The sequence below is a fragment of the Parasutterella muris genome (genome assembly GCF_943193095.1).
Lineage (GTDB): Bacteria > Pseudomonadota > Gammaproteobacteria > Burkholderiales > Burkholderiaceae_F > Parasutterella > Parasutterella muris.
This window is the reverse complement of the sequence record NZ_CALPCV010000003.1, coordinates 57,672-115,342: the sequence shown is the minus strand read 5'-3', so window position 1 is coordinate 115,342 and position 57,671 is coordinate 57,672. Positions and strand designations below refer to the sequence as shown.

General features: G+C 46.9%; 49 protein-coding genes and 4 tRNA genes (2 of these 53 cut by a window edge). 13 read left to right on the top strand and 40 right to left on the bottom strand.

Annotated features, from left to right (window positions below; genetic code table 11):
* The 7 genes from NFR90_RS02205 to NFR90_RS02175 form a co-directional block, all read right to left on the bottom strand.
* Window positions 1-578: the 5' portion of an AAA family ATPase gene (locus NFR90_RS02205; protein WP_443094409.1), read on the bottom strand. It extends 193 nt beyond the left edge of the window; 578 of the gene's 771 nt are visible here — the first part of the coding sequence; the start codon lies at window positions 576-578; its stop codon lies beyond the left edge, outside the window.
* A 300-nt stretch (window positions 579-878) separates the two neighbouring features.
* Entirely contained in the window at window positions 879-1,805 is a 927-nt protein-coding gene (locus tag NFR90_RS02200; protein WP_277612789.1) for an ISAs1 family transposase, read from the bottom strand.
* 29 nt (window positions 1,806-1,834) lie between these two features.
* A complete protein-coding gene (locus NFR90_RS02195) occupies window positions 1,835-2,098 on the bottom strand; it encodes a hypothetical protein (protein ID WP_251450243.1) in 264 nt (87 codons plus the stop codon).
* Between the two features lie 560 nt (window positions 2,099-2,658).
* Complete coding sequence (locus tag NFR90_RS02190) at window positions 2,659-5,703, bottom strand: type III restriction-modification system endonuclease (protein ID WP_251450240.1); 3,045 nt, start codon at window positions 5,701-5,703, stop codon at window positions 2,659-2,661.
* Between the two features lie 5 nt (window positions 5,704-5,708).
* Window positions 5,709-7,691 carry a site-specific DNA-methyltransferase gene (locus NFR90_RS02185; RefSeq protein WP_251450238.1) on the bottom strand — a complete coding sequence of 661 codons (1,983 nt, stop codon included), beginning with the start codon at window positions 7,689-7,691 and terminating at the stop codon, window positions 5,709-5,711.
* Between the two features lie 779 nt (window positions 7,692-8,470).
* Window positions 8,471-9,772, bottom strand: a complete 1,302-nt coding sequence (locus tag NFR90_RS02180) for an IS3 family transposase (RefSeq protein WP_251450235.1) — start codon at window positions 9,770-9,772, stop codon at window positions 8,471-8,473.
* Window positions 9,773-10,164: 392 nt separating this feature from the next.
* Window positions 10,165-10,323, bottom strand: a complete 159-nt coding sequence (locus NFR90_RS02175; protein WP_251450233.1) for a hypothetical protein — start codon at window positions 10,321-10,323, stop codon at window positions 10,165-10,167.
* A 219-nt stretch (window positions 10,324-10,542) separates the two neighbouring features.
* Here NFR90_RS02175 and NFR90_RS02170 point away from each other — a divergent pair, with 219 nt between their 5' ends.
* Window positions 10,543-11,250: an AzlC family ABC transporter permease gene (locus NFR90_RS02170; RefSeq protein WP_251450231.1), complete on the top strand. Its 708-nt coding sequence runs from the start codon at window positions 10,543-10,545 to the stop codon at window positions 11,248-11,250.
* Window positions 11,247-11,576 (top strand): branched-chain amino acid transporter permease, encoded by a 330-nt coding sequence (locus NFR90_RS02165; RefSeq protein ID WP_160335907.1) that lies wholly within the window; start codon window positions 11,247-11,249, stop codon window positions 11,574-11,576. The genes NFR90_RS02170 and NFR90_RS02165 overlap by 4 nt, the downstream gene beginning before the upstream one ends.
* Before the next feature lie 49 nt (window positions 11,577-11,625).
* Here the strand turns inward: NFR90_RS02165 and NFR90_RS02160 are convergent, their stop codons facing one another.
* The 6 genes from NFR90_RS02160 to NFR90_RS02135 all read right to left on the bottom strand — a co-directional run bounded on the left by NFR90_RS02160 (window position 11,626) and on the right by NFR90_RS02135 (window position 19,562).
* Entirely contained in the window at window positions 11,626-12,207 is a 582-nt protein-coding gene (locus NFR90_RS02160) for a TetR/AcrR family transcriptional regulator (RefSeq protein ID WP_251450229.1), read from the bottom strand.
* Between the two features lie 88 nt (window positions 12,208-12,295).
* Entirely contained in the window at window positions 12,296-13,936 is a 1,641-nt protein-coding gene (locus NFR90_RS02155; protein WP_251450227.1) for an HAL/PAL/TAL family ammonia-lyase, read from the bottom strand.
* Between the two features lie 119 nt (window positions 13,937-14,055).
* A complete protein-coding gene (locus NFR90_RS02150) occupies window positions 14,056-15,810 on the bottom strand; it encodes a flavocytochrome c (RefSeq protein WP_251450224.1) in 1,755 nt (584 codons plus the stop codon).
* Window positions 15,811-16,162: 352 nt separating this feature from the next.
* Window positions 16,163-17,047, bottom strand: coding sequence for a DMT family transporter (locus NFR90_RS02145; RefSeq protein WP_251450222.1), 885 nt, complete (start codon window positions 17,045-17,047; stop codon window positions 16,163-16,165).
* Between the two features lie 11 nt (window positions 17,048-17,058).
* The gene (locus NFR90_RS02140) at window positions 17,059-18,141 is read right to left on the bottom strand and encodes a porin (RefSeq protein WP_251450220.1); all 1,083 of its coding nucleotides are present in this window, start codon (window positions 18,139-18,141) and stop codon (window positions 17,059-17,061) included.
* 56 nt (window positions 18,142-18,197) lie between these two features.
* On the bottom strand, window positions 18,198-19,562 hold the full coding sequence (locus NFR90_RS02135; RefSeq protein ID WP_251450218.1) for a hypothetical protein: 1,365 nt from the start codon (window positions 19,560-19,562) through the stop codon (window positions 18,198-18,200).
* 102 nt (window positions 19,563-19,664) lie between these two features.
* Between NFR90_RS02135 and NFR90_RS02130 the strand changes: the two genes are divergently transcribed.
* The gene (locus NFR90_RS02130; protein WP_251450216.1) at window positions 19,665-20,591 is read left to right on the top strand and encodes a LysR family transcriptional regulator; all 927 of its coding nucleotides are present in this window, start codon (window positions 19,665-19,667) and stop codon (window positions 20,589-20,591) included.
* A gap of 54 nt (window positions 20,592-20,645) precedes the next feature.
* Here the strand turns inward: NFR90_RS02130 and NFR90_RS02125 are convergent, their stop codons facing one another.
* The 6 genes from NFR90_RS02125 to NFR90_RS02100 form a co-directional block, all read right to left on the bottom strand.
* Complete coding sequence (locus NFR90_RS02125) at window positions 20,646-21,905, bottom strand: MFS transporter (RefSeq protein ID WP_277612788.1); 1,260 nt, start codon at window positions 21,903-21,905, stop codon at window positions 20,646-20,648.
* A 163-nt stretch (window positions 21,906-22,068) separates the two neighbouring features.
* Window positions 22,069-22,440, bottom strand: a complete 372-nt coding sequence (locus NFR90_RS02120) for a hypothetical protein (RefSeq protein WP_160336093.1) — start codon at window positions 22,438-22,440, stop codon at window positions 22,069-22,071.
* Window positions 22,441-22,571: 131 nt separating this feature from the next.
* Window positions 22,572-24,206 (bottom strand): vWA domain-containing protein, encoded by a 1,635-nt coding sequence (locus NFR90_RS02115; RefSeq protein ID WP_251450212.1) that lies wholly within the window; start codon window positions 24,204-24,206, stop codon window positions 22,572-22,574.
* Window positions 24,207-24,270: 64 nt separating this feature from the next.
* A complete protein-coding gene (locus tag NFR90_RS02110) occupies window positions 24,271-25,209 on the bottom strand; it encodes a DUF3150 domain-containing protein (RefSeq protein WP_251450210.1) in 939 nt (312 codons plus the stop codon).
* A gap of 145 nt (window positions 25,210-25,354) precedes the next feature.
* Window positions 25,355-26,377 carry an AAA family ATPase gene (locus NFR90_RS02105; RefSeq protein WP_251450208.1) on the bottom strand — a complete coding sequence of 341 codons (1,023 nt, stop codon included), beginning with the start codon at window positions 26,375-26,377 and terminating at the stop codon, window positions 25,355-25,357.
* 185 nt (window positions 26,378-26,562) lie between these two features.
* A complete protein-coding gene (locus tag NFR90_RS02100) occupies window positions 26,563-27,552 on the bottom strand; it encodes a DUF7146 domain-containing protein (protein ID WP_251450205.1) in 990 nt (329 codons plus the stop codon).
* Between the two features lie 490 nt (window positions 27,553-28,042).
* Here NFR90_RS02100 and NFR90_RS02095 point away from each other — a divergent pair, with 490 nt between their 5' ends.
* The gene (locus NFR90_RS02095) at window positions 28,043-28,624 is read left to right on the top strand and encodes a rubrerythrin family protein (RefSeq protein ID WP_251450203.1); all 582 of its coding nucleotides are present in this window, start codon (window positions 28,043-28,045) and stop codon (window positions 28,622-28,624) included.
* Window positions 28,625-28,929: 305 nt separating this feature from the next.
* Here the strand turns inward: NFR90_RS02095 and NFR90_RS02090 are convergent, their stop codons facing one another.
* From NFR90_RS02090 to NFR90_RS02080, 3 genes are read right to left on the bottom strand one after another with little or no spacing between them, the layout of a single operon-like run.
* On the bottom strand, window positions 28,930-30,435 hold the full coding sequence (locus tag NFR90_RS02090; protein ID WP_251450201.1) for a sodium:solute symporter family protein: 1,506 nt from the start codon (window positions 30,433-30,435) through the stop codon (window positions 28,930-28,932).
* A 12-nt stretch (window positions 30,436-30,447) separates the two neighbouring features.
* Window positions 30,448-30,708 (bottom strand): hypothetical protein, encoded by a 261-nt coding sequence (locus NFR90_RS02085; protein WP_251450200.1) that lies wholly within the window; start codon window positions 30,706-30,708, stop codon window positions 30,448-30,450.
* 14 nt (window positions 30,709-30,722) lie between these two features.
* Entirely contained in the window at window positions 30,723-31,493 is a 771-nt protein-coding gene (locus NFR90_RS02080; protein ID WP_251450198.1) for a creatininase family protein, read from the bottom strand.
* Between the two features lie 1,107 nt (window positions 31,494-32,600).
* Here NFR90_RS02080 and NFR90_RS02075 point away from each other — a divergent pair.
* From NFR90_RS02075 to NFR90_RS02065, 3 genes are read left to right on the top strand one after another with little or no spacing between them, the layout of a single operon-like run.
* Entirely contained in the window at window positions 32,601-32,837 is a 237-nt protein-coding gene (locus NFR90_RS02075; protein WP_251450196.1) for a hypothetical protein, read from the top strand.
* Window positions 32,830-33,381: a hypothetical protein gene (locus NFR90_RS02070; RefSeq protein WP_251450194.1), complete on the top strand. Its 552-nt coding sequence runs from the start codon at window positions 32,830-32,832 to the stop codon at window positions 33,379-33,381. The genes NFR90_RS02075 and NFR90_RS02070 overlap by 8 nt, the downstream gene beginning before the upstream one ends.
* Window positions 33,378-33,824 (top strand): hypothetical protein, encoded by a 447-nt coding sequence (locus NFR90_RS02065; protein WP_251450192.1) that lies wholly within the window; start codon window positions 33,378-33,380, stop codon window positions 33,822-33,824. Before NFR90_RS02070 ends, NFR90_RS02065 begins: the two co-directional genes overlap by 4 nt.
* Window positions 33,825-35,087: 1,263 nt before the next feature.
* Here NFR90_RS02065 and NFR90_RS02060 read toward each other — a convergent pair.
* Entirely contained in the window at window positions 35,088-35,264 is a 177-nt protein-coding gene (locus NFR90_RS02060) for a hypothetical protein (protein WP_251450189.1), read from the bottom strand.
* Window positions 35,265-35,462: 198 nt separating this feature from the next.
* Window positions 35,463-35,538 (bottom strand) — tRNA-Glu (locus tag NFR90_RS02055).
* 155 nt (window positions 35,539-35,693) lie between these two features.
* Between NFR90_RS02055 and mtgA the strand changes: the two genes are divergently transcribed.
* Window positions 35,694-36,365, top strand: coding sequence for a monofunctional biosynthetic peptidoglycan transglycosylase (gene mtgA / locus NFR90_RS02050; RefSeq protein ID WP_251450186.1), 672 nt, complete (start codon window positions 35,694-35,696; stop codon window positions 36,363-36,365).
* A gap of 42 nt (window positions 36,366-36,407) precedes the next feature.
* Here mtgA and NFR90_RS02045 read toward each other — a convergent pair whose 3' ends face one another.
* Window positions 36,408-37,304 carry a formate dehydrogenase accessory protein FdhE gene (locus NFR90_RS02045; RefSeq protein WP_251450184.1) on the bottom strand — a complete coding sequence of 299 codons (897 nt, stop codon included), beginning with the start codon at window positions 37,302-37,304 and terminating at the stop codon, window positions 36,408-36,410.
* A 154-nt stretch (window positions 37,305-37,458) separates the two neighbouring features.
* On the opposite strand from NFR90_RS02045, the gene NFR90_RS02040 reads away from it, so the two are divergent.
* Window positions 37,459-38,052, top strand: a complete 594-nt coding sequence (locus tag NFR90_RS02040; protein WP_251450182.1) for a thioredoxin fold domain-containing protein — start codon at window positions 37,459-37,461, stop codon at window positions 38,050-38,052.
* 265 nt (window positions 38,053-38,317) lie between these two features.
* On the opposite strand, the gene NFR90_RS02035 is transcribed toward NFR90_RS02040, so the two are convergent.
* Both NFR90_RS02035 and NFR90_RS02030 read right to left on the bottom strand, forming a co-directional pair.
* On the bottom strand, window positions 38,318-38,647 hold the full coding sequence (locus tag NFR90_RS02035) for a hypothetical protein (protein ID WP_251450180.1): 330 nt from the start codon (window positions 38,645-38,647) through the stop codon (window positions 38,318-38,320).
* A gap of 283 nt (window positions 38,648-38,930) precedes the next feature.
* Window positions 38,931-39,947, bottom strand: coding sequence for a DUF362 domain-containing protein (locus NFR90_RS02030; protein WP_251450178.1), 1,017 nt, complete (start codon window positions 39,945-39,947; stop codon window positions 38,931-38,933).
* A 404-nt stretch (window positions 39,948-40,351) separates the two neighbouring features.
* On the opposite strand from NFR90_RS02030, the gene NFR90_RS02025 reads away from it, so the two are divergent.
* Window positions 40,352-40,436 (top strand) — tRNA-Leu (locus NFR90_RS02025).
* An 808-nt stretch (window positions 40,437-41,244) separates the two neighbouring features.
* Here the strand turns inward: NFR90_RS02025 and NFR90_RS02020 are convergent.
* The 11 genes from NFR90_RS02020 to NFR90_RS01970 form a co-directional block, all read right to left on the bottom strand.
* Window positions 41,245-41,329 (bottom strand) — tRNA-Leu (locus NFR90_RS02020).
* Window positions 41,330-41,970: 641 nt separating this feature from the next.
* A tRNA-Leu gene (locus tag NFR90_RS02015) sits at window positions 41,971-42,055 on the bottom strand.
* Window positions 42,056-42,101: 46 nt separating this feature from the next.
* On the bottom strand, window positions 42,102-42,470 hold the full coding sequence (secG, locus tag NFR90_RS02010) for a preprotein translocase subunit SecG (protein ID WP_251450176.1): 369 nt from the start codon (window positions 42,468-42,470) through the stop codon (window positions 42,102-42,104).
* A 13-nt stretch (window positions 42,471-42,483) separates the two neighbouring features.
* A complete protein-coding gene (tpiA, locus tag NFR90_RS02005; protein ID WP_251450174.1) occupies window positions 42,484-43,251 on the bottom strand; it encodes a triose-phosphate isomerase in 768 nt (255 codons plus the stop codon).
* 56 nt (window positions 43,252-43,307) lie between these two features.
* On the bottom strand, window positions 43,308-44,468 hold the full coding sequence (gene hydE, locus NFR90_RS02000; protein ID WP_251450172.1) for a [FeFe] hydrogenase H-cluster radical SAM maturase HydE: 1,161 nt from the start codon (window positions 44,466-44,468) through the stop codon (window positions 43,308-43,310).
* Between the two features lie 185 nt (window positions 44,469-44,653).
* Entirely contained in the window at window positions 44,654-46,822 is a 2,169-nt protein-coding gene (gene pnp, locus NFR90_RS01995) for a polyribonucleotide nucleotidyltransferase (protein WP_251450170.1), read from the bottom strand.
* A 179-nt stretch (window positions 46,823-47,001) separates the two neighbouring features.
* Window positions 47,002-47,271 (bottom strand): 30S ribosomal protein S15, encoded by a 270-nt coding sequence (gene rpsO, locus NFR90_RS01990; protein WP_160334638.1) that lies wholly within the window; start codon window positions 47,269-47,271, stop codon window positions 47,002-47,004.
* A 377-nt stretch (window positions 47,272-47,648) separates the two neighbouring features.
* Window positions 47,649-49,208, bottom strand: a complete 1,560-nt coding sequence (locus NFR90_RS01985; protein WP_251450169.1) for a 2-isopropylmalate synthase — start codon at window positions 49,206-49,208, stop codon at window positions 47,649-47,651.
* Window positions 49,209-49,352: 144 nt separating this feature from the next.
* A complete protein-coding gene (pssA, locus tag NFR90_RS01980; RefSeq protein WP_251450167.1) occupies window positions 49,353-50,225 on the bottom strand; it encodes a CDP-diacylglycerol--serine O-phosphatidyltransferase in 873 nt (290 codons plus the stop codon).
* Between the two features lie 14 nt (window positions 50,226-50,239).
* Window positions 50,240-51,001, bottom strand: coding sequence for a phosphatidylserine decarboxylase (locus tag NFR90_RS01975; RefSeq protein ID WP_289163812.1), 762 nt, complete (start codon window positions 50,999-51,001; stop codon window positions 50,240-50,242).
* A gap of 119 nt (window positions 51,002-51,120) precedes the next feature.
* Entirely contained in the window at window positions 51,121-51,867 is a 747-nt protein-coding gene (locus tag NFR90_RS01970) for an SIMPL domain-containing protein (protein WP_251450165.1), read from the bottom strand.
* 380 nt (window positions 51,868-52,247) lie between these two features.
* Between NFR90_RS01970 and NFR90_RS01965 the strand changes: the two genes are divergently transcribed.
* A complete protein-coding gene (locus tag NFR90_RS01965) occupies window positions 52,248-53,234 on the top strand; it encodes an NAD-dependent epimerase/dehydratase family protein (RefSeq protein ID WP_251450164.1) in 987 nt (328 codons plus the stop codon).
* A 54-nt stretch (window positions 53,235-53,288) separates the two neighbouring features.
* Here NFR90_RS01965 and NFR90_RS01960 read toward each other — a convergent pair whose 3' ends face one another.
* Window positions 53,289-53,951, bottom strand: a complete 663-nt coding sequence (locus NFR90_RS01960; RefSeq protein WP_251450162.1) for a hypothetical protein — start codon at window positions 53,949-53,951, stop codon at window positions 53,289-53,291.
* A 187-nt stretch (window positions 53,952-54,138) separates the two neighbouring features.
* Between NFR90_RS01960 and NFR90_RS01955 the strand changes: the two genes are divergently transcribed.
* Window positions 54,139-54,975 carry a DUF805 domain-containing protein gene (locus tag NFR90_RS01955; RefSeq protein ID WP_251450160.1) on the top strand — a complete coding sequence of 279 codons (837 nt, stop codon included), beginning with the start codon at window positions 54,139-54,141 and terminating at the stop codon, window positions 54,973-54,975.
* Window positions 54,976-54,998: 23 nt separating this feature from the next.
* Here NFR90_RS01955 and radA read toward each other — a convergent pair whose 3' ends face one another.
* Window positions 54,999-56,453 (bottom strand): DNA repair protein RadA, encoded by a 1,455-nt coding sequence (gene radA, locus NFR90_RS01950; RefSeq protein WP_251450159.1) that lies wholly within the window; start codon window positions 56,451-56,453, stop codon window positions 54,999-55,001.
* Window positions 56,454-56,616: 163 nt separating this feature from the next.
* On the opposite strand from radA, the gene wbaP reads away from it, so the two are divergent.
* Window positions 56,617-57,671: the 5' portion of an undecaprenyl-phosphate galactose phosphotransferase WbaP gene (gene wbaP / locus NFR90_RS01945; protein ID WP_251450150.1), read on the top strand. Its footprint extends 397 nt past the window's final position; 1,055 of the gene's 1,452 nt are visible here — the first part of the coding sequence; the start codon lies at window positions 56,617-56,619; the stop codon falls past the right edge of the window.

Sequence of the window (57,671 nt, the reverse complement as noted above, 5' to 3'; positions counted from 1 at the left end):
AATAAACGCAAAACCCTATCATTAGATTTTAGGATTGCGTAGAAATTGGCCATAACAGCCCTAACCGATTCAAATAAATCCTTATTATTCAAGCAGCCCGTAAGCGGAGCATCATATTCATCAATCAGAATAACCAATGAATTTCTCGGCTGCGCTCTCATCCATGTAAATAGCTGATCAAAAAAATCATTCAGCGGATCAGGAACATAATTAAACCCAAACGGAGAAAAGCTTCCACTAAGGATCGCCATGAATTTCTTGGAAAACACCTCAACAGATGAAAAGGACGGTATTAAAGAGAAATCCAAACCCACTACATTGTAGGTGCATTCCTCCTTCCAGAGATTTTCAATAGCCAAACCTTTAAAGTCTCGCAGACCATATTTAAAAAGAGATTCAAAAGTAGATATCAGCAGCGATTTTCCGAACCTCCTTGGACGCGCAAGAAAAAATTTCTGCGATTGAGAGGCTATTTGATAAATAAGTTCCGTCTTATCTACGTATATCTGATTTCTTAATCGTAAAGTAGAAAAGTCTGATGTACCAACCGGAAGTAACTTATTTTCAATATTTGCCATTTTTTCTCGCTTCAATTAACCTAAATTTTAACCTCCCGATAATCAAAGCTAAACAAAAAAGAAGGCAGGTAGTTGAAAATACAGGGCGTACGCATGAAACTTTTATCCAATAATCCTGGTTAAAGCGTCGAGAGCGATACTGGGAGCATTGAATTGAGCCATGTATCGCTTAACACTTTTTGCTGTTTTACCCGTGTTGTTTTCTTCCTCTTTCTGCGTCTGCCTAATTACTCCTAGCGCCCATTTATGGAAAAGAGTGCGATTTTGTAGGTAATTTGCGTTCTTGCATTGAGTTCTGTCTTAAAAGAAATCTACATCTAAGACATAGTGCATGTCATTTTCAATACCCCAGTAGCGCCGTACAGCCCTCGCGCATTGTTCGGCAATGTGTGTATTGAACCAATTTAATGAACAGATGAAATACCTGTCTAAGGAACTTATTTGACCGGCTGCTTTGTCAACAACCTCCGTCGTAGCCTTGATTATGGTTCCTTCATCTAAGCCGATCCATTTCTTTAAATGATCTGCCATTAGGGCATTACCTGGTAAAACCGAGATACGACGAGTCTCTATTCGGCTGTGTCCCAGTTCAATCTTCTCGATCTCTAAAGTCCGAGTGTCCAACCTATCGACAAAGCACAACTGAATATCGTAATAAAGAGTTTCTTGGTTCTGTTTAACGGCCAGGCAGTAATCAGCGCCTTGTTCAATCAGCTTTGCCGCAAATTTCTCTTGAGTATGAAGAGCATCGGCCGTGACAATGCTGCCTCTTAAATCTAATCCTTCAACCATGTCGGCGGCGTAGGTTATTTCGTTATGTCTTTCTCCGATTAGTTTTTGTCCAAGAGCTATTCCATTATCCGTATCGTAGAAAGTAAGAATGTACTTGCCGTTCTTTTGTGTCGAGTTTTTTGAGGCCCGAACTGCCTGCCCGTCAACCGCAACAACCCTAGAGGTAAATTGATGCAACAGCGGCTTAACCTGTTTGCTATAGAAGCTTTGGAATTGATCCGGATCAATAAGCATTAGCAGGCGGCGAACCGTATCATGAGAAATATCTTGTTTTGGGAAGTCTTCAAAGATTGACTCTAACGCCGGACGGTTGTTCTTCCAGTAGTCAGCAATCTGAACACAATTAGTTTGACCGGACAGGCTGCTTAATAACGAGACTAAATAGACGTAAGCCAATGGATACACAACTTTCCCGGTCTGTCTTGTGTCGCTAATTTCTTCTTCACAAGCCGTACGTACAGTTTTTACTGTTTTTTATTATCAGCAGTGTTGATTTTTGCCTCTAAAGAAATCACTTTCTGTTTAAGAAGGTAACTTTTCGCGTAGGTAAATTTGCCATCTACTACGGTGCCAACCTGAGTGCGTTTTTCTCTGCCACGTTTAATCTTTTGATCGTATACATAAGTAGATTTAAAAACATAGTACCGATTGGTCCGTTTATCCCAGTTGAGACGACAACCGGTCGGAATGATACTTTCCAATTCTTTCTTATCTATTTCATTAGGCATAATATTAACTACATATGAAACATATGTATATTATATAAGAAATACGATCCTTTGTGTTTATTTTTAACAAAAATTTAAATTAATTTATGCGTTCGCCCTGCTCACGAACTGAACGCCATCCTGTTTTAACTTTTGCTTAAGCCAACGCCAATAGTTGCCGGCCTTCGTATAGTCCGGCTCATCATTGATAGCACGCACCACGTCAGTAGCCGAAACCACCAGCAGTTGTTCTCGTCATCCCAGACCGCCCTCACCTCGCGATCATTGAAAAACCGTATTGACTTCTTGCTCATTATTATGGCAATTAGATTTATTAAAGGCTGATACTACAATCCAGCCTCCCAGTTTAGAAGTGTCTCGCTAATGTCGTCGGCAACCTAATCGAGGCTTTGCGTATGAAGTTCCTCATACCTTTTTATGAGCCTGTTTTGGATTTAGTCTTGTTCGCTCAATCGGTCGTGCATCTCCTTGCTAGAGATACCCAATTTCCGTGCTCCGCGTTCAATCGCCATTACAGCGAAATGAATCCTGCGGTAAATGTCGTTGTCTGTATCCGTGTCCTAATCTATTCCGTTGATTATGTCGTATAGTTTATCGAATTTGTCAACGACACCATATCGAGTCGTATTAGTCGAGATCGAGTTGAATAGGCGTTTAGCACACTCTGTTTTGGCAAGTTCTACGCCACGAAGTTCCATCTTGTCGAGTGAGCCTTTGGTTTCGGCAACAAAGAACACATGGCGAACTGCACCCTCCTCGAAAACTATCGCCCAGTCAGGTGCATAGTATCCGACGGGTGTAGGAATTTTGAGTTTGCGGGGAAGTTTGGCGAAAATCAGAACCTCCCTTGCACCTTCCAGACCCTGTGCAAATTTTTTCTCTTCGTCACTGTCATAGGCTACATATGGGGTAATGTGTTTTGACAACTCGACTGCCTTGTTGACATTAAGCCTATGCTCAGGCACAAAGATAGTGCTGTCGTATGGATCTGCCTTAGTCGGATTGTAGGTAATATGATCTACAATCATAGTCGCCTTTTCCGCTCTGATGGTCTTAATGACATTGCGGATGAATTCCTCAGGGTTGTTCTTGAACAACAAGGCCTTAATGCCTATACCCTTTAGAATTTTAACAACCGTGCGCCGTGTTAATCGTGCACCTTTAGCAATGTCTCCGACAACATCATAAGGCACTGACGAAGTGGAAATGTCAGTCAGTTCGCGAGTGGTAGATTTCGTGTTACCAAACTCTGTTACGTTTTCCTTATCTTGGTCGCCTGTAACCATAACATACTGTAGTTTGGTAACTGTGAGGTTCTTCTTAAGGTTAGCGATAGCCTTTTCAATCAGTTCCTCGCTGTCATAATGAACAGTATAGACGTATTTATGATTAATCTCATTCCAGAGTTTTTGGAATCGTTTGTCAGTGAAATTGTTATTAAGTTCATTTGCCGCAGTAGTCGGAGAAACTTCCTCTACCATCTCTTCAAGAACTTTGGGATTGAAGATACCGGCAATAAGTTTCTGCATACCGATTTCAATTTTCTTTATAGGAGAATCTTCCGGCAAAATCATCAACTCATCAGCTTTTGCATCAGCGTGATATTTTGGTGTCAGATTACCATTTCGCGTAATATATCCGCTCTGATACAGATAACCTAAAATTAGAGTGGTATCCATCAAGTCAATGGTATGCTTTTCTCCGTTGGAATCCACTACCACTTTGCCGATGAAATAATCCTGTGATGCTGCTGTTACACGGTTGCGCAGAGCCTCGCGGGTTTCGCGTTGAAGTGCTGTGGTGAAGTCGGTATAACTCTCGTTGGCAATAACGGTAAGTTGGTTTACCTCATGCACATCATCACCGAGTAATTCCTTGTCTTGGCGAATACCGTTCATGTCAACGCATATACGCAAGCCGCGTCCTACCTCCTGACGCTTGGCTGTGGTTGAATTACTGTGGCGCAACGTACATATTTGGAATACGTTGGGATTATCCCAACCTTCGCGGAGTGCGGAATGGGAGAAAATAAAGCGAGTCGGTTCCTCAAAACTCAATAGACGTTCTTTATTCTTGAGAATAAGATCGTAGGCTGAGATGTCGTCCGATATGTCTGAGCCGCGCTTGGTTTCGGAGTTCACCGTACGCCCTTTCTTGTCGATAGAGAAGTAACCCTTGTGCGTTTCGCAGGGTTTGAAACTGCGCAGGTAATTATCGTATGGAGTATCAAAGACGGTGATAAAGTCATTAATAATCCTGGCGTATTCCTCCTCAAATATCTTTTGGAATTTACCCTTCACCTCATTACCTTCATCATCATACAGACGATAGTGGCTTACTTCATCAATGAAGAAAAGCGACAAGCACTTGATGCCACGATTGAAAAGTTCATTTTCTTTTTGAAGATGTGCAATAATTGTCTGGCGAATCTGAACACGTTGCATTGCTTCCTCGTTAGTGTCGCCAACGACCTCTCCACAATATAGAGTATCACCGTTAAGGAAGGTAACTGACCCTCGACCGCGAGGATTGATGTCTGTAATAACGAAATCATTATATTGGGCAAGACCCGATGCAGCGGCGAGAGAATCGTTTACGCCAAATTTCCTTATTTCACGTCGGATTGATCCGTCTTTACGCTTGCACTCCAATTCTATGCGGACTTCCGGGGCGTGGTTTGGAGACAACACAATTCCGTCGATATACATATACTTGCTCGTGCCTTTGAGGTTCCTGACTTCAAAGCCTTGCACCTGAATACGCTTTACAAGTTGCTCCTTGTAAGCATCATAAGCGTCAAGTGCGTATATGGTATCGTGTTTGGTCTTATGGGTTGCGGAATAGTTAAGCACAAAGAGTGGTTTGAACTTTGCCAGCGCGGACTGAGTAGCTGCACCCTCCATCTTCTGAGGTTCGTCCATAATGATAATAGGACGGTTGGCTGCTATGACATCAATCGGACGTCGAGAGCCAAATTCGTCACGCTTTGAGTAGATGATGCGACTCTCCTTGCTTTTGCCACCCTCTTTCATTGATGTTGCAAAAGCCTGGATATTAATAATCATAACAGAGATCCCGCTGTCTTGCGAGAACTGGTCGAGCTGATTGAGGTTGGAACTGTTATAGACAAACCAACGGGCTTTCTTTCCGTAATGCTCCATAAAATGGTCTTCAAGCATACTGAAAGATTTAGCGACACCCTCTCGTATAGCGATGCTCGGCACAACGATAATGAACTTACTCCAGCCATATTGCTTATTTAGTTCAAACATCGTTTTAATATAGACGTAAGTCTTACCAGTGCCAGTCTCCATTTCGATATCGAGATTCACAACGCCATGTCCGAGGGCAAGAGATGTGCTCGGCACGATTTGGTTTCTGATCTGCATCTCCCTGATATTGTCAAGGAGCTGCTTTTTATCGAGTTCCACATCGGCATTGCGATAGCCGTCTTCTTCATCTTCGAAGAAGATAGAACCTTGGGCTATCCTGCCGATGTCTCGACGGTAATGTTTCGGGTCTCTTTTCGGCTGACCGCGGAACACGTTCACCGTATCCTCGACAGCCTCGGTCTGATACCCCTGTATCTTAAATTGAAATTTCATCAAGCTTAGAGGATATGGGTTGTTATCTTCTTTTCGTTAGAATAAGATTCGATGATTTGGTCGAAATTATCAAGCACATTGTCGTTAGCGGCAGATGCATCGCGAATGACAAGGTGCGTGGGTAGCAGTTTCGCCATTTCTTCGATAGTAGTTTCGTTAACGTCCGTGTCGAAACAAGCGAGCAGGTAATCATCGTCAACAGAGAACACCTTTTTACCTGCTATTTCTTTTTGCTCTATCTTGGCAGAGAGTTCAATGCCAAGGTCAAGCATTACTTGGAACAACAGGTCTTCCGGTGTACGATCTGCCTTGATGTTATTCACAAGACCATCAAACAGCGAAGGATCAAACTTTTCAGGAGTATAGAACACGTCTTCCATATTTGACGAGTCGAGTTTGAGGACACGGAAGCCGGTGTCAAGGTCTTGACCTTGCAGACCTGCTTCCTCTTTGACTTTCTTTCCTGCGCGGCGGATGCGTTCCTTGCCTATTTCACAAATGTTGGCATAGCCGACTTTGTGAGCCTCACTCTTTTCATCCGTGACTTCGGGAAGCTGCACCATTATAAACTTGCGATTGCTTCCGTCCTCAGAGTTGAGTTTCATAACAGCATGTGCTGTGGTGGCACTTCCACTGAAGAAGTCGAGAATGATGGAATTTTCAGTATCAATCATTTCTAGCATTTGATTGATGAGAAAAGTTGGTTTAGAGTATTCAAAAAGTTTTGAATTACCTAATAAAGACTTTATATTATTAGTTCCATTTTGATAATTCATTTCAGGTTCATTCCAAATACTCTTTGCTTTCGTTCGCTTTACACTATCTTTGTCTAAATAATCTTTCTGAAAAATATCCCATACTTTTTCGCCATCCCGTTTTACTTGTTTTCCAACAAGCTCACTGCCATCTGCCATAATTTTTTCCTTAGACCACCTCCAAGTTCCCTCTTCGCCAGTAGAAATTTGTATGGGAAAAACTTGTATAGAGAAAGAGCCATCTTTATTTAAAGACACCTCCTTAGAAATAGGATTGATGTACAGAGGAAAATATAATTTAGGTCTATCTGTACGTCTCCAAAAACCACCTCTCATTCTTAATCCTAAGAGTCTATACTGCCCATTAACGTCGGAATATTTATACTCAGATATCATATCCTCGGAGAGTTTGTGCCCTATAATTGAAGATAACTCCCGGTTTTTAGAACACAAAATTACATATTCATGTAATTCTGCAATTTCAGCAGACGACATAGAGCCTCTGGGATTACTTTGAACAATTATAGTTCCAATTACGTTCCTTTCTCCAAATATCTCAGAGCAAATTTTGTGGAGATTATCATATTCATTCTCATCAATAGAAATGAAGATGACACCATCATCTGAGAGTAAATCACGAGCAACTTTGAGGCGAGGATATATCATGTTCAGCCAATCGGTATGAAAGCGACCATTGGCTTCTGTGTTGCGTTGCATGGGGTCTATTGTTTGATTGCCTTCTTCATCAAACAAACCATTGCGTTGCTCGAAATCCTCTTTACCCTGCGCAAAGTCATCGTTATAGACGAAGTCATTGCCCGTGTTATACGGAGGGTCAATATAAATCATTTTTACCCGTCCGAGATATGTCTCACGGAGAACTTTGAGCACGTCAAGATTATCTCCCTCAATGTAGAGATTTTCAGAATCAAAACCGCCGGGAGTGCCATCTTTCCCCACAGATTCCTCTCGGCATGGACGCAGAGTCTTGTTTATAGGCTCATTGGCGAGGCGCGATGCCGCACGCTTGTCGGGCCACGTAAATTGATAACGCTCCTCGCCTTCATCGAGCATTTCGTTCGACAGCTCGGCGCGTAGCTTATCGAAGTCGATGGCGAGCTCGGCCATGCCGTCCTTACCTATTCGTTCAGTGACGCACTGCGGAAACAACGCGGCAATCTTCTTCACATTCCCGCCTACCACATCACGGCTTTGCATTCTTAGTTTATCCATAATTATAAGTGTTATAATTGTTCCAAAAAGTGGTAGGTAGAATATCCTTCTATCACTTTTTCTCAGGTTTAGAGAACTTGTCCCAAAGTTGCTGAGTTTTCTGTTTAATACCCATCAATACATAAACTCCAAAAGCGATTTGGAGATTATCTCCGTTCGCGTGTACAACTAAGAAGCCCTTCTCTTCATCTGAAAATTCATTTCCCAGTCGTTTCTTTATCTGAAGTCTATTGACAGCGTATATCTCATTATCCTCTCCATCCGAGGCAACTTACTGAATACAAGATAGTAACAAATCTGCAGCGTCAATTAGACGTCTACTCCCAGTACGGTCGAATTCTGAAATTAATGCAATAGCATCTAAATTGGCTAATCTCAGATATTCATCCTTAAGCATATCATTTGTATAAAAATTTGAATATACTTTGACGATGTCTTCATATTTAAGATTATCGGGGAAAGTATTTTGTCAAACGACAAGTTTAGTGACCCGTCGCGTGAACTGCCCCCATAGACTGCGACAGTTAGCGCGTAAAAGTAGTAGAACAAATAGAATTCCTTTAGATTTTACCTTACATGCAACAAGCTCTGCTATTTCCTATTGTATTTTCCTATGCGTTAGGGGAGATTTTGTCTGAAAGCGTAGCTGAAAGACAAAATCTCCCCTAACGCATCGTTTTTTGCGCTCACTTTTCTTAGCGAACTAGCCGGATATCAATCGGTAGCCGGAATTACATGCTGCCTTTGAACTCCTCCGGCGATACATACCCTAAAGAGCGTTAAATGCGCTCAGTGTTGTACCACGTGATGTAGTCAACGATGATTTCCTGAGCCTTTGCTCTCGTCAGCTCTATTCTTTCCTGCGTAGTCATTCTGCGGAACGTCTCACTTTTCATATGCCCGTAAAACGTTTCCATGCTTGCATTGGCAAGGAAATATCCTTTCCTAGAATAGCTCGGACGGGCTCCGAGTTTTCTCACTGCTTTCACGCAGGACATACTTGTATAGGTTCCACCTCTATCGCTGTGGATGACACAATCTGATGGCAACAGTCCTTCCTTCGTCGGAAGCTTATCTGACGTAGCTAACGCTAATTGCAGCGTTGCACTCGAACCAGTTTCCCAAGCAACTATCTTATGGTTAAATAAATCTTTGATCACGCTCAGCACAACCCCGCCCTCTCTTACCGGGACAAAACTCATGCCCGTGACAAGTTTTGTCATCGGCCCGGATGAAGAGAAATCTCGTTTCAGCATGTTGTACAAAGGTTCCTGAACAGGCTCAAGCAATTCGGTCTTGTAATAGATTCTGCGCTTTGGGCGGACTCTTGAATTTAAGCCATGCAGCCTCATGAGTCTGGCGACGCGTTTATGGTTATTAATGGCAAAGCCATTTAGTTTGCGCAAATACACCGCCATTCGCTTTGCTCCGTAAGCAAAATTACGACGTTTTTGGAGCTCAGAAATCTGAGTGACTAAGGGATCATTTTCTTCAGCTCTTAATTGTTTTTGCCGCTTCCTGTAAAACGTGCTCCGATGGATTCCTAGCCAGGAGCAGGCCTCCTTTATTGGCACTCCTTTGCCTTTTAAAGACTCAACGATTGAGACAATATTTGATTCAGAGTGGTCTTTTAAATTAAAGTTTTTGGTAATCCACTCTTTGATTGCAAATGTACAGGCTAAGACGGACGTAATTAAGCAGTGCATATGCTCGTCTCCGGATCTGCTGCTATCTCCAACTATTGCACATCCTTTGCGATTTTTTAATTCGGATTTAACCCGTCGTTGAACCGAACGTGGTTCCAGACCATAGAACTCAGCTGCCTTTAGCGAGGAACGAAACTTCCCTTCCATAACTTGTGCCGCAATAGAACTTGTGAAAGCCCGAGATACGGCCCTTTTGGATATCTCGTTCTTTCGGGACTGGGTTATGACGGACTTTATAGTACCTCTATAAACGCCAAATTGAATTGCAAGCTTAGTACAGGACAGGCCTTGACCATGCAGCTTAACTATTTCTTTGCTTTCAATGGTGGAAAGCAGGGATTGTCGCTCTTCAGAGGCAATCCAATCACTGCTCAAGAGGGATTTAGCCTTCCATAAACGCAAAATATCTTACGGAACACCCGATAGTTGTTCAATCTCTCGATACATCTTCATTTCATCGAATAAGGATTGAACCAACCTTTTGGTCTCAAGAGAAAATATCTTCCTCTTCAAGGTGCCTCCTTGCCAAGTGTCGCATTTTCAGGGGGCAGTTCATTCGGCGATCCGACAAGCAGATTTCCCGGAGATACGAGGACAGAGATAAGCAGTGGTTTTCCAAACCTTTCAAGAGGAGGGAAAGGAAATATAAGGGACTTGAGTATCGTGTTTTTCACGTGCTAATTGATTGACTGGCTTTGAGGTTGAATACGAGTTTCTTCCGACACGCAGAATACCGAACATCTCCTATTGAAACCAGAATTGAACGACTAAACGCCTTTGGAGGACTTGAAGAGTTTTCCGACCGCGAAATAGCTGAACACTGCACTGGTCAGAATTAAGGCAATGCCGACAAGCTGATGCGTCTTTGGGAACTCATCCAGACACAGAAATCCCAGAATCAGCACAAACGGAAGACCAAGAAACATAAAGACTGAATTGAGAAGCGCGTTGCCATGCTCCCAGCTGTAAGTCTTGGATATTTGTTTTCCCCAACGTACACACTGAATTGGAAAATCACAGGCACTTCTCCGTTATATGCTCTATCCTGGTAAACACACCCCTGATCGAAACAAATAATCCTTCATAACGTCTAATTTGAAAGAGCGACGTATTAAAATTTTCTTATCCTCAAACCAGAAACAAAAATGAATCAGCAGGAAAATTCCTTAGTGTTATCCGCCTTTAAAGCGTCCATCCCGGTCATGATGGGATACATTCCGCTCGGCGTGGTATTCGGCTTTCTCTTCGTACAGGCGGGAGGACCGTGGTGGCTTCCGGGCATCAGCTCGGCTTTGATCTACGGCGGCGCCGTTCAGTACATGATGATTCCGATGCTCGCCGCGGATATGTCCGTCGCGTCCATCGCTTTCGCCACCGCGGTCGTCAATTTAAGGCATGTGTTCTACGGCCTCTCCCTTCTCGACCGCTTTAAAGATACCGGTTGGAAAAAATGGGTCGTCGCCTTCCTCCTGACTGATGAAACTTACTCGCTTCTCACGACTGAACCTAAGAAAAGCCCGGTTAATAAGCTGGTGTACCTCGCTGTCTTTGACTGGATGTGGTGGATTCTCGGAAGCATACTCGGAGGTTTAATCGGCGCAGGCACCAATATCGAACTGGCCGGATTTGATTTTGTCCTCACGAGCCTCTTTGCCATGCTGCTGTGCGAACAATGGAGAGGCAGAATCAGCAGCTCTCCGCTTTGGATCTCTTTAGAAGCCTACGCCGCAGCTCGTATGATCAGCGCAGAAAACGCTCTGGCTATAGCCATCGCATTCTGCGCGCTTGCCTCTGTCATGCTCAGCATTACTAAGAATCCCCTGCCGCGCGCCAAAGGAGAGACCGCCAAATGAAAGATTTAAGCTATCTGTTCCTCGTCTTTTTAGCGATGACGGCTGTTACCGCCACCGAACGCTTTCTCCCCTTTGCCGCTGCTTCCTGGCTCAGCAAACAGCGATGGGTAAAAGTTGTCGGATCATTCCTCCCGCTTGCCATCATGGTGCTTCTTGTGGTCCACTCTTCCACTGAATCCACCCTGGCCAGAGGCGGTCTCCCGATTCCTGAAGCCGCAGCGATCTTCTTAACACTTATCCTTCAATGGTTTGTTAAAAACCCGCTTCTTTCAATCTTCTGCGGCACTGCTTGCTACGTTGTGCTTTTGAACAGCTTCTTTGTGTAGACAAATTTTCTATGAAGCACTACTAAATCAGTGAGGCCGAGTCAAATTATCAGACTTTCGCTTCTTTCGAAGTGGGCTGTGGGGCGACTTCATTCACAATAAAGCGCCAGGTCGCCTCTTTCGTTTCTTTATCGAGTGTGTCAAAACCCATCTTGTGCGTAAAGAAGAAGCCCTCAAAGGCCATGATCGCGGTTAAGAGTCGAGGCGTATCAATCGGAGATTTTTTTACCATCTCAAATAGTCTTTGATACCAGTCATGAAAAGGCTTCAGAGACTCCGGCTCATGCAGATGCAGTGCTAAAAGCGCCACACCCAAAGCGGCAAACCCGCCGTCATCCTCGTCAAACCCCTCATACCAAGAGGCATAACCGGGCGCAAGCGGCTCCCTCTTATCGGCAAACTTGGCCATATTCGTCGTCAGACGCTCATCCAAGTGCTGAACATACTCTTCGACAAGCGCATGGAAAAGCGCTTTCTTATTTTTAAAGTGATATAAAAACGCGCCTTTGCTGGTTTGAGATTCTTTAACAATCTTATCAATCGAAAGTGCGGCTACGCCCTCACGCATGATAAACACGCGTGTCGCCTCAAGTATCTTGTTTCTTGTTCTTAAAGCTTTTTCACTGGGCATAGTCGTTCTCTGAGATTTTTCTTATCGGATGCTTCAAGTGTATAAAAAAAGAGCCTCAAATTGCTGAGGCTCAGGCATTTATTAGAAATTAGTAGTTCTTTAAGAGCTGATCGCCGTTTTCCAGGTCGATACTATAAATGCGGTCCTGATCAACAAAAGGACTCTTTGCGCGATAAGCCTTATACAGTTTCTCTGTTTCGGGACTCATTCTGAAGTTTTTGTTTTTCATCTTTCTCAGATCCGCTGCCTGTGTGTTGTGCAGAAGTTCCATGGATAGAACAAGGAAAGTATTGTCTGCCGACTGTTTCAGTCTTTGAGCGGCACGCGGAAGGTTGGATGCGGAATCTTCGATGTTGCCTTCAACCGGGAAGCTGTCCAGAGAAACCGGATTCGCAAGATCAATATTTTCCGAGTAGATGGAAATCAGAGTGTCTTCTGTCGCACCAAATGCGTGACCGAGGTTGCCTTCAGCTGCCAAATAACGGGAAAGATCGGTAAACTGCGGCTCATCCAAACGCATCGTACGCTGCGCGGAGTTGTGTCCGACATGACCAAGCGCTAAAGCCATTCTCTGAACCGCTAAAGCGACCGGAAGCACTTCAAAGTTTGCTGTCGGGATAATCGCGCCTTTAGCATTCTTAGTTTCAATGAAATACTGACCGATCTGCGGGATGTCTGCTCCGGTGCGATCCGCGTCGACCATTACGCCGGGATTGTCGTCCGATCCGTTAATCTGAACATTGATGACTTTGTCCAGGTCGTTCAGAGCGTTCTGAGCTTCAGAAAGTGTGTATACCGTAGTACGGAAGCAGAGCGGGTCCTGCAGTCTGCGGCTTTCGTCTTTATCCCAAAGGTAGGAGCCGGCAAGGACCTTTCTTAATTCAGAGGCTTTTTCAGCAAGGCCTGGGAACGGATGGAAGTCTACGGTCTGCGGAAGGAACGGCGCAACGTTGCCGTTTAAGCCTTCAAGACTGATGCCGTACACAATCGGCGTAACTTTCAGAATCTGGCGAACCGCTTTTGCGGCATCCATGGTCATAGCCATGGCAACCGAGCTGTTGGAAAGGATGCCAAGGGCGTCTTTGCCTTCCGGGACCAGAGGCTTAATGCCTTTCTCCTTTAACACTTCCATGGAGGCGACCTGCTTGCCGTCCTTATTAATGACCTTCCATTCACCGATCATTGCGGATCCGACGTGAGAAGCGAGTGTAATGTCCGCGTCTCCAAGCGAACCCTTTGTCGGGACAACCGGAGTAACGCCTTTATTCAGGAATTCTTCGTAGAGTTCCGCCACTCTCGGCTGAACTCCGCTGCCGCCTTTAAGCAGCGTATTCAAGCGAATAACCATCGCGAGACGAACCAGTTTCGGATCCAGCGCGGGACCGGCACCAATGCTGTGGCTTCTCAGAGTGCTGTAATTGAAGCGACGACTTGCGGCTTTAACCTCTTCACTCAGTTCGCCGTTAGCGGAAATCACCTTATGGTCTTTATTAAGACCCACACCAACCGTCAACCCGTAAATTTCTTTGCCGCTTTTAGCCGCTTCAAGCACCAGTTCATAAGATTTTTTTACTCGATCCATGGCTTCCGGAGCAATGGATACAGGCGCACCTTCTGCGATTGCCCAAGCATCATCCTGGGTTAAAGAGGAGCCGTTCAGCTCCACAGCACTTACGCTTGTTGCGGTCAGCATAGCGATTGAAATAAGAGAAAGTTGGAATGTTTTCATTTCAAATTCTCGAGACGGTTGTGTTTGAAAAGGGATTTGAGACGACACTGCCCCGACGCTTTGCTTTTGAGCAAAGCGCTATGCAAAACGACGGGACAGGTGGGAGAAGTTAGGCGGGATTACTTAGCCTGAGCGGCGGCACCGGCTCCGGCGATTCTGCCAAAGACCATGATATCGGTGTAAGCGTTGCCGCCAAGACGGTTGGTGCCATGAGTTGTACCGGTCACTTCACCGGCGGCGAACAAACCGGGAATCGGTTTGCCGTTGGCGTCCAGCACTTCAGCCTTGGTGTTGATCTTGAGGCCGCCCATAGTATGGTGTGTGGATGGAACCGCCTTGATGATGTAGTACTTGCCTGTGGACAGATCTTTAAGACCGGCTCTATGGTTGAAGTCCAGATCCTTGCCGTCCTTGGCAAACTTGTTGACGCGGTCAACTGTAGCCTGAAGCGCTGCCGGATCAATCTTGAAGAATTCTGCCGCTTCCTTCAGCGTGTCGGCTGTGTGCATGATGCCCTGCTTAGTAAAGGCATCGTATTCCGTATCGTGAATCTTCACGGTATTGGAGATCTTGCCGATGTTGTCATTCCATAGCACATAAGCGTATGCGCCCGGCTGATCAAGAATCGCCTTAGAAATTACGTCGCGTCTTTCCAGTTCTTCAACAAAGCGCTTGCCTTCCTGGTTCACAAGGATTGCGCCGTCAAAGCGAGCGTCTGCGATCAGTTCGATCACGCCTGAGATCGGGTCGCAGATCGGATAAGTCTGAATGTAGCCCATATTTACGAGCTGACCGCCTGCTCTTTCAGCCATATAGAGCGCTTCACCGGTAGTTCCGGGTGCGTCCGTTGTCTTGAAGCGTTCATCGATCGACGGGTTGTATTTCTTGACCATTTCTGCATTAGCGCCAAAACCGCCGGTGGCGAGAACAACACCGCCTTTAGCGTTGAAGGTGTAATCCTTGCCTGCGGAAACCGCTTTTACACCGACCACTCTGCCGTCTTTATCCTTAATTAGCTCTTCGGCCTTCATGTTGGTGATAACGGGGATGCCCATCTTGTCAGCAAGAGCGGAGAACTTTGTGATGAATTCTGTACCGGTATGGCCGTGCGGAATCAGAGCTCGTTTTCTTGAGTGACCGCCAAACTGGAAGACGTTGTCGTCTTCAAACTGCACACCGACTGTATTCTTCAGCCATTCAGCAGTCGGAAGCGCATTGACAGTCATGACTTTAACGATTTCCGGGTCGCCCTTGAAGTCGCCGCCTTTGAGTGTGTCTTCAGCAAAGCGTTCGGGTGTGTCATCGTTAATATTCAGGTTCTTCTGTACCCAAGAGCCGGCAACGTTCATTTCAGCGCCGGAAATCAGAGAGTTGCCGCCAACGGTCGGCATTTTTTCCAAAAGCACGACATTAGCGCCTTTGGATTTAGCTTCAACGGCCGCGGCAAAACCTGCGCCGCCCGCACCGATCACGACGACATCATAGCTCTGGTTTTGAGCCATGGCGCTGTCAGCTTTCTTGGTATCAGCGGGTTTTGCGGCCAGTTTGACACCGGCTTTATCGGCAGCGGCCTTAACCGCGTCAAGGAAGCCCTTAGAGGAGAATGTTGCGCCGGCGATGCCGTCGATTTCAACAGAGTTGGTGCGCACAACATTGTCTTTCAGTTCAGTGAAGACCTTCTGAGCGAGCACTTTGTTTTCTTTGTTCTGAACAACGTCGATCTTGGTGATTTTGCCGTTATCGAAAGTGACAGCAACGGCGATATCGCCGTGTTTGCCAACACCGGTTCCTTCTGTTGTAACAGGAGCGGCGGAGACGGAAGAAAGCATAAGAGCTGAAAGAACGGAAGCTGTTAACACACTGAATTTATTCATAGCGGATTCCTATTTTCGGTTGAGTTATTTTTTTAAACAGTCTGACTGGACTGAAAATAGTATACGTTAATTACAGTCTATATAGACTGTTTTTATGTCATCCAAATATAGGAATTTTCCCGTATATATTTCTATTTTTTAATTCTGAAAATACACTTTATTTACAATTATTCAGTAAGTTAATATCACTTTGATTTTATTTAACCCACTAATAAAAGGGATTAATACGTTTAATGTCTTTTTGAATTAATTTAAGAATTACGATTCAGCTTCAAGCACAAGTTCAACTAAGAAGGCAAAATTCTGCATGTCGTCTTTTCTGCCTTTTTAGTCCTACCCGCAGCTTTAAGTTCTATCTGAGCAGCGGAATCGATGAAAGACACAGAATTAAGAATAGAAGTCCTGCAGATGAGAGCCCAGATAACGACTCATCGAAAAACATCCAGCCGAATAGCACTGCAAATAAAATCCCCGAGTTTTGACATAGCGCATTGAGGATGGGGCTCCCTCTGCTCCAGCCTAACGTTACGGAAATCTGCTGAAGAAACGTCAGAAAAGAAAGCAGCATCAGGACTGGATCAAAGAGCATTGACAACTCTCGACTATCATCAGTTACTCCGTTAATACCAACTCCGAGAACGCAGCTTATCATCGAAAAATAAAAAACAATCAGTAAGGGATTCTCTCCGATTTTTCCCATCGCTTTTAGAAACAAACTTGCCCCGGAAAGACATGCAGCTCCGCAGAGCGCAAGCACGACATAAAGCCAATTACTGAGAACGGGCTGAGTGATTAGATAAACCCCAAACGCCGCTGCAAAGATTAAAGCCGCTAAAATCGGACTGAACGTCGATGAGACCTGCCGGCGATATATGATTGAGAAAATCAGAGTAAACACCGGAGCGGTATATATCAGCGCCTGAGCTGTGCTGATGGGAAGGATTCTAGTAATAGCAATCCAAAGCCCTACGGCGAGCGTCCCTAAAACAATTCTGCCAAGAAGCAAGGGTATCGACTTTGGCTTTAGGCTTATTCCGGCAGTCAGCAAATAAAGTCCGCTGAACAAAAAAGAGCAGACGTATCTACTCCCTAAAATTTCGTAAATGGTGTATTGATTCCCTGAGCCGTGGACAATAGCTCCGCAAAGGGCGGCCAAAAATCCGGAGGCCAATACCCAAAACGAAGCTTTGATGGAGTCTCTGTTCAACCCATTTTTAGTATGCGGCTCAGGTTTCATGCGGATTCAAATTAGAACTTGTGATTCAAACCAATCGCAGCTTGCCAACCGTTGACACGGATAGCTTTAAATCCTAATCCGCTGGCGGCAATCGATTCAGACGAGGAGAGAAGCTTTCCTCCGTCCGCGTAGCCTGCAAATCCATAAACCATGGTTCGTTTGCTCAACGGGTATTCATAGGCTGCATTTAAATTCCAGGAGTTGTACTTATCCTCCTTATCCTTAACTACAGACTTACCGTCAAGTTTACCGGTCAAATATTTTCCGCCGAACTTCAAAACACCGCCGGCTAGAGGCGTTGCTGAGGAAAGCAAAAATACATGCTGCTGTCGTTTATCCTTCTGACTGCCATACTGGTAACCGGCAAAGAGCTTAGTGACTCCAAAATTGCATGAACCGCCGGCAGTAATCGTATAGATTGGCTTAACACCAACAGAGCCTTTGTTGTCATTTGATTCAAAAATGATGCTGGCGTCTACAGTCTTATTGGTATAGAGCGCGCCGATTCCGTAATAGTGGCTGTTCTCGGACCATTTTGCTTCATCCGTTGTAACGCCGTTTGAGTAAGCCGCTGATATTTTTAAACCGTTTAAGGAGGGAGACACATATACAATTCCGTTGTTCACTCGACTGTAGTCGATCGTGTAGGACGTATAGGATCCGACCTGATAACCGATGCCAAAAGCGCTGATGCGGGCAATATTAAAATCTCCGGTTCCGCACGTTAACGCACCAAAGCGGCCAAAAGCAATCTTACCGAAAGGACCTGAAAGAGAAAGGAAAGACTGACGATTAAACGCACCACTCTGCACAACACCGTTCTTACTCCAAGTATTGAACTGAGTTCCAGTATCAACGTTAAATCCCTGTTCAAGAACAAAACCAACGCTATATCCGCCGCCTAATTCTTCCTGACCTTTAAAACCAAAACGATTGCCCATTGAGTAGCCGGAAGTAAAGTCCATCGTTGCGGTTTCACCCTTTACTTTCTGTCCGAGAATTGCTGTATCCAGAATACCGTAAACCTGTACGCCGGCGAGAGAGACTGTAGGAAACAGAAGCGCCGACAGGAATACTTTATTAAAAATTTTCATACCTTACCTTCTTGGGATGTATGACGGGAGAAAATCTCCCGTCTGATTCTTATTGATTACCAATAGAGAGAGTGACGTGTCGCAATACCGCACATATTATTCGGCTGAAGCATGAAATATCTGTTCCAGTTCGGCTGCATATCGATGTAAGGTTTACCGTTGGAGTCAATGCCAGTGTAAGTAATCATATAGTGATCGGGCATGTCTGCCTTCTTAGAAGGATCAACCCAATAAATTGCCTGACGCTTTCCGTTGGCTTCTTTTGCAAGCTTTTCTGCCTCTTCCTTCGAAACAACTTTTCCGTTTCCGTTATACATTGCTTCAATCTTCTTCAGTGCTTCAGGCAGCGGCTTAGCATTGGCTCCGGGTTTAGATGAACCAAAGACCTGTTCGTTCTTGTAAGCAACTAGGCGGTTGATCAGATTCTTTTCAGATGTCGCAGGATACTGATGATCGAAGAAAGGATAAAGCGCTCTTCCCTCTTTACTTACGGTGTACGCACAGTTGGTGTCTCTCAAAGCTTTCTGATATCCGGGTGCGGATTCGAGCTTAAAGCCGGGCTTAGATGAATCGATCTGATAATCTCGGTAAACAAATGCGTTCTTAGGATTCACCATAAGAGGACGATAGAAGTAACCGATGATGATCATCTTCTTAGGATTGACAACGTATACGTCTTCGTAAGACATGAAATCGTGAATCGCCTGTTCTTTCGCTTTTTCCAGCTCTTTACCGGTTAACTTGGGATCAAACTGCCAAAGTAAGTTCCACTCTTTAATCGTCGTCAGCGACTTACCCATGATCTCTTCCAGTCGTTTCAGCGCAGCCAGATCTTTAGCTTTATCGCCTGTGTTAATGGAATTAGAAGTGATCACTTCAACCGGTCCGTCAAACTGAACGCCGTAACTGTCATAATAGTTATAGCCGTACTTCTTAATTTCATCTTCTCTCAGCTGCTTGACCCAAGCTACAGAAAGTCCGGTACCGGATTTGCTGGCACGAAGAATTTTTCCGCTGTCTTTGGCGGTTGTTCCATAGAAAACAAATTTTCCTGCGTCCGGATCGTAATCCATCGTCAGCTCGGCAGTGATATTTTCGGGACGGTTACCGTAAGAAGTAGCAATAGAGTACATATTGCGGCCGCCGCCGATTTCCTTTCCGTCAAACTTACTCGGGCCGGTATATAAGAAATCTGCTGCCATATCCGTCAGCAGTTTCTTGCCTTCCGGTGTCTTTGTCAGCACAAATGCACCCGATGTTGCTTCGCGTTTTTGTGTTGCGCCGCTAATTTCATCCGATTGAGCAGATGCTGCGCTGACAGAATTCGGAGCAGATTCTTTTGCCATAGAAGTTTGAACAGTTAAAACTAAAGCAGAAGCAACCGCCGCTGTAAGAACCGATAAATGAAGCTGTGTTTTCATAAATTCTCCTTGAAAGTGATTCGAAAAAGATTATGTTATAAATTGTTAAAATATCAAATAGCGAAAATATTCAGTTTGGAATTTCATTTTTTGATAATGCATATGACCAATAAAAATGATCCCTTTAATGCCGAACAGGCGGCGTTCCTCATCACAATTTATGAAACCGGAGCAATTGCCAAAAGCGGAGAAAAATTCGGTTTAACGCCCGTGGCTTCAAGTCGTCTTTTGCAGAAGTTCAGGTCATATTTCAAAGATCCGCTTTTCGTAGTTTCCAAAGGTAGATTGCTTCCAACGCCGTTTTTTCTTAAAACAATGCCGGCTCTTCAGGAGATCGTTCGCATTTGCAGTGATATGGCTGAACAGCCTTTTGACATCAGGCATTGTCGAAAGGTTTTTCGGTTTTCATGCAACCCGGGATTTGCCCCGTCAATGATGGCTTATGTTTTACCAAGAATTATGGAAGAAGCACCTCAAGCTTCTGTTGAGCATATTTCCCTCAGTTCAAATCCCATTAGTGCGCTCATGGGAGCGGAAATTGACTTGCTCATCGGAAGGGCCATCGGTCTACCTCCTCAGGCTCATTACTGCGATCTCAAATCCGGTGATCGTTGTATTTTGCTGAGAAAATCCCATCCGTTAAACGCACTGTATCAATCCGGGAAAATCACCCCAGCGGATATCTACCAAGCTAAAAGAGTTTCTCTCCCCTCCGGCAGACGACAGGATTGGATTTCTCCGGACGGCGGCATCTTCACCGGCAGAAATAAAAATGACAATATCGTATTCAAAACCGACCGCGCAGAAATGGCTTGGATGGCAATGACAAAAACTGATCTGATACAGATCTCAACGGACAGAAGTTCTGAACTTGCGCTTCAGCTATATCCGGATCTGACGACTATACCTCTGCCTGACTCACTGACTGCAAACAGTCCAAAGATGTCGATCATCTGGTCGGACACAACCCACAGGGATCCGGCACATCGTTGGTTTAGAAGTTTGTTTGCCAATTGGTCCAAAAATTAATCGGTTTATTCTGAATGAATCATTGAAGTCAGCCGATAAATACCTAACCGATAGCTATATGCCGGTCTTCGAATGTGTCTCCGGAGCGTAAAAATATGAGACCGCAAAGCCGACCGCCAAAACAAAGGCGCCGACAAAGCACATCGCCTGCTGACCGTAAGAAATAAAAGCAATCGGAAAAAGCAGTGAGCTGATCATCGAGCCCACCCGAGATGTGGAACCTAAAATTCCCAGCGCTGTCGCTCGAATCGAAGTCGGAAAAAGCTCGGACGGATAGACATAATCTAAAACCGACTGAATCCCATAAGGCAGCGAATATATCGCCAAGGCTGCCCACAGCATCAGTTTCGATCCGAGATGAACCTGAGAAAGCATCAAAAAGCCCAGCGCCATCAGCGCAAACGTCCACAGAATCAAAGGCCGGCGCTTAGTTTGTCCGATTAGACCAAGCGCACCGAAACTGCCGATAAAAAATAAAAGATACGCAATAATGGTCGACGCGAACTCGGTCTCGCCGCTCATGTCCGGCGCGTTTAGAAGAAGCGGCCCAAACATAAGAACAGCAGTAACAGGAGCTGCCTGACAAAACCAAAACACCGAAATAAAAATCAGCTTGCCGATCGTCCTGCGGTTGAATCGCCCACTGCTCCGCAAGCTCTCCTCTTCCGTTAATTCCGCCGCATTGCTGAGACCGAGAATGGCAAGAGTACGCTCCGCTTCCGCGTTTCTGCCGTGATGCAGCAGCCAAAGCGCGGATTCCGGCGCGCCGCACCGAACCCATGCACTGATAAGTGCCAGTACTGCGGCAAACAGCGGATAAACCATCCAGCTCAAAGATATCTCTTTAATTAACCATGCGGTACAAGCAGATAAAATCGCGCCGATAAACCAAGCATTCATCAGCCATGTCAGTGTCTTGGCACGAACTAGTTTCGGAGAATTCTCGGCAGCCATCGCCTGTGCGCAGGTAGAATCCGCTCCTGTCACAAAACCCAGAAGAAAACGGACGGCAATTAAAGAAATTGGAGCAGTGCAGACTGTCTGCATCGCGCAAAGTGCGGCAAGGCAAAACGGCAAACAGTTATATAAGGCGCGCCGCCCCATCCTGTCTCCAATCCAGCCGCCAAACAGCGTACCAAAAAAAGAACCGAAAATATAAGCAAAAGCACTGAATCCCACCAGCCAAGGTGAATTGTCAGCGCATACAAAATCAGAAAGAAACCAGACCAAACCGACGGACGTAATTAAATATCCGTCCATGAGCGGCGCACAGCAGGCACCAGCGCATAGCCGCGCCGAGGAATAAAGGCGAATCTTTTCGGTTCACTGCATTGTCGATAAAAGTATTTTCTCTTTTTAGTATTCTATCGAGCCGAGAAAAAAAGAATATTGCTGTTACCCCCGACTGATAACAAAAATTTAGGCGGCACGGTTTAAATCGCGTCGCCTTACAGCGTGAATCAGCAAATTGAAAAAATTAATTCTGCGGCTGAGTCTGCTGTGCGGGAGCCTGAGGAGCTGTCTGAGGAGCAGCGGCCTGAGGTGTCTGGGTCTGAGGAGCCTGCTGATACTGCTGGTAAATCTGCTGTTGCTGCTGAGTAGGCAGATAAACCGGACGGAAATGATACATGCCGTGATACGGGCAGTAGAAGCCCATCATAACCGGGTACTGGCTCGTAACAGGAGCACCTTGATAAAAGCCGTCCATCATGCAGGGAGCACCGTAATAAACGGCTTGATCCTGAGGATCCTGCTGGCCTTGAGTCTGCTGAGCGGAGGCTGTAAGACCAAAGCCTAAAAGAGCAGCTGCCATTGAACCGACAAAAAGAGTTTTCTTAAAAGAAATCATTTGAATTCCTCCACTAAATGATGGAGCCATCATAGGCTTGAGACTTCATGGCTTTCTCGATTCCGTTCGTTTTGAGACACGCAGACCGCTTAAATGTTAGAAGTTTTTTCTCAGACTTCTCAGAGGCCTAATCAGTCCGCATGCTTTTTCATCGTCGCTTCAAGCAGCTCATATAACGCTTCCTGCATATCAAAAGCATCCTCAATGTTTTTCTGCAAATCAAAAATAAGCGGAGAGAGCCTGCCGATGCCAAGACATACAACCTCTATACCGGCATTTGTTAAGACTTTGCTGCGCTCCTTGAGAAGCTCCTCCTCGGAACATAAACCGTCTGTCAGCATAAAAATAATCTTGCGCCGCTCTTTGCGGTTGGAAAGAATCGCGGCTGCCGAATTCAGCGACTGACAAACCGGTGTATACCCAAAGGAGCGGATACCCGCGAAGCGATCTGTCACGGACTCTGGACGCTCATCAAAACGCTTGATCTCTAAAAGCGTGTTGCGCTCCATTCCCGGAAACGCATAAGCAGACGCTCTGCATCCGCTGACGCGGTCAATCAGACGGCAAAGAACTGCGCCGCAGATCGCCGCCGTACGCATCGTTCTTTTATCCATTGAACCGCTTCGGTCGATCAGCACGGCAAAGGCGGCCGAGGGCTGTTTAACAGTATCTTCCGTCGTAAAAATACGATCTTCGCCAACCATCAGTCCCGCAAGCGCCGGTGTACTGAGCTGTTTGCCCCTTCGGCTCAGATGTCTCGGCCGCATGACATTTGAATTTAAAAATTTTCTGAATCGGGCTGAGGCGGTAATCTCGTATTGCTCTAAATCCTGTACAAAATGCTCGTCTATGCTCTGCGTAAGCTCACTTCTGACCGCAGGCCAAATCGAGTTGCTGCCCTGAGCCAAATCGGGAGACTTCCCTTTGCTTCTGCTCTCCTGCTCGAGCAGTTTATGAATATCAAACTGATCCGGATTTTCTCCTTCAAAGAGCTCCGTAAACTTTTGCTCAAGCTTCCTGTCGGTTGCCGCATCGGAACCGGTCGAATTAGAAGAAGTGTTTTTTGCCGGCACGGCCTCCTGCTCCGCTTGCTTTTTAGCGGAATTGCCGGAAGTTTTGCGGCGGTTTTTCCCTAAAGAAAGCTCCTTAATAAAACGTTCGGCGATTAATTTGGCATATGCGATAACTTCATCAGTGGATTCGGAAGTCACTGCTGAATACGCAAGCGCGGAAAGCTCTTCATAGAGATCCTCGCCAAAACGTCGGATAAATTCGTTCTGCGAGCTCTGAGAAAGCATATGAGTAAAACTGTAGCCAAGCGTCTTGTCCGTCATATGCCAGTAAAGGCTCAGGCATAAAAGCTTCGCAGGCGATGTCTTTTCGTTGACTTCAGGCAGACGTCCTCTCTTGAGCATCCGCTCTAAGTAAGTCTCACGCCAAAAATAAGTGCCCGGTGTTTTACGATAGCCGATTGCGTCGATACGAACGTCTTCCAAAGCGTTTACCAGCGGATGCAGACCGCCAAGCTTGGAAACATTCGTAAAATCCGTAAACAGCACATGATGAATCTCGTGGGTACCGTGCGCAAGATAAGCGTCAAGCGCGTCCTGCGAATGCGTGGGCGGCTCTCCCAAGTAAACGGTTTTACCGTTCGTACTCGGAACCCCTCCGAAGACAATCTGAATGTCTTTGTAGTTCGCAAGCGAGGCAAGAATACTGTTGACCGCCTTATAGACGTTGATGGTGTTGCAGGTTTCGACTCTCAAAATCTGTTCCTCTGGGACCGCTTGAGCGGCCGATCTCATTAGAGATTCGGCCGCGCGCCCGGTGTTAGCTAAAAGAAAATAATGACTTGCCTCGCGCAAGCATGGCTTCCAAGCCGCAGGCCATAGAAAAGTCCGGTTCAGCAGACTCGGCTATAGGCTCCGCAGTTTTCGGCTCAGCCTCAATCTCCGTCCTCGAAGCCGCGTCCAAAAGTTTGAACGCAGCCTCAATTTCACTGAGCATCGAGGTTTTATCCCGGCAATACGGTTTAAGCCGCATGGCCTGAGAAATGCACGAAGTCAGATGCAGCGCGCCGTCACGGAATTCCTCGCGATAGCCCTGCCAAACTAAAAGACGATCTTTAAGTATCTCCAGCCGGCAAAGCAGCGCATCCGTTATGGCGCCGCTTTCAGCGGCAATGCGAACGAGATCAAGTTCCTCGGCAAATCGCAAAGCAAGACCTTGAATAAAGGACTGCAGCGAAGAGCGGGAACCGCTGAAGCTCGCAAGAGTAAAGGCGTCGAACTCAAAAGAAATGCGGCGCAGAACATAATCCGTCGAAGGACAAATCACGTCCGAAGCGCATCCTTTCGGAACGACTCCCATCGACCTGTCATAAACACTCTTTTCATAAAGCGGCGCAAACACTTCGTCTCGCTGCCGACAGAACTCTCTGCGCCAAATCGCAAGCGTTCGTTCAACCGAGACAGCGTCACATCGCCTCATGACATAGCCGTTCAGATAGGGCTCTCCTCTTTCCGCGCAAAGCGCTTTGGCGCGCACCCGAAAATCTGAAAATACTTTCAGCATCGAGGCCGGAACAATGCGTCTTCGACGCATGTTCTCCGCGCCTTCCTCTACCGAGGTCTGCTCTGTGCTCATACCCGTCCAAACGGAAATCCGGAAAGATACCAGCACAAGGCTGTTCTCGGCAACATCAGTTTTGTCACTATTTTTTGGTTCGCATCCGCCAAAGAAAGATGCGTCCCGGAACAAATCGGTCATGGAATTCTCCTTTTGATTCAAGGGAGAGGCCCTGACCCGAAGGATCGAGGGGCAACACTCCCTCGATCTCCGTGGGTTGTTCGCTCTTTACGAACGAAAGTTTAGAAACACTTGCGACAGCTCTTGTCTTACCTCCTCGTGTCAGCTACACGAGGAGATAGTCGCCGATATTGCCTAATTCAGCTTCAACAAGCTTCTCAATGACTGAGGCGCTTGTCGAGTCAAGGCAGTCAGTTAGAGAAATGCGGAGCGCTTTTCTGACCGCTTCGCGATGAGAGCATCCCATCGCTTTGGAGCGATAACTCAAAAGCAGCAAATCTCTAAATCTCATCAAAACACGCGTGGAAATTGTCGCGTCTACACTGACCGTAGGATCCATGCCGCAATAAGCTTCACGAACTCTTTCGGCCGATTTGCGCAGACGCACCGCAAATTCCCGCTTCCAGTCTGATGAAGAAATGCCGACGCACTGAACTTCCGGCGTACTGCTGAGAATGAGTGCAATCTCAGAGTCCGCGTCCATGTAGTCCATGCGCATTTTCCAGCAGCGGTCCATAACCGCGGGATCCTGAACGAAACGCCCCACGTAGGAGCCTTTCTCGTCATCACATAAGCCTCGGATGTTGTCTGTCATGACAATCCTCGTGCGCGGATGACGCTCAATCACCTCTCCGGTTGCCTCAATAAATAAAGGCGCACCCTCCAGCAGTTCGTTGACCGAAAGCCAGAGATCGCCCGGAGCTGCCGACATTTCATTAACCAAAAACACAAAACCGCGCCGCCAGGCCCGCGTCAGCGGTCCGTCAACAAAGCGCATGCTTTTGTCTTTGTCAATCACATAGTGACCGATCAAGTCTGTTCGATCCAGCCGCGCGCGTGCGGTCATCGCAATGACCGGAGCACGAACTCGGGCACAAAACTGATTGATAAAACTTGTCTTGCCGGATCCGTGAGGACCGCTGACAAACAGCGGCTCTCCCGAACCCATCTCCCACCATGCGGACATAATGCCCAGTGTTTCCTGCCGGAAAACATAGTTCGGGTCTTTCTTCGGAATCAGGTAATGCTCGGAAACATCCCATGATTCTCTCTGATAGCCCAGAACCTTCTGCTCGGAAGTAAAACCAAACTCTTCCGCGCAAATCACATCGTCAAATACCTGCTGCATAAAAAACTCCAAATAAAAAACGGAGCTTTCCTGCCGCTGCCGCGGGGTCGAAAGCCCCGCGGGGTATAAAAAACTGCACAAATGTTTTCCGTCAAAGAAAGGCTTTGTGCAGGAGCCTTTCTTTGTCGGCGGAAATCTAATTCCGCCAGCCTATCGCCCTGAAGTGCCGCTAAGCATCTTTGGTGCTACGAAGCCTTCTGAGCGCGCCTGTGCATCAGCACGTCATTCCAATCCCAGCCGGGAAAGTCCGGAAGACGTACTTCAACTTCAAGCGCGGGATACCGCTGCTTTAAAACAGCGGCAGCGCAATAGGCTTCTCTTTGTCCCACAAAGTTCAGATCCGCATCCGCAAAAAGGATCAGTTTTCTGACGCCTTCCGGCGGGACAAATTGTTTGAAATTAAACGCCGCGATCACCGACCAAACCGGAACTTTAAAAAGTTCGGAAGCCGAGAGCGCGGTTTCAATTCCTTCAGCAAGTCCGAGGACTCCGTCGGGCTGATATTCGCCAAGCCGAATGGAGCAGCCGGAGAGCTCCTTTGAGAGAACCTTTTTCACTGTCTTAACATCGGCCTTACGGCCTCCTTCAAGATAAGTTCTGTGCAGATTCACTCGTTTTCCGTGCATATCGCTGATCTCCGCAATGAGGCCCTCGAAATAGCTCGATTCCCAATCCTGCCCGTTTTCAGCCTGCTGCGAATATCGCATAGACTTGATTGAACGCAGAGCGGGAGGGAGTTTCCCGAGAATTCCTCTTGAGCGAAGATAGACATAGGCGCCGTCTCCCTCTTCAATCGGACGCGAAAAACTCCACAGTCTTTCGACGGAGTCTCGAGTCCTCTGAACCGGTTTGCGGCGACGTACAGCACGGTACTCTTCAACGGGAATCGAGAAAAAGTCTGCGATATACAGAAGCGCTTCCTTATAAGAGAAGTTTCGGATCAGCATAAGCAAATCCACACCGCTGTGATGGCCGCAGTGACGGCAGTAGCTATCGCCTTTTCTAAATTTGTCGGTGAAGGAGAAACGATCCTCTCCGCCGCACCAGGGACATTCCTGGTTCGGTTTGTGAAGAACCTTCTCGCTGACACCGGCATACTGCAGGATTTCACGATAATTGCCTTGGGCGCGCTCAAGAATCAGCGCGGCGGTTTCAGGACAAATTCGAGTTTGCATATCTTTAATCATCATTAATAAAAGGTGAATAAAAAGACGTCCCGCAGTCCCCTCTCGGCGAACACGGCGGTTCGCCAAGATTGAAGAAAAAAGCGGAAAACCGCTTTGACGCTGAGCATGATTTTCTCGGTCGCCCGAGAAATATGCGTTCACACTCACACACAGGCTTATAAGGCAGCCACACTATGAATCACCCACTATAAGGAGGCCCTGGTCAGCCGCCATTGGCAAATTGCCGCACAAATAACTAAAACCTCATATAACCCACTGAATCCAAATACTTTTATATCGTTTAAAGCAATTTCCAATTTGTAACTCTTTATTCGAAAATCATTCATAAAAAACTGATTTTTCTAAATAAAAATAGCCTCAACTCTTTACGCTTATTTTGAGGTGCTTTGGAGGCTCTTCTCTGAGTATGTAATTAACCTATACCGTGTTTATAGCAAATGACGCTGATCACCCGATAAAGCAATTTGGAGGTTTGATAATGACAAAAAGTTTGGTAGGTACTCAGACAGAAAAGAATTTGACAATTTCCTATCTGAATGAATCCCAGTCATACGCACGCTACACTTTTTATGCGGCGCAGGCCGGTAAAGAAAGCTATTTTCCGCTTCAGGGCGTCTTTAACGAAACCGCTGCGAACGAACTTCGCCACGCCAAGATTTTCCTCAATCTTCTTCCCGACGGACAGGTCCTAGGCTGTGTACAAACAGATACCGGCGCCATCGGAAAGACCGCTGACAACCTGAAGATTTCTATTGAAGAAGAAAAGATTGGAGGAGTTGAGGCTTACCTCGCCTACGCAAATGTCGCTGACGAAGAAGGCTTCCCTGAGATCGCCGCTAAGTTCCGTGCCATCGCATCCATCGAAGCACATCACATGGCTCGTTTCCAAGCTTGGCTCAAGCAGGTGGAAGACGGTACAGTTTGGAAAAGAGAAAAACCGATTAAATGGCTGTGTCTGGTTTGCGGCTTTGTGTATGAAGGTCTGACACCTCCGACAAAATGCCCTGCCTGCGATCATCCGTATCAGCACTATATCGGCATGGACATGCTCGATCTTTAATGTTCAAAGTCAATTTACTCAAAAACTCCTTCATTTGAATTTGTGCCAGTTTCTGCAAACGGCTGAGTATTGCACCTGCACATTGCATTTTCAAGGTTTACCCTGAAAATCCTCGCCGTTTGCGGATTCAAACACGCGTGGCCGACATCCGTAAAGATGCCGGCCCTATTTTTATCATGGATTTGCCCTAGCAAACCCAAAGAAAAAGCCCGGCTGATTTCCGAGCTTCTTCGTTTATTTAATGATCCCGCAAAACTTAAAACCGGTTTTAAACCGCCTTCTTATCCGCGGGATTTGCGCACCAATTAGTCGAGCGCCAGATTCTTCTGAGGAGCCTGTGCGGGCTCTTCGTCTTCCGCGAAGAAATCATTGATAGAGTCAATGACCTGCTTGGTGTGTTCCTGAGGCTTAGTGACCAGAGAAACACCGACGAAAATCACCAGAGAAATCATCATGGACCAGAACGCTCCTGAAAGACCGAACGGAGCGGCCTTCAGAATGAAGGTCATCGTAATCATCAGAAGTTCCCCGATAACGATCGAAGCAATCGCAGCTTCTCTCGTCGCTCTCTTCCAATAAAGTCCGCCGATTACCGCCGGAACTAAAACCGCCACACCGCCGTTGGAAAGCACCAGAAGATCAGCAAGCGCTGTCGGACGAGTGAGCGCGAAAACGACAGAGGCCAAACCGATAATAATGACACCGACCTTAGCGACGTTGTACATCGCGTTTTCGTCTGCTTTCTTGTTGATGTACTTCTTGTAAACGTCGGTAGCGAGCATTGTGGAAGTCGCATGGAGCTGAGAGTCACCCGTTGACATCGCGGCAGCAAGCGCACCGCTGATGATGAGCGCTGCAAAGACCGCAGGCGTGTACTTGAGAAGCAGTTCCGGGAAGATGGTATCCGGAGCCGCGATATCCGGCATCAGGATACGACCGATCATACCGACGCACGGTGTAAAGACGTAAATCATGGTCAGATAGATCGAAGAGAACACGGCAGACCACTTCATAACATTCAAGTTCTTACCCGCGAAGAATCTCAGCGTCACCTGCGGGAACATCATCATGCCAAAGGTAATGACAACCCAGCGGGAGACCCAGTCCTGAGGCGTGACAACGCCTTTGGGTCCCGGCAGTGTGAATAATTCCGGAGTATGGCTGAAAGCAGCCTGATAGGCCTCAGCAACCGACGGGAAGTTCGCAAGAATAACCCAGAGGGAGCCGCCAAGCAGACCGACAAACATAAAAACACCTTGCGCCGCATCTGTAATTGCAACGCCCTTCATACCGCCTAAAAACACAAGGATGATCATGATCGCAAAGAAGATCAGTGCGCCTGCGGTGTAAGAAAGCATGCCTCCGGAAATGGTCTGGAAGATGTAGCTGCATCCGATAGCCTGAATCGCGACATAAGGAATCGTAAAGACCATTGTGATCAGTGTGACCAATACACCGACCGTCTTAGAACGGTAAACGTCGGAAGCATAGTCGGAAACCGAAAGATAGCCGTAGCGTTTGCCGATAAACCAGAAACGGCGTCCCCAGACCCAGAAAAGTACGCCCGGAAGCACTGTCCATAAACCGTTGCACCACCAGCCGATTCCGTTGTTGTATACAAAACCACCCGCACCCATAAAGGCGTATGCGCTGTGGTATGTTGCTGAGAACGTCAGCGTAAGGATAAAGATTCCGAGACCGCCGCCTGTTGCGAAGTCTTTAATGTTTTTCTTATCCTGTTTGGCTGCGTAAAGCGCGATACCAAGGAGAACAAGAAGATATACAGTCAGAATAACAAGACCTAAATTCATGATTGTCCCTCCTTAGAACTCGGGTCTTGAGACCTGCTCGATCTCTTTAGCATCCTGGCTGCAGTTCCAGGCCTTGAGCTTTAACGCGGCGACAATGAAGTCGACGATCATGACCACAAACCAGAATTCAAGCCAAAGATAAAGTGTCGGCCAGCCAAAGGTCAGCGGGTGTGTGACGCAGTAGTCATTGACCCAAAATACAACCGGGGGATTGACCATGATGATGCTGAAGATCAGCACCGAAAAAAATATGGTTTTACCGTTAAATTTCATCGCAGACTCCGATGTTATTCACTCTGAAGCTGTTCAACAACTTTGACCAAGTTGCTGACCAGGTGATCGTGATAAATCTTCCCGCGCTCAGCGTCGGCGTTGCTCGGCTCTCCGGTGCATCCGCCGGACTTCTCCGCTGCCGCCTTGGCGTGCGCAAGACTGCTCGGCACATAGCAAAGCGTGTCATGTTCATAAGTCGGATCGACTGAATAAAGCGGTGTGTCTTTGATGGGATTATCGACGGCTTTTTCTAAATGGACCATGTCCGGGAATCTTGCCATCATGTGTGACGTTTCGATTTCTTCGGCGTGTCCGACCGGTCCGAATCCGAGCTCTTTAACAATATCTTTGCTCATATAGGCCGGATCAAAAATCTTGACGATGCAGCCAAGTTTGCTCTGAGCTTTCTGTGCGCACAGCTGCATCCAGACCACATTTACGATTCTGTGACCGTTGATCAGAATGATTTTGTTGAGGCCGTGTGCGACCAAGGATTCGATGATGTCGTATGTCATCTCGGAAAGAACTTCCGGACGAATTGTGATTGTGCCGGGAAGCACCATATGATGCGGGCTCCATCCGAACCAAACCGGCGGCGTCAGAACAGCGCCGGTTTTTTCCGCGGCGCCTTCTGCGACGGTCATTGCGACATACGTGTCCGTACCAAGCGGAAGATGGTAGCTATGCTGTTCGACACTTCCGATCGGTACGATCGCGACGCCCTTGCTTTTCTTAATGGCTTCTCGAGCTTCTTCCCAGCTTTTAGTCTGCAGATAAACGCTCATATAGTCTCCTTAACGTGATTTGAGTTATTAACCAAAGTGTATAAGCAATTAGTACTCAAATCGGGCATAGCGGTTATGGAAACCATTAATCTAAAAAGATGACAAATCAGCGTAGAAAGCTTGAAACTCAAAAGGACCGGCAGTATCCGCCTTTACGAACAGACTGTTAATTCTTCTCCTGAAATTCATAACCGTTTACATCTACCGGTAAATCACTGCTGTGACGACAATTTCTCCCTGCTCAATGAAAAACACAAAACAGTTTTCTTATTTTTAAAAGTTAGAAGCCGCCTGGGAATCACCTGTCTTTTTGTAAACTTTTCTTGCCTTAAGACACTCCCTCCTCTTGAAAAGAAGCTTCTGGTCAGCAACAATTTTTATATGATCAGATACGTTCTTATCGCAGGTTCACGTATCTTTAGTTATGCGTGCATCCGACCGAATTGCTCTTCCCAAGCCAACCTGAAAGGTTAAGTTCTAAGTTTATTATCCGCAGCGCAAGCACCATAATCCTCATCGTGGATGCCTTAATTTCAAAGGGTAGCCCAGATACCATCTTCATTAACACATAGTCGACCGTTGCAGGGCTCAGCTTATCTGCTAAAAACCTCTTGCCTACGATGCGGGAAAAGGCGATCGTGACTTGAGTAATGAATTTGTCGGTGACAATTTCCTCAATCTTTCCATCACCGAAGTCAGCACACAAACCTCTAGGAGCAGTTCTTATTTGCTAAGGCTTCTCGAAATCTTTGTAACCCTGCTTTGTTGTTGAAATATTCCAACGCATTAAAGGACCAAATAAGACTAAAAGGATAGGAATGACCTCAAAAATAAATCCATGGATGCTTGATGGTTTTCCTTCAATCAGTTATTGAGCACGATGATGCACTCCGTCAACCCAAAACTGAACAAAACAGTGTGAAATACGCTTAGTGTCTCAGTGGTCTTCCATGTATTTTTTACTCATCCGTTTGGTTAGTAATTTTAAGAGATGAAATTACTTATAAACGGATAGGTAAGTGCCTTCATACATCTGTGGGAAAACTATGAGACTAATTGTTATATATGCGTGTTGCTATAATGCACTGGAGATTAAGGGAGACGAAAATGGAAAAGGATAGAAAAGAGGAACCCTCTCAGATTATATTAAAAAAGAATATGCCAACATTCTTTCCGTTTGGGTTCTCTGTTGGAGGAACCCAAGACGGTATGGTAGTTATAAATTTTTTAGATCAGCCTGGTGATGGTCAACAGAACATCGTAGCTTCTGTTGCTTTGACACAGCAAAGAGCAAAACTATTCGCTGAAAAATTATTATCTGCAATAGAGAATCAGCATGTTTAAGAATAGCTGTGATGCTTTCGTATCTGAAACACCGTTTTGTGAGCTTTTATCTGTCACAGATTTTGACGTAGAACTGAATAGAGAGAAGGAAGCTATCGATAAATGGTTTGCTCAAATCCAAAGTTCTGAAGCAGACGATACTTCTTGCAAGCCGTGCATTGAAGAAGATTCCATCTACATGCCGCTATATCAGTTGCTCAACAGTGCCTGTTCCTCTTACCAAAACGAACAAAAAACAAATAAAGAACTGAACCTCCCTGATATTCCAAATGACTCTTTCCGAGGGATGTTGTTTCTTTTTCCATTCCTACTTAACAAAAAACCTTCCTTTTATGTAGATGCAGACCTCACGTGCGTAGCTGTAACCTTCCATGTACGAAAAACTCAGAAGATTTCCATAGCCACAAAAACTCCAAAATTGTTGTATTTATCAAGGGTCGGCAACGAAGAGGAAATACGTTTGCCCTTCATCCTATCTTCTACTTTGAAGCTGTCTACCCCTGACTACTTAAAGCATCTCGAAAAAATACTCGGTTATTTATGACAACCCTCCCCTCCAAACTTATTTTTGATGGAGACGCCGGACGTTACCTCAAACCTAGCTATGTTGAGAACGGTCAAGTTTCCATTTGTGCTTTTGACCTGCGACTAAATAGAACCATTCCGGAGGAATTTGTATCTTTCTTTCTGTCAAGAGGAAGATCAAATGAGGAAAAGTTTCAAGATGTACTACGACAATCAGAATCTCGGCTAGCCGTAAAAGATTCAGGTTTTATTTGCCTAATATCCATTGAAACCGCACTTAGCCTTATCAACGAAGGTAACGATGTCATCTGGTTCTCTGACCAACAACTCCCTCATTTAGGGCTCTATTATTCAAAACAGGTTTCCAGCCAAGAAATTTTAGGAGCAAAAACACTCCTCTCTTGGCTTGCCAGTGAGAGATTTGAGCCGGTTGTTGCCTTCAAGAGATCCTTACCAAAGTAGCAACATAGTCCCTTTATACAGTTGCTCGGTTTCGCCACAACGACGCCGCAAAGATATGAGTTTTCACTTTCGAAACTCACAGTAATCTTTTTTTGAAGATACATCGACCATAGACAATTATTTGGTAGCTAAATAACTTATCTACATTTTTTTCTCATTAATTCCACTGAGTCTATTCTTGTAAGCATTTTTTACAGGGAAGAAAGTTGAACACTGACCTGACTATCTTCAATGTCCTTTCCATCTTATTGCATCGTTAAGGTTTTGAGTCTTTGGCCTTTCGGCGAGACCTGATACAACAATTTTGCAATGTCTGTAGGGGAATTATTCTAATCGTGGACACGTAATCTTAAGCCGCTATCCACTAAACCACTTCTAAAATAGGAGCATTACCATTGGCCAGCTTTTTCCTAAAAACACTCAAATATCCTCTTGTGTAATTAGTTTAAGTTAGGCGCCTATTCCGTTTAATCTGAACGCTTCTCTAAAAGATGATCCGGGCACCCACTCTTTCTTAAAAATTCCTTTTGCCCTCTTTCGTTTTTATTCCGATCAGGAAGACTGCTACTGTAGCTCCCCGAACACCGGCACCAGCTCCGGATCGTATTCTTCCGAGGTGGACGGCTCTTGCTATCCTTCTCTTCGTCCAAATTCTTATCTGAAATCTATTGGTTCTTCATGTCTGAGCGGTTCAGCATATCTTGAGTGTTCTTCTGCGTTTGGATTTGCATATTTCCCTTCACCGTTCTTAACAAGCAGTACTCTAAGAAACTTTCTTTCCGCTTAAATCTGAATTACTCCGAGACATCTCGCCCATAAGCGCTCATAGCATCACAGAGAAGTTCGGCTGCTTTGTTTTCGTCGATGAAGCAAATACCAAGGAACTCCAAAAGCCATTTTTTTGCGTATCGACAGGGAGATTGAACTCCACCCTTTCAGATTAACAAGCAACACCGTTTCACTTGACATAATTACCAAAGAAGTACATAAGCCTTTCCTCGTTGTCCGAGACACCGACATCATCCATGATGATTCAGCCGTTATTTTTTACATCAACGCACCAAAATTTCAAAAGGCCTTTTCTAACGTCGTTGATGATTCGAGTCGTTTCCTTTCGCTGAAGTTGATATACTAGTTATGCGGCGACTGGGAGCATAGTGGCACCTGCTCGGGGAGCAGGGAGCGTTTCGGACGTAAGCGATGGGGCCCGGCTGCTGTTTTCTTCTCTTTCTTTGCGATAAATGCATTGTTGTCATTAAGGGCCTAAACTTCTTCCGCAAAGAAATATATCTTCCCGATCAGACTTCCCATTAATCCACCTCGGTAAGCAGCAAACGTTTTCATTCGCTTTCCGCAAATAGTATCTCGAACGCCTTGAACGATTTGACGAACTTTATTTTCAGCCCTCTCAGAGCTCTTCAGGTCAACAACATCCTTCATATTCACGATTGTTTCCTTTGAGCAGCCCGATAAAGAACAAAAAGCTAGAGACCATTTTGGTCTGCATGAGGGAATTGTGGGGCGTCTGAATTTAAAAGAAACGAGCTGTTGAGTCGGTAAGAATCCTGAAAACCCGCATGGATACTGATATTTGGCGATAACTGGTGCAGTGTGACGTAGGTTGAAGCTAGAAGTCTCTGGCGTCCCGAACGAGATTCGAACTCGTGTTCTAACCTTGAGAGGGTTATGTCCTAGGCCTCTAGACGATCGGGACTCTCTGAAAGTGAGGAAGAGTATACATCAACAAAAATCACAAAACGCTTTCTGCGGCTAAAATATCTCCATCGCATTTAGGGATTCCGCGCCATTGTGTTCAACTCATCAAAACAAAAGAAAAAAAAATTTTCCATCCGGTCTTTAGTGACCAGGATGTTTCTCTTTCTTTTGCTTTCGGTTTTTGCTCTGGAGCTCTTCTATATCGCAAGAATCGCCCTCTTCGCGTTCATTGACCCGAGTTCAACTCCGTATATGCGACAGGAAGAAGACAGGCTATCAGAAAATGCTCCGCACTCGGTCCGCTACAGCTGGGTGGATTACGACAAAATCTCGCCATACATGAAAAGCGCGGTCGTCGCTGCCGAAGATGCCAATTTCATGCACCACAACGGTCTGCAGTGGGGCGCCATTCTCACAGCCGCACAGCGCAATCTCCTTTCCGAACGCCATGCGCCCGGCGGTTCTACTCTGACACAGCAGACAATTAAAAATCTTTTTCTTAGCCACGACCGAAGCTACTTCAGAAAGATTCAGGAGATTATTCTTGCGCCAATCGTTGAAGCGCTCTGGAGCAAAAAACGTATTCTGGAGGTCTATCTCAACATTGCGGAGTTCGGAAACGGAATATTCGGTGTTGAAGCTGCTTCACGCGCCTACTTTCACAAAAGCGCCTCTCAGCTGAACCGAAATGAAGCGATCCGATTGGCCTCCATTCTCATCAATCCGAAGAAATACCACATCAACAGCAATTCCTCACTCATTCAGAGGCGAGTTCACAGAATCGCAAACGATATGCGTCTTGTTGATATTCCTAAAAATAAATAAGCCTCGAATTTCCTCGAGGCCGATAATGCTCTACCTTGGTGATTAGGCTTCTGTATCCTGATCTTTGATCTGATCCTCATACAGATTCTGAACTACGCCCATTGCTACCAGCTCAATATCGTAATCGAGCTCGCCCTTCAGGACGTTCTGGAATACGGTAGGCATCACGCCGCCGCACTCTTTGCAGGCGTGCAGACGATGAGCGGGGTCTTCATCGGCATAGAAATACTTCAGTTTGTTGCTGTTGGTATTGCCGCAGTAGGCGCAGCGAACACGTTCAAACGGCCAAACCGTGCCGCAGCAGGAACAGAAAAGTTTGCGCTCGTTAGACTGAGTTCCCGCAACCTCACTGACAGAAGAAATCGCAGGAACAGAACCGCATGTCGGACAAAGAAGCGGTTTATCGCGCACAGCAACTTCATCAAGTCTTGTGAGTGCGTCTGTCATCGCTTCTCCGACAGGTTTCAGATAAGCGCGGATAATATTGATAAACAGGCCTGCAAGAACGCTTTGGCTTTCACCATCTTCCGCGTCGATACCTAGATCGGAAGAAGCTCGTTCAAACAATTCCGACGGATCTTTACCGGCTAATGCGATCGCCTCATCAGAGAGTTTGTCCCAGTCAAGAGTATTCAGCATTTCGATCTGGTGCGGTTCATTGATGGCACCGGTTTCAATAAAACGCTTCTGAAGCAGACGGCAGTTGTCACGGAAGTCTTTCGGGTCAATGATCAGAGGATGTGCTTTCAGATATGCGGAATGCTCATTAAAGAGTCTTCTTGCTTCTTCTCCGTCAAACTTGAAGGCCGGCAGATTCGGCTTGATGCTGTCTCTCACGTCAAACATGCTGTTCGCATATGTCATGAGTCCCATCCAGTCCACACCGTCGTCTCTGTCCAGGTAACCTTCAATCGCCTTTTCTCTCAAACTTTCCGTCATATCTTTTCCTAAAATTTCTCTGCCCCATGGCGCATATAAGATTTTCAGACATAACTATACTCAGACCGGACAAAACGCTCCAACTTAAGCGTTTAAAAATATTTCAAAATTATTATTCTTTTTATCACCGCTATTTTTTTTCAAGGACACCATAATGAATGCTAAATTTTCCAGACGCACTCTTTTCGCTTTTGCGTCTGCGGCTGCCGCAATGACCGCAGGAGTGAAGACCGCTTCGGCTTCTCCCGCATCCATCCCGCCGATTTGGAACGGAGAAAAGATGTACAACTCTTTTCTCAAGGACGGCACAGGATTTAGTTTTCCTCATAAAGAAGGTGCTCCTGTCGCCGTGGTGGCGTTCGACACCCAGTGCCCGGACTGCATGCGTCTCTTACAGCGTCTCCAGCCGCTTCTGAAGGACGTTCAGGTGAATTTCTACCCGATCTCCTTCATGAACATCCATTCCGAGCCTCAGGGTACTACGATCCTTATGGCTGATAAGCCCTATGAAGTATTTGAGCGGCAGCATGAACACTTTAAGGATCCGGATTTCAGAGGTATTCGCTACGACATTTCCAAACTTCCGGTAGAGTTAAGAGACAAAGTCTGGACAAACACCAAACTTCACAGACGCGCTGGCTGCAGAGCGGTTCCCTACGGTGTTTTCAAAAATAGCAAGGGCGAGTACGTCCCCTTCGATGAAAACCTGACTACGGAAGAGCTTCGCAAGGTTTTTGAACTGAATTAAGAATCTGATTCTTTACCTGAAAGCCGGACTCTCTGTCCGGCTTTTTTGGATCTCGACTATAAAGCCTCGCCGAAACAGATGCTGAAATAAAAAGGCTAAAAAGAAATTGAGCATTCTCTCGATTTTTTCTATCCTCTGATCGGTCAAAAAAGGACTCTACAACCTGTTGGACGGATTTCGGTTAACCGCTACCAATAACACCCATACAAAAGGGCGGCCAAAAGGACCGCCCCACCCCATGCAGTGTGAAGATCTAACTTCTCGACTACTTAACTGATGAATCTCCGCTGCCAAAAGAGAAACTATTCTTTAACTGACTCTTGGCATTATCTACGTCCTGACCAAGTTTCTGTTTATCTGTAGGAAGTTCCGTATAGCTGCCGTCCTTTACGTGCTGCTTAATTGCGGATGCGTCTCCCTTAATGGTTTCGACAGTTTCGGTGATGCTTCCGCCGGCATTGGCTGATGTCGTCGTGGTGGTGGTCTTGGTCACAGTATCGGCAGCATCGACAGAAGGCGCTGTTATTTCAGCTGCATTGACTGTAAAAGCAAAAGCAGCTATCGAACTGAGAATTGCAGCCTGAACTAATTTCATAATAAACCTCACTTAGTATCATCACTTAATTTCGTGATTCATTTATATTTATATACGGGTTTTAACCAATACGTGTAAATTTCGAGGTTACATGTGTAAATGAAAATTAAAATTGATGCGGTTACCGATGCGTCGACAGAGTATGTTTCGGGTTTTGCTTTGCTGCCGATTCTGCGGAGGAGGACTGCTTAAAAATATGGCCGGAGGTTATCCGGCCTGAGAGAACTCGATCGAGCCACTTAGAGAATTTTATGAGTGACCCGAATTTCTTTCCGAAGTGTGATTACTTCACCTCAATAAGTTCGTACTGTGTATTGCCCATATGATGTTCAGCCATTGCAGACAGCTGACGCAAACCATGTCTGGTTTCAATTCTCTCGACAAGATCATGATTATCTGCAGTCTGACCGTAGACAAGGTCGACTGAAGCCTGATCAATCGCTAAAAGATCTGTCGAAGCCAGAATACCGATATTCTTAATCGTCGGCTTTGCAGCATGGACTCCGGCACAGTCACAGTCAACGGACATATTGCGAAGGACATTGATGTAAGTAATGCGCTTACCGAAATGATCGATTACGGCTTTGGCAGAGTCAGCCATATTTTCCATCAAAACTTCTTTGGCAGGCCAGGCATTCCAATCTGCGGGCGGCTCTCCCGAAACACCGTGAACCTGTCTCTTGCCTTCCTGGCCGGATGCGCATCCGATAGCGATGTTCTTCATAGAACCGCCGAAGCCGCCCATTGCATGACCTTTAAAGTGCGTGAGAACGAGCATTGAATCGTAATTAACAATGTTCTTACCCATTGCTACTTCTTTCAGATGGAATGCATTGTCAACCGGAAGGTTGACGTATCCATGCTCATCCATGATGTCAACCGGACAAAAGTCCCAACCGTTGACCTTCAGAGCCTCGCGATGTCCGGCAGTAGTGAATCGGTCGCCCTCATAAAGAGTGTTGGTTTCAACAATAACGCTGTTGGGAATGGTCGCCTGGAGCGCTTTAACCAGATCGCGGGGAATGATGTTGGGGCCGTGTTTTTCACCGGTATGAAGTTTAATTGCGACTTTGCCGTAAATGCCTTCATTCACTAAGTTATAGAGTTTGATCAGCATCTCGGAGCTGATGACCGGTGAAAAATATACCTTCGCGCAGGAACCGGTAAATTTACCGGGTTCGACACGTTTTGAACCAATGACCGGAGTTTTAACAGTTCCGACTACGACTTTTTCCTGTGCTACCGCCTCAGCTGACAAACAGGGAGCGGCTGCCGCTCCTGCGACGATTGCAGATTTCAAGATAGCTCTCCTTGATATTTCTTTGCTGTCCTGCATTCATTACTCCTATTTTTTCAATTAGGGACCATGGTTGATGTTATGCGTTCGGACTTAAAAATTCTTGTCTATTCTTCTTTCATTCGTTCTGAAATGAAATAGTTACAGACAAACATCTACTACCTAATTTTATATTTAGGCGTCTTTAAATTCCACAAGTTCACTGTCGGGAATGCCTAGAGTTTCGTCTGACAATAATTCCGATATTTAGACAAGGCGTAATCTTTCAGCCTGAATGCGACGGTCCTTTTCATTGTTTTAGATTTTTTTAGCGACTTTATTTTTGCGACTACACAAAAATAATTTCTTGTGTATAATGGCGTCTCTTCGATGATTTAGGCCTTCAAGACCTGATGAATTGAAAGAATGCCTTCGTGGTGAAATTGGTAGACACGCCATCTTGAGGGGGTGGTGACGAAAGTCGTATGAGTTCGAGTCTCATCGAAGGCACCAGAATTCTTGGTTGGCCTGTGTGATTTAACACAGGCCGATCTCTTTTCAGACAGGCGTCGCGTAAAAAAATCCGATCTACGTGCAAAAGCCAACAGATTTCTAAACGAGAGCTTCGGCAACCCCTGACCTGAGTCACACTAACGATCTAATTTAGATTCACTGACATGTTCGGAAGAACGCTCTCGGTTGGTCAGAAATGGATTCTATTCTTGGTGATGGCATCGGCTATATCAGCACCATTCATTGTAAAAACAAACTGGTAAGGGTAGCTTCCTTATTTATCCGGCAATCGTATCGCGGGAGCTGATATCTACGCGAATCTTTATCGGCAAAGACTCCCGCTGCAAAAGCCTCTAAGACTATAGGGCCAGATGCGGCAGCTAAAACCTAAGGCACTTGCAAGATGAATATACAAGCTGCATTGTTACCTATCCATCGTCGTCACCAAAATTACTCTTGTGCGAACTCCTTAGGAATGCTTAGGTAGAACCGAATACAGCCCGACGTTAATCAGTCAATTGAATATCCGGAGGGCATCAAACTTGCAATGAATATCCTTTATCCGACAAGACATTCGGGAAAAAACAGTCAACGATTAAGCGAAGAAGTTCAAGGCAAAATTTCCAGATAAGGATTCAATACGCCGGACAAGAAATTTCTTACCGTCAAAGACAAATTGTTGCAGACGCAAAAGTTCCAAGGATGGAATTACAGGTCGCTAGGATATGTAGGGGAAATATAGATTTTGATAAGCGAAATCGGATAACAAAAAGCCCGTAAACACAGGCCAGTTTCGCTTAGATTTTATTGGTGCCTTCGATGAGACTCGAACTCATACGACTTTCGTCACCACCCCCTCAAGATGGCGTGTCTACCAATTTCACCACGAAGGCGCACCTATATTCATTCAGTCTGAAGCCCTAAAGCATCAGAGAATGGTGGCATTATACACAAAAAAATATTCTTGTGTATGTTGCTGTATTACCCACCGTCATTTCTTATACAATTTTTTTTCCGGCAGCAAAAGCGATATCCGTAGAAGACCTGTCTGTTTCTCAAATTCACAAATGTATCCGCTCATTACCTAATAGAGTGTCGCGTTTATTTAGTCTGGATATGAGATGAGCCACTGTTTCCGTCAGCTGCTTTAGCCCGGATATCTAAATTCGCGGCAGAGTTGCTGCCAGCATGCCTCCCGATCGGATGAATTACAGTCGTTGATTAAAGACACACCGGATGAAATGAAATACCGAGAATCCGATCTTGTATATTTCTCCGTCCGGTCCGGTCAATGACGATCTCAAGTTCTTTCTCTTCGATCTGACGACATAAAAAGAACTGCCGATGCTTCCGATGACACAATTCAAAAATCACAGTTCGCACAAGGCAGAACTTTACAAACTCATCAAATCAATCTCGTCTCATGAGATTCTTCGTGTTCAGAGAATCGCCTTAAGCCGATTAGGTCCTTCGTGATGTTTCGATGAAAAAAATAAAAAGCCCGTAAAACTAAATTTACGGACTTTTAGAATTTTGGTGCCTTCGATGAGACTCGAACTCATACGACTTTCGTCACCACCCCCTCAAGATGGCGTGTCTACCAATTTCACCACGAAGGCTTTATTTATCGAATCTGATCTCCATCAGCTCCGAAAGATCGATATTCTACTGCGGAATTTGATTTTTTGCAGGAGCATTAGTGGGTTCACTGCTCTTTTCCGTTGCCGGAGTTGTAACAGGAGCTTTCTGTTCAACCACTGTGCTCAGAACACCGCCGGCTGCAGGCGCTTTGCGGACAGTCTGACCGCCGAAAGTTAAAGCCAGTGTCGCGCAGAAGAAAATTGTCGAGGCAATCGCAGTCGAGCGAGATAAAAAGTTTGCACTGCCGGTCGCACCGAATAAAGAACCGGAAGCGCCGCCGCCAAACGCCGCACCCATGTCGGCACCTTTGCCATGCTGAAGAAGAACCAGCACGATAATCGCTAAAGCAGACATTACCTGCAGCACTACAGCGATCGTAATCAATAATTGCATAATAAGTTTCCGTTTAAATAATGTCAGAACCGCAAGCGGCCTGAGCTATTTCGTAAAATTCATTGGCTTTCAGCGAAGCCCCGCCAATTAAGCCTCCGTCAATATCATTGCACGCGAACAGTTCTTTCGCGTTCGAAGGCTTTACGGAACCGCCGTATAAAATACGCAGCGCTTCCGCGGCACGCGGATCACGCGATTCTACACTATCCCTGAGCGCAGCGTGCACAACTTCAGCTTGCTGAGGTGTCGCGGTTTTACCAGTACCGATCGCCCAAACAGGTTCATAAGCGAGCGCACCCGAAGCTAAAGCTTCAGCGCCGATCACGTCCAGAACCGCGTTAAGCTGAGACAAAACAACGTCAGAAGTTCTTCCGGCCTCTCTTTCTTCCAGTGTTTCGCCAACACAGACAATCGGACGCAGTCCACACTGAACGGCCATCTTTGCCTTGGCCGCAACGATCTCATTGGTTTCTCCAAGACCGTGACGACGCTCGGAATGACCAACAATAACCCAGGGACATCCGATATCTCTCAGCATCGCGGCGCTGACTTCACCGGTGAACGCGCCGTTCTCGTGCGCAGAACAGTCCTGAGCACCCGTGTTGATCATAAGCGCCGAAGTCAGGAAACTCTGCTGAAGTTCATTGAGATAAACAAAGGGAGAACACACAACCAACTCCGTGTCTAACGGAGAAAAAGCTGAAAATTCCTGCACCCATTTACGATTCGCTTCAAGGGAACCGTTCATTTTCCAATTCGCTACAACCAAATTTCTGCGCATCCGGGAACTCCGAACTGATTAATAATCGGACTATTTTAGTTGACTCGAGGAAAAAACTAAACCGCTTTAATCGGAATTTGTTTTACAGCACTTTGCTGAAGCCCGGCTTCCTTGCGCATAAGCCATTTACGGGAAGAACCGCTCTGATTGAATCCAACAGTTCTGCCGCGAGATTCAATTCTCTGCTGCAGGCCGGCTGCAAAAAATGAAGGATCGTCCGTAAGATTCGGTTTCTTATCGTAAAGCTGGTAATCACCTCGATAACAAAGCGGCGTCAAATTCGGCATGATGACATTGGCCCCGTGTTCAATCCCCTTCTCTCGCCCTTCCGGATCAAAAACCTGAAGCGCAGTGGCCGCGGCAATGTTGATATTGCCGAGAACCAGCCGAGTGACTGCAATCATGTTCAGTGTCAGACGAAATAATTGCTTAGCCTCCATCTGTCCGATCTCTTTCAGATCCGCCCCTTCACTCATCAGGTACGGACCCATACCGATCATGTCGGCGTCAATTTTTTGAAAAAGACGAATGTCCGCACAAAGATCATGCAGCGTCTGACCCGGAATCCCGATCATAACGCCTGTGCCAACCTGATAGCCGCATTCTCTCAGCCACTGCAGACACTGCAGGCGATGCTCAAGATGCTTGTTCTTCTTCTTTGGCGTGTGATGAAGAAAATCAAAGAGCTCATGATTTGAGGTTTCAAAGCGGGCCAGATAGCGCAGATTATCTCTGTTGCCGCTGCTTTGAGCCCAGTATTCGTAAACTTCCTTCGTCTGATCTCCAAGAGAAAGCGTTATACCAACGCCGTTCGGCAGCTGCTCGCTTATCGTTTCAGCATGTATCGCGCGAAGTGCATCCGCGATAAATTCAATAAATTTAGGATCGTTTCTCTCTCCCGCCTGAAGACAGATGCTGCCGTAGCCGTGATCAGCCGCAAATTTGGCGCAGCCGACAATCTCCTCCTTTGTCATTTCAAAGCGAGGAACCGAATGATTGTCTTTGCGAATACCGCAATAGCGGCAATCCGAAGTGCAGACATTTGATACTTCTATCAGGCCGCGGTAATAGACGTTGCTGCCCATCAGTTCAGTTGTCCGCTCGTATGCGGCTTTCTGAAGCGCCCGGCAGTCCTGTTCGTCTTTCAGGCCTAAAAGATAAACAATCTCTTCATCCGAAAAAACAGTTTGTTTGAGAAGAGTTTCTAAACTTTTCATATCTTTTCTTTCATCTGCTCGTTCCGCTCAGCTCAGTAAACTTATCACCGGACGACACGATTGATTTACTTTAGGATTGCAATATCTGCAAATATAACGCAAATGATTTAATTTTTGGTAAGTGTTGAATTATAAAAATCCCGATGAAATGTTCGTTCCACCGGGATTATCTTTTAAAGGATCAATTAGCCTTTGATAACGTCAGGACTTTCATTTTCCTGCTGTTCCGCTTTTTCTTCCTTGACGGGCTTTTCAAGCAAAGCCTTCATAGAAAGACGGATACGGCCTTTTTCATCCATTTCCAGTACCTTAACGCGGACAACCTGACCTTCCTTTAGATAATCGCCAACCTGGTTGACACGCTCATGGGCGATCTGGCTGATATGAAGCAGTCCGTCTCTTCCTGGCAGTACCTGAACAATGGCGCCGAAATCGAGAAGTTTCTGAACTGTGCCTTCATAAACCTTACCAACTTCAACTTCAGCAGTAATCTCTTCGATTCTGCGGCGGGCTTCCTGGCCGGCAGCCTGATCAACAGAAGCAATGGTCACAGAACCGTCGTCTTCAATGTTGATTGTTGTTCCAGTTTCTTCGGTCAGCGCGCGGATCACGGCACCGCCCTTACCGATCACGTCACGAATCTTCTCGGGGTTGATCTTGAAGCTGATCAGACGAGGAGCGTATGGAGAAAGCTCTGTCTTCGGAGCGGAGAGCGCTTCATGCATCTTAGAAAGAATATGCATACGGCCTTCTTTAGCCTGAGCCAAAGCGACCTGCATAATTTCCTTGTTGATACCTTCAATCTTGATATCCATCTGCAGAGCGGTCACGCCGTGATCCGTACCGGCAACCTTAAAGTCCATATCGCCAAGGTGGTCTTCATCACCAAGAATATCGGTCAGAACTGCAAACTTATTGCCTTCCTTAATAAGACCCATTGCGACGCCGGCAACGAAATCGCTCAGCGGAACACCGGCGTCCATCAGAGAGAGGCAACCGCCGCAGACGCTGGCCATAGAAGAAGAACCGTTGGATTCGCAGATTTCGCTAACAACACGCATGGTGTACTGGAAATCTTCTTCCTTAGGAAGAACGGCAAGAAGAGCACGTTTTGCAAGACGTCCGTGGCCGATTTCACGGCGCTTCGGAGAACCGACGCGGCCGGTTTCACCGGTAGCAAACGGAGGCATGTTGTAGTGAAGCATGAAGCGTTCACGCTGTTCGCCGGTCAGACTGTCAACAACCTGTTCGTCCTGCTTTGTACCGAGCGTAGTGACAACAAGCGCCTGGGTTTCACCGCGGGTAAAGAGCGCAGAACCATGAGCGCGCGGAAGAACTCCGGTACGAATTTCAATCGGACGTACAGTGCGGGTATCACGGCCGTCAATACGAGGTTCACCGTTAAGGATCTTACCGCGGACGTGCTGAGCTTCCATCTCAAAGAGGATGTTGTTGACTTCGTTTTCTCCGATTTCGCTAAGCTCGCCGGCCTCAACAGCCGCATCAACCTTCGCGTTAACATCTTCATATACCGCACGCAGGCATTCGTTTCTATCCTGCTTGCTTCTGTGTTCAAACGCTTCATGAATGCGGTTGCCGACGATTTCGGTAATGAGGGCGACGAGTTTCGGATCTCTCGGAGCAGGCTGCCAATCCCACAGCGGTTTGCCGCCTTCTTCCACCAGTTCGTCAATCGCGTCGATAACGACCTGCATCTTCTCGTGACCAAACATAACGGCGCCGAGCATGACTTCTTCAGAGAGCTGATCCGCTTCGGATTCCACCATCAGAACGGCTCTTTCAGTACCCGCGACAACCAAGTCCAGCTTGGAGTCCTTCATCTGAGAAAGATTCGGGCAGAGAACATACTCATTATTGATATAACCGACGCGCGCGGCCGCGATCGGTCCGTTGAAGGGGACGCCGGAAACAGCGAGCGCTGCAGAAGCCGCAATCATGGAAGGAATATCCGGATCAACTTCAGGATTTACGGAAAGAACATGAATAATGATCTGTACTTCGTTAAAGAAGCCTTCCGGAAAGAGCGGACGAATCGGACGGTCGATCAGACGGGAAGTCAAAGTTTCTTTTTCGCTCGGACGGCCTTCACGTTTAAAGAAGCCGCCGGGGATTTTTCCCGCAGCATAGGTTTTTTCAATGTAATCGACTGTCAGAGGGAAGAAATCCTGTCCAGGTTTGATTTCTTTTTTTGCAACTACGGTTGCAAGCACCACGGTGTCATCCATGTCGCAGAGAACTGCGCCTGTGGCCTGACGAGCGATTTCACCGGTTTCAAGGCGAACCTTATGGTCGCCGTACTGAAAAGATTTAACTACTTTGTTAAACATCGTCATGACGATTTTTCCTTTTTTACTCCCCGGCACATTGCGGTATCTACGACTCGGCGGCTAAGCCGCCTTACGTACATACAGCAACGCGCCCGAGGCAAACAATAATTCAGCAATACAAACAAACACAGCGGTCCACGGCTATGACGCCGAAGACCGCTGCCAAAATCATCCTACCGACAAAATTACTTGCGCAGACCGAGAGATTCGATCAGAGCTTTATAACCGTCGAGGTTTGTTCTCTTGAGATAATCAAGAAGTTTACGACGGCGAGAGACCATCTTCAGAAGGCCGCGACGGCTGTGATGATCTTTCGGGTTGGCTTTGAAGTGCTCAGTGAGTTCGTTGATACGAGCTGTCAGGAGAGCAACCTGAACCTGAGAGGAACCGGTGTCACCCTGAGACTGGGCGTACTTCGCAATGATTTCAGCTTTCTGTGCAGTAGACTGTGCCATTTTAAAATTTCCTTTGCCTTTTAGGCGTTACGTGCGATCCCGCTGGAAATACATCGGGACGTGTTTAAAAACGAACATGAATTATATAGGAAAATCCCGATCTTCCCGTTAAAAACAAATAAAAATCTTACCTTTATTTACTTTAGACAATCATTTGGTGCGTGCCGCCAATTCATCTAGGAGGTAATAAAGCTCTGTTTTAATCCTAAATTCAAAGCATTCAGCCGGTTTCGAGGTCCTCTTCCGTATAGAACCATTACGGGCTGAATTAAGACTAATCAGACTCTAATCAATATCCGAAACTTTTCCATACTCAGCCGCGGCAGACCTAAAAGTGAAAACGGGCGTTAATACGCCCGTCCGAAACAAAAAGAAAATTAAGGAGTCGGTTCCTGACCGAACTGCGGATTGGTTCTCTCCGCCTGATTCGTGAGCTTATTCAGCGCGTCAAGGTAAGCTTTAGCACTCGCGGCAAGAATATCCGGGTCTGAACCGTTGCCGTTCACAACTCGTCCGCCTAAAGTCAGTCTGACAGTAACTTCGCCCTGAGACTCCGCTCCGCTCGTCAGCGCGTTGATCGAGAAAAGAAGCAGCTCTGCCCCGCTCTTGGCGCAGCTTTCAATTGCTCTGAAAGTCGCATCAACCGGACCGTTGCCGTCTGCTCTTCCGACCCGCTCTTCGCCGTGGTCCATGTAAACAACCTCCGCCTGAGGACGCTGTCCTGTCTCACTCGACTGTTTCAGTGAAACAAAATGAATCGCCTGCTGCACTACATTGCGTGTATCAAAGAGCGACTGAATGTCTTCATCAAAAATTTCAGACTTGCGGTCTGCCAGATCTTTAAAGCGTGCGAACGCTTCATCAATCTCTGTTTCACTCTTGGTCGGAATCGCTAGTTCACGAACTCGCTGACGGAAAGCAGAACGCCCAGAGAGTTTTCCCAGCACCATACGGTTGCTCTTCCAGCCGACAGACTCCGGAGTCATGATTTCATAAGTTTCTTTGCTCTTTAATACGCCGTCCTGATGGATACCGGAGGCATGAGCAAAGGCGTTGGCGCCCACAATCGCTTTATTAGGCTGAATCGGGAAGCCGGTAATGGAAGAAACCAGTTTGGAAGCCGGGACTAACTGCTGGGTATTAATGTCCACGCCAAGGTTAAAGTAGTCGTTGCGGGTCTTGACCGCCATAACGAGCTCTTCCAGCGCGCAGTTGCCGGCTCTTTCTCCCAAACCGTTAATCGAGCATTCCACCTGACGGGCGCCGCCGTGGATGACGCCGGAGAGCGAATTGGCAAGCGCAAGTCCTAGGTCATTATGACAGTGCACCGACCAGACGGCCTGATCCGCGTTATAAACATGCTCGCGCAGATCTTTAATGAAATGTCCGAACTGAGACGGAAGCGCATAGCCGACCGTGTCCGGAATATTGATCGTGGTCGCGCCTTCGCGGATCGCAGCTTCAATGATGCGATACAGGAATTCCGGCTCTGATCTCGAAGCGTCTTCACAGGAAAACTCAATATCGTCCGTATATTCTTTTGCGACACGAATCGCTTCAACCGCACGCGCGATAACCTGCTCAGGCGTCATCTGGAGTTTCTTCTCCATATGCAGCGTAGAAGTCGCGATGAACGTATGGATACGTCTTCTCGGAGCTGCGGCAATCGCCTCGCCCGCTTTGCGGACGTCTTCGACTTTTGCTCGCGCGAGCGAGCAGACCGTGGAATTGCGAATCGATTTCGCAATCGCGCAGACCGCTTCGAAATCTCCCTGTGAAGCGGCCGCGAAACCGGCCTCAATGACATCCACACCCAAAAATTCCAGTTTTTTGGCGATTCTCAGTTTGTCCGAAGCGCTCATGCCGGCTCCGGGACTCTGTTCTCCGTCGCGCAGAGTGGTATCAAAAATAATGAGTTTATCGCGTACTTTGTTCATTTTTATTTCTCTTTAGGTTTTGGCCCGTAACCTATTAAGTATAGAGGTCAAAGACTTTCGCACCAAGTTTTTTGCCATTGTTTTACCGCAGCGAACAAGAAAAAAGCCCGGACAATGCCGGGCGGAATTATGCGGATCTACAGCTTAGTGCTGCTCATCCTCTGGTTCGTCAAAATCAATATCGGAACGCTGAGGAATGACCGGGTTGGGCTGTCCGGTGTACCAGAGATAGAACTGATAAACAAAACCGGAAAGCGCATACAGGCAGAAGAGGATAAAGACCATCAAGGCCGGATCCGTCGACAGGATAAAGAGCAGAATCACGGCGGCGATCAGAACCCAGAAAGGCACGCTTTTGCCGTAATGGAAGCTCTTGCCGGAATAGAACGGCGCATTGCAGACCATGGTAAGACCTGCATAAACCGTAATAATCATGGCAAGCCAAGGCAGCCAGTCACTGTTCACCGGCATTCTCTGATCCACAGCGAGCCAGACAAAACCTGCGACCAACGCAGCGGCCGCCGGAGAAGGCAGTCCCTGGAAGAAGCTCTTATCCACTACGCCGATGTTCGTGTTAAAGCGCGCAAGACGAAGTGCTGCGCCCGCGCAGTACACAAACGCCGCGGCCCAGCCGAGTCGTCCGAGATCGTGAAGCGCCCACTGATAAACCACCATCGCAGGCGCCATACCGAACGCGCACATATCGGCGAGCGAGTCAAACTGCTCGCCAAATGAACTCTGAGTATGTGTGAGGCGCGCGACACGGCCGTCGCAGCCGTCCAGAATCATGGAGACGAAAATCGCGATCGCTGCCTTCTCGAAGTCGCCCGCCATAGCGATCACAACCGCATAGAAACCGGAGAAAAGACTTGAGAGCGTAAAAAGATTCGGCAGTAAATAAATGCCTTTTTTACGAACCGTGTTAATTCTCTCTTTCACAAGAGCCTGCGGCGTTACGCGAGGACGCGGTTTGAAGTTTCTTCTGAGCGCCGGTCTGTTTTTATTTTGAATTGCCATTGGAGCGTCTCCGGTTATTTGACTTCCGGCTCTGCAGTCGGTGTCATCTGTTCAGCAGTCTGAACTTCAGCTTCTGCGGCGGCAGGAGCATTCAACTCGGGAGCTTCTTCCGAAGACTCCGGCTTCTGAGGGTTCAAAAGCGCAAGAACGGTATCAGCGGCACGAACTTTCTGACCGACAAAAACCAAAACTTCCGCGTCTGTCGGAACATAAATATCCACACGAGAACCGAAGCGGATAAAACCGAAGCGTTCGCCTCTTGTCACTTCCTGACCGATATGCAGATGGCAGACGATGCGCCGTGCGATCAGCCCGGCGATCTGCACGCATGTGATCACAGGGCCTTCGTCAGACTGGATCACAATCGCATTACGTTCGTTTTCGCTGCTGGCCTTGTCAAGATCGGCGTTGAGGAATTTGCCGGGCTTGTAGTAGATCGCTTCAACCTTTCCGCCGATCGGGCTGCGGTTGGAGTGAATATTAAAGACATTCATAAAAGTCGAAATCAGGACTTCTTCCTTGCCTGTGTAAGGATTCTCGACCTTTTGAATCTTGCAGATGCGGCCGTCGGCGCCCGCAAGCACGCTGTGCGGCGTCTGGCTGATCTCTCGCGGAGGATCGCGGAAGAACTGAATAACAAAAATCAGGATGACCCAAAAGATAAAGGAGATAAAGCCTCCGATGAGCCACCAAACTAACAGCGCAATGAATATGGCTGCACCGATAATGCCCCAACCTTCTTTAGCCAAGATGGGATATGAAGAATTTAATTTCAAGCCTTTCTCCTTTACTGGTTCAGGCAGCACTGCTCACGCAACATGCTGAGCGTGCCGACTCAAGTGGCTATTTTAGCCAAAAAAAGCTTCTGTAAATGTTTACGATTAATGAGAACGCATTAAGGCGTTAATGGGGAGTCCACGGTCAGGGTCGCTGCAACCGACATGGAAAGCTTGGTTGAACCTGCTTCAAATGCCGGAGCCGCGACTTTTGCGTTCGCTGCCGCGCTCATATAAACGCCTCTAGCCATCACGCCTTCGGGGAATCCTCCGTCTGTAAATTCAAGTTTTTTGAATTTCAGTGACTGAGGCGCAAGCTTCATCGCAAGCGCCACGGATTCGGTCTGCTGATTCAGGGCCTGCACGGCCGCCTTTGAGAGATGATCCCGGGCGAACGATTTTGCTTCGTCGCTCATAGAGTACGAGACACCGTCTAAAGCAAGGCCGGACTGCTGCGCTAACTGCACGAGAGAACCTACTCCGTCTACATCTTCAGTCACCACGCGAATCGACTGTCTGGCTCTCCAACCTGCGATTTGGGGCGCCTCTCCTTTTTTTGGTTCGGTGTAAACCGCCTGGGTGTAGTAGCCGTCGTTTTCAATACGTACCATTGAAGAAAACTCTCGGATTGTCCCCTGAGCCTTTGTCATAGCCGCGTTAACCTTGCTTTGCGCATCCGCCAGATCATGCTCTTCGGCCTGCGCATAAAGGCGTATCGTAGCCAGATCATTTTTAAAACTCAGCTGAGCGGTCGCTGTGAGCATAATCTGCGCGTCTTTGCCCTCAGGCTGCAGATTGAATTCTTCAGCAGAGCTTGTGACGGCCGCAGCAGCCATAACCGTCGCGGCAACAACAGATTTAAACATTGTTCAGCCTCCTTTATACAAATCGTTTCATCAAAGTCCGGTTAAACTAGCACATCACTTATCACTTATGAGTCCATCGGTAACTATTTCCGGTATACCGCTAATAAATTTGAATAACGTATATACCAAAATTATGTGCTTTTCCTAGTTTAGACTCACATACGAATGACAATTAGACACGGCAATTTTCGCCAAACCTGCACAATCGTCGTCATAATTGTCCAATCTATTGATATCATCCATGAGAAATGTTTAGTTAACGACTCGTAAAAAGGACAAATGCGGCGGAAAGCTCAGATATTAGGAAAACTACCTTAATAACAATTACTAATACTCTTAGATCGCCTCTGCGCCTAGAATGCCTGTACAGGAGAAAAAGAATGGTTATGCGAGCCGCAGTTTTTGGTGGTGCCGGTTTTGTCGGTACAAACTTGGTCTATCGGTTGATAGATAACGGCTGTCAAGTTTTTAATTTTGACAACCTTTCCGGATTAGGAAATCTGCTGAATATTGCCGAGCTCATGCAGCAAAGCAATCATAGTTTTGCGCGCTGCGATGTGACAAACTCCGAAGAGATTCGTCAGTCGCTGCTCATGGCCGCGCCCAATACGATCTTTTTCTGCATTACTCCGAAAAAGCTGGACAGCAGCAATGCGCTCGAGCCCTTTGAATGCTTTCTAAAGACACTTAAAAACTGGCGGGAAACCTTTGCCGATCGTGTTCTTCCGGTCAGCAAGATTGTGATCGTGATTTCTGAGTTCCACAAATCTCAGAAACAGCTGAAAAAGGTCTATGACGACATTAAAGCGGTTATTGATCAGTATGTCGCCGAGGGCCTGCCGGTCACATCTCTTTTTGTACCGATTGCTTTCGGGCCTTTTCAGCAGCCCGACAGCCCGATTCCGCTCATCATCTATCGCGCGATCGAAGGCGAGACTATTCCGGTCATGTATCCGGAAGAGCCGGCCGGAGATCTGGTCTACGTCAAGGATGTCGCGGAGGCCTGTCTTTTAGTTGAAGACCGCGGTCAGATCGGCGTTCATTACGAGATGGAGGGAACTCAGCCCTCTTTCACAAATATCGAAGCGGCCGACTGTATCTGTTCAGTGCTGAATAAATACCTTCCTCCGCCGGTGGGACGCTACCAGGCACTCATCGAGGAGATCGCCGCGGATACACCGCCTGCTCCTGAAATTCCGAAGAATGAAGCGAGTCTGGATAGACTCGGTCACCTTACTAAAACACCGCTGAGCGAAGGGCTTTCTGCCACAGTCAAGTGGTACTTGGATAATGATCGCTGGTACAGCCAATCGAAGACAAGGTTCTTCTATCTCTGGCAAAACCCGGAAAACGTTTTATCGTCATAAAACTTAAGGCCTGGAAAATTTTCCTCGGGCCTTTTGTCTGTTTTGTGCAGCGGATTACTTGATCTTGTTGGTTTTAGACCAGCGCTCCTCTTCGTCCTCCCCAAGGAAAACACTCTGGATGCTTGCCGCCTTCATGCTCGGCACAAAATCAAGACCCGGCTGAACCAGATTTTGGAATCTCGGATCGCTTGTAATCTCCAGGATGGACCAGCGAACCGCCTTATCCAGCCCTGCGGCTAAACGGCGGCATCCGTCCTGCATGTTTTTAAGGGAATCCGTAGGCACGTTGTAGACAACCGCCGCTTTCATGGAGGAGCCGTTTGAAGAGAAGAGCTCCATATTGATTCGCCAAGCCAGCATCGTCGGCTCAGCTTGAATCTTGACTGAATCGATCAGGTTGTAGATTTTGACCTTCGGTTTGTCCTGATTCAAAGCGCCGCCGTTTTTCAGGTCCGCCATAAAGGCGTTTTTCCAATAAGCGGCAAACGCATCATTGAGGTTTTTATATTTTTCTTCCCCCGGGATCGGAAAAATCGTTCCTGCGCAGTCAAGATCCATCGCTTTAGCTACTCGAACTTCCGCCACCGCGACATCTTCGGCCTGAAGACGTTTAACACTTCGCGCGTTCTGCGCGTTAGGCTCGTAGGCGTTGGTTACATAAGGCTCAGGCGTACTGCAGCCGCTGAGCAGCACCGCGCTGAGAGACGATAAGAGCAAACAAATCCTGAATCGATTAAGCATAGACAATTGAACATCACGGGTTTAAGACGCCTCTATTGTACGAGCAAAAGATGAATTTCTTTCTTCCGGAGGTTTATGGACGCAAATTGGAGAACGGAGCGTATAAGTCTGCAGACTTTCCACTAAACTCATTGGAAAGAACTCAAAAGAGGAGACTAAAAAAATGATTTTTGCCTGGTACCGCCACTGCTTTAAAAAATATTTTTCCGGCGGCGGCAGAGCTTCCAGAAAAGAGTATTGGAGTTTTACTCTGATCAATGCCGCGATATTCATACTCTTCTGGCTGATCTCCCGAGTGGTGGACGCGCCCGCGGATCCTGCGGCAGTCGGACAGGCCGATGCGCTTCCGGAAGATCCGGTGCTTTCAATTCTCTTCGGAACGCTTTATCTGATTTTTATTCTGGCGATCTTAATACCGTCATTTGCCGTCACAATGCGCAGACTGCACGACAGAAATCACAGCGCATTATGGATTCTGGCTCAGTTTATTCCGGTACTGAACCTCGTTGTACTGATTATGCTTTTACTGCCCTCCAGCCCGCGTCCGAACGCATACGGGCTGAGAGCGCCGAGAACACCCGATGATATTGTTCCGAATATCGCGCAAAACATTTACGGTCCCTACGGTCAAGTGGTATACACTTCCGACAGTAACAATCCGTATGAACCGACACGGCAAACCACTTCACAAGGAACACCTATGGCACAGCAAAACTCGGGCGAAGTTCAGACCAACAGTGCAAACCATCGTCCCATGAAAGCGGATGAATCCGGAATTGTCTCTCTTCTCAAAGGACTTTCCGGTGCGAAGGCTCAGGCAAAATCGCCTGAAGCCGCACACGAAACCGTCTTAGACGAGATCATGAAAGAAGATCTGCTCAATGCGGATACTCAGGCGGGTATCGCTGTCGAGCCCGCTGCAGATAAGTCGAACCATCGTCCGATGACGCCGCAGCAGTCCGATCTGGTCGGTTTTCTGAATCAGATTTCTAAAAGCTGACAACAGCATCTAAGAAGCGGCGGCTACTCTTCCGGATAGACTTCTTCGTCATGTCTTCTGGCGGTGGATCCGAAAATAATCCGCATCGCTTCCTTCAGGTTGTCGACCCCGACAATTTCCACGCCCGGGATATCCTGGGCTTTATTTTTAAGGGGGACAATCAGGCGGCTGAATCCGAGTTTAGCTGCCTCACGGATTCTCTCCTGTCCTCTTGCGACCGGTCTGATTTCCCCGCCCAGACCGACTTCTCCGAAGATCGCCGTTTTGCTGCTTACAGGACGATTGCACATAGAAGAAACAATGGCCGTCAGTACAGCCAAATCGCTTGCGGTTTCCGTGATTTTTATACCGCCGACTGCGTTTAAAAACACGTCCTGATCATACGTCGGCAGGTTCACATGCCTGTGCAGGATGGCAAGAAGCATTGTCAGGCGCTGCCCGTCCGTCCCTACTGTCAGTCGTTTCGGATTAGGTAGCATGGATTTATCCACGAGTGCCTGAATCTCAATCAGAATCGGCCTTGTCCCTTCCAAATTAATAAATGTGACGCTGCCGGGGACACCTTCGCGCCGCTCAGCGAGAAACAGAGCGGAAGGATTGCGCACGCCTCTGAGTCCTTTATCCGTCATCCCGAAAACGCCGATCTCATTGACCGAACCGAAGCGGTTTTTACAGGCCCTGAGGATGCGGTAGTTGGACTCCGGATCACCCTCGAAATACAGTACCGTGTCGACCATATGTTCAAGCACACGGGGACCTGCCATTGCGCCTTCCTTAGTGACATGACCGACAAAAATCACGCCGATGCCTTTTCTTTTGGCGATTCGAGTCAGTCTCGCCGCGCATTCCTTTACCTGAGAGACTGATCCCGGAGCTGCCGACAACTCTTCAGAAAACAGCGTCTGAATGGAATCGATAACAACCCACTGCGGAGAGACATCATCAATGACGGCTTCAATTTTTTCCAATTGAATTTCACTGATAAATTTCAAACCTTTGGTACTGACTTCCAAACGCTGAGCTCTGAGCGCGACCTGTGTCGGACTTTCTTCGCCGCTCGCATAAAGACAGACTTGGCCCAGAGCGACCATCTTGCACATTGACTGCAGCAGCAGTGTTGATTTACCGATACCCGGATCTCCGCCGATAAGAACGACTGAGCCGGGAACAAAGCCGCCTCCGAGCGCTCGCTCGAGTTCGGCGAATCCAATCAGAATCCGCGGTGACTCTTTGGCTTCAATCTCCGACAAGTCAACGATATCAGAGGTGCCCGCAAAAGAAGCTCTGCCTCTGCCCGCGGTCGAAGAAGCCGACTTCGATTCCGCTCTGGCGAATCGATTGGTGCTTTCAGCCTCGATACGAAATTCTTTCATTGTGTTGTAGGCCTTACAGGACGGGCACTGACCGAACCACTTAGGAGCGTCATAACCGCACTCTGAGCAGACCCAGGCGGTTTTGGTTTTTGATTTTGAAGCCATAATCTTTAAAAAAACGTTTTACGCATTTTAGTCATTCTATTGTAGGCAATTGTGCGACAATTGATGTCCTTAAAATTAATAGCAGATCCCAAATTGCTGTACCATTCACAGTCCGAAGATGCTGAGAGTAGAATTCAGGACAATATCCTTACCAAGCATACCGATGAAGCCAGTAAAGATCTCATTTTCAGACCGGTTCAGCTCTACGCTGCAGCCGATTTTTCTGCTGTGCTTGGATTATGTCTCCATTATTGCGGCGGAAGCTTTTGCCGTTTTATTCCGTGAATGCGTTTTAGTGCTTCTTGATCGTGAATATGACGCCTTTGATATTGGAGATCTGGATTTTTACGTCCTTATTCCTCTGGTATTTCTCGTCTTCCTTCACTGGGGACGTACTTATATTCGGCTGCTTTCCATCGGAGAAATGGTACGCAGAACTTTTTATTCTGTGCTCTACGCCATTATCGCTTCGATTGTGGTTTTATTCCTCGCCGGCAAAGCGCCGGTTATTTCCCGACTCTTTATTACCTTCTTAGGCATTTTTGTTTTCATTTTTGTCTGCTTTGCCCGCTTGGTTTGGCGTTTTATCTGCAATCGATGGGATCTGCTTTTGGAGCCGACCATCCTCATCGGTTCGGATCAAACAGCACGCAGACTCTTAAACTATACGGCGAGCAACTCTTTCTTCGGAATTAAGGTTGTCGGAATTATCGATGACAGTCCAAAAGGTAAAGCGCTTGAAGGAAAGTTTCCGCTCCTCGGACCTCTTGCCGAGGCCCAGGAGATCGTTAGGAAAACGAAAGTCCAGAATGTCCTCGTGCTTGCCCCCAACATGAAATCGCAGAGGCTGCACAGTTTAATGGACAGTCTCTTCCCCTACGTAAAAAACATCTCGTTTGTTCCCAGTACTGAGGACATGCCTGTTTCCAACATGGAGATCCATCGACTCTACTCGGAGAACATGGTTGTTATTTCGGTAAAGAACAACCTCTCGAGATGGTACAACCAGGTTTTCAAACGGGCATTTGACTTCTTAGCGGCGCTTTTCGGCACTTTATTGATCTCGCCTTTCTTAGCGGCAATAGCGCTCATTATTGTCTGCACAAGTCCCGGGCCTGCGATATATGCTCATCGCCGTGTCGGAAAGAACGGGAAGCACTTTAACTGCTACAAGTTCCGTTCAATGGTACAGAATGCGGATGAGCAGTTAAAACAATA

Excerpts from the sequence above, each read along its gene's own strand:
- NFR90_RS02195 (WP_251450243.1), bottom strand. The coding sequence starts at position 2,098 with ATGCCTAATGAAATAGATAAGAAAGAATTGGAAAGTATCATTCCGACC.
- NFR90_RS02190 (WP_251450240.1), bottom strand. The coding sequence starts at position 5,703 with ATGAAATTTCAATTTAAGATACAGGGGTATCAGACCGAGGCTGTCGAG.
- NFR90_RS02185 (WP_251450238.1), bottom strand. The coding sequence starts at position 7,691 with ATGGATAAACTAAGAATGCAAAGCCGTGATGTGGTAGGCGGGAATGTG.
- NFR90_RS02175 (WP_251450233.1), bottom strand. The coding sequence starts at position 10,323 with ATGTTTCTTGGTCTTCCGTTTGTGCTGATTCTGGGATTTCTGTGTCTG.
- NFR90_RS02170 (WP_251450231.1), top strand. The coding sequence starts at position 10,543 with ATGAATCAGCAGGAAAATTCCTTAGTGTTATCCGCCTTTAAAGCGTCC.
- NFR90_RS02165 (WP_160335907.1), top strand. The coding sequence starts at position 11,247 with ATGAAAGATTTAAGCTATCTGTTCCTCGTCTTTTTAGCGATGACGGCT.
- NFR90_RS02160 (WP_251450229.1), bottom strand. The coding sequence starts at position 12,207 with ATGCCCAGTGAAAAAGCTTTAAGAACAAGAAACAAGATACTTGAGGCG.
- NFR90_RS02155 (WP_251450227.1), bottom strand. The coding sequence starts at position 13,936 with ATGAAAACATTCCAACTTTCTCTTATTTCAATCGCTATGCTGACCGCA.
- NFR90_RS02150 (WP_251450224.1), bottom strand. The coding sequence starts at position 15,810 with ATGAATAAATTCAGTGTGTTAACAGCTTCCGTTCTTTCAGCTCTTATG.
- NFR90_RS02145 (WP_251450222.1), bottom strand. The coding sequence starts at position 17,047 with ATGAAACCTGAGCCGCATACTAAAAATGGGTTGAACAGAGACTCCATC.
- NFR90_RS02140 (WP_251450220.1), bottom strand. The coding sequence starts at position 18,141 with ATGAAAATTTTTAATAAAGTATTCCTGTCGGCGCTTCTGTTTCCTACA.
- NFR90_RS02135 (WP_251450218.1), bottom strand. The coding sequence starts at position 19,562 with ATGAAAACACAGCTTCATTTATCGGTTCTTACAGCGGCGGTTGCTTCT.
- NFR90_RS02130 (WP_251450216.1), top strand. The coding sequence starts at position 19,665 with ATGACCAATAAAAATGATCCCTTTAATGCCGAACAGGCGGCGTTCCTC.
- NFR90_RS02120 (WP_160336093.1), bottom strand. The coding sequence starts at position 22,440 with ATGATTTCTTTTAAGAAAACTCTTTTTGTCGGTTCAATGGCAGCTGCT.
- NFR90_RS02110 (WP_251450210.1), bottom strand. The coding sequence starts at position 25,209 with ATGACCGATTTGTTCCGGGACGCATCTTTCTTTGGCGGATGCGAACCA.
- NFR90_RS02105 (WP_251450208.1), bottom strand. The coding sequence starts at position 26,377 with ATGCAGCAGGTATTTGACGATGTGATTTGCGCGGAAGAGTTTGGTTTT.
- NFR90_RS02100 (WP_251450205.1), bottom strand. The coding sequence starts at position 27,552 with ATGCAAACTCGAATTTGTCCTGAAACCGCCGCGCTGATTCTTGAGCGC.
- NFR90_RS02095 (WP_251450203.1), top strand. The coding sequence starts at position 28,043 with ATGACAAAAAGTTTGGTAGGTACTCAGACAGAAAAGAATTTGACAATT.
- NFR90_RS02090 (WP_251450201.1), bottom strand. The coding sequence starts at position 30,435 with ATGAATTTAGGTCTTGTTATTCTGACTGTATATCTTCTTGTTCTCCTT.
- NFR90_RS02085 (WP_251450200.1), bottom strand. The coding sequence starts at position 30,708 with ATGAAATTTAACGGTAAAACCATATTTTTTTCGGTGCTGATCTTCAGC.
- NFR90_RS02080 (WP_251450198.1), bottom strand. The coding sequence starts at position 31,493 with ATGAGCGTTTATCTGCAGACTAAAAGCTGGGAAGAAGCTCGAGAAGCC.
- NFR90_RS02075 (WP_251450196.1), top strand. The coding sequence starts at position 32,601 with ATGGAAAAGGATAGAAAAGAGGAACCCTCTCAGATTATATTAAAAAAG.
- NFR90_RS02070 (WP_251450194.1), top strand. The coding sequence starts at position 32,830 with ATGTTTAAGAATAGCTGTGATGCTTTCGTATCTGAAACACCGTTTTGT.
- NFR90_RS02065 (WP_251450192.1), top strand. The coding sequence starts at position 33,378 with ATGACAACCCTCCCCTCCAAACTTATTTTTGATGGAGACGCCGGACGT.
- NFR90_RS02060 (WP_251450189.1), bottom strand. The coding sequence starts at position 35,264 with ATGAAGGATGTTGTTGACCTGAAGAGCTCTGAGAGGGCTGAAAATAAA.
- mtgA (WP_251450186.1), top strand. The coding sequence starts at position 35,694 with ATGTTTCTCTTTCTTTTGCTTTCGGTTTTTGCTCTGGAGCTCTTCTAT.
- NFR90_RS02045 (WP_251450184.1), bottom strand. The coding sequence starts at position 37,304 with ATGACGGAAAGTTTGAGAGAAAAGGCGATTGAAGGTTACCTGGACAGA.
- NFR90_RS02040 (WP_251450182.1), top strand. The coding sequence starts at position 37,459 with ATGAATGCTAAATTTTCCAGACGCACTCTTTTCGCTTTTGCGTCTGCG.
- NFR90_RS02035 (WP_251450180.1), bottom strand. The coding sequence starts at position 38,647 with ATGAAATTAGTTCAGGCTGCAATTCTCAGTTCGATAGCTGCTTTTGCT.
- secG (WP_251450176.1), bottom strand. The coding sequence starts at position 42,470 with ATGCAATTATTGATTACGATCGCTGTAGTGCTGCAGGTAATGTCTGCT.
- tpiA (WP_251450174.1), bottom strand. The coding sequence starts at position 43,251 with ATGCGCAGAAATTTGGTTGTAGCGAATTGGAAAATGAACGGTTCCCTT.
- hydE (WP_251450172.1), bottom strand. The coding sequence starts at position 44,468 with ATGAAAAGTTTAGAAACTCTTCTCAAACAAACTGTTTTTTCGGATGAA.
- pnp (WP_251450170.1), bottom strand. The coding sequence starts at position 46,822 with ATGACGATGTTTAACAAAGTAGTTAAATCTTTTCAGTACGGCGACCAT.
- rpsO (WP_160334638.1), bottom strand. The coding sequence starts at position 47,271 with ATGGCACAGTCTACTGCACAGAAAGCTGAAATCATTGCGAAGTACGCC.
- NFR90_RS01985 (WP_251450169.1), bottom strand. The coding sequence starts at position 49,208 with ATGAACAAAGTACGCGATAAACTCATTATTTTTGATACCACTCTGCGC.
- pssA (WP_251450167.1), bottom strand. The coding sequence starts at position 50,225 with ATGGCAATTCAAAATAAAAACAGACCGGCGCTCAGAAGAAACTTCAAA.
- NFR90_RS01970 (WP_251450165.1), bottom strand. The coding sequence starts at position 51,867 with ATGTTTAAATCTGTTGTTGCCGCGACGGTTATGGCTGCTGCGGCCGTC.
- NFR90_RS01965 (WP_251450164.1), top strand. The coding sequence starts at position 52,248 with ATGGTTATGCGAGCCGCAGTTTTTGGTGGTGCCGGTTTTGTCGGTACA.
- NFR90_RS01955 (WP_251450160.1), top strand. The coding sequence starts at position 54,139 with ATGATTTTTGCCTGGTACCGCCACTGCTTTAAAAAATATTTTTCCGGC.
- radA (WP_251450159.1), bottom strand. The coding sequence starts at position 56,453 with ATGGCTTCAAAATCAAAAACCAAAACCGCCTGGGTCTGCTCAGAGTGC.